A 57,121-nucleotide genomic window follows, 5' to 3' on the forward strand; every position below is an offset into this window, starting at 1 on the left:
CACCCGCAGGACCAGCGGGACCGGCGACACCGGCCGGACCTTGCGCGCCTGCCGCACCTGCGGGGCCGGCCGGGCCGGGCTTGCCCTCGAAACAGGCGGCAAGGCTCAGCGCCAGGGCGAGACCGATTGCGGCTTTCATCATTCTCATATGCGCGACCCCCATGGACCTTCTGATTGGTGCGCCATGGTGGCGCCTTACCTTGCGGGATGCAAGCGGCCAGAGCGTCGGCGCGGCGGTGAAAACATGATCCGGCTCAGGGGTTTGCTGGTCGGCCGTCGGGATCAGCCGCGCGCCTTCACCAGGGCGCGCGTCGTCTCCTGAAGCCGCAGCGCCAGGTCACGCAGCACGGACCGAGCGAGGGAGGGCGTCTTGTCCAGCAGCGAAAGGAAGAGGTCCGAATCCATGCGCAGCACGCTCATGGCCTCGCCCGCGCGCACCGTGGCGCTGCGCGCCTCGCCGGTGAGCACGCCCATCTCGCCCACCACCGTATCCTTGGAGAGGCGGGTGATCTCATGGGTGGCGCCGCCCGCCGTCACCTCGATGACGGCGGTGCCGTCGAGAATGACATAGGTGGCATCGGGCGCCTCGCCCTGATGGAACAGCACATCGCCCGGCGCCACGTCGAGCCGCGTCGCGGAGAAGGCGAGCAGCCGGAGCTGGCTCGGCTCCAGATCGCGGAACATGGGGATGCGGGAGAGGACGCGCGCCTCGTCTTCAATGCTCATGACCTGATCCTTGTCGCTCCCCTACGTCCCCGTGGCGGCGAGTTCCGCCCCCTCGATGCGCTCGACCTGCCCGTGGGCCAGCACGATCACCTGTGTGAACAGGTCGAGCGGCTCGGCGGCATCGAGCACGACCAGCGTCGTGGCTCCCGCCCGGCTGGCGAGCACGCTCTCGATCAGCCGGCTCTGCTCGGACGGCGCCAGCGGAACCAAAGCGTCGTCGATGATGAGCAGGTCGGGCGCCGCCAGGAGGCAGCGGGCGAGGGTCAGCTTGCCGCGTTCGGCGGCCGAGAGCGGCAGGCCGCCTTCGCCCAGCGCCACATCCAGGCTCAGCCGCTGCACCTGGGCGATGAAGCCGTCCTGCGTCAGGCACGCGCGCACCACCTCGTCCACGACGGCGGCGGCGCCCGCGCGGTCGGCGGCGATGCGGCCGAACAGCAGATTGTCGCGCACGGTCAGCGCCCGGCAGTAGCTGTCCGGCTGATAGCGCGCGAGCGGGGTGCCGGACACCGCCTTCAGGTGGGCGAGCTGCGCGCGCGTGGCGAGTGCCCGCTGCTGCCACTCCTCGTCGATGAGGCCGAAGCGGTGGCGCGGCTCGCAATAGCGACCGGCGACGCGCAGCAGCAGCGCGCGCTCGTCCGGCGCCAGCGCGTCGCCAGCGCCGGTGCCTGCATGGGCGAGCAGGGCGCGCGCTGCGGTCATCTCCTCGGCGCGCAGCAGGCCCTTGGTGTCGATATCGGCGATGGCCTCCGCCCCGCCGGCGAGCTCGGCGAGGGTGCGCAGAGCGCGAAGGCCGAGCCCCGCCAAATCGTCGGCGATCCCGAGCCGCTCCAGCTCGGGCATCAGCCCTGGATCGGACAGGAGCGAGGCGGCGCCGCGGGTGTCGTTCAGCGGGGCGGCGAACAGGATGTTCTCCGCCAGCGTCATGAAGCGGTTGAAGGCGGCGAACCGGAACGGCTCGATGAGCACGCGGCCCGTTTCCTGCTGGCGGCGGGAGATGGCATCGGTGACGGCGGCGCGGGCGGTCACGATGCGTTCGGCCAGCGCCGGGCTCGCTTCCGGATCGAGCCGGCGTTCGAGGCCGAGCCTTACCACGAGGTCGCCGAGCCCGGCGAGGGCAAGGGCGGACAGGATCGACCGGTCGAGCTGGGCGGCGTCGGCGAGGTCGGAGGGCTCGGGCTCGGGCTCGGTGGCGCCCGCGGCCGGCCGGCCGGGGTGGCGCTCCAGCGCGCACAGCATGTTCTCGCGCAAAGAGGTGTTGAGGACGATGGGGTCGCCGCCCGCATAGGCGACATGCCGGCCGATGACGGATTCGGGCACGCTGGAGAGGTCGTGCCCCCCGATGCGCACCGAGCCGCTGAAGAGCGAGATGGCGCGGCCGCAGACGCGCGCCACCGCATGCTTGCCGCCGGCATCCGGCCCCTTGAGCGCCACCGCCGTGCCCGCCGGCACGTCGAGGCTCACGCCATCGAGAAGGATGCTGCCGGCCGGGTCGACAACGCCGAGGTCGGCGATCTTCAGACCGCCGTCGAAGGCCACGCCCTCCCAGCCCGTGTCATCCTGCGAGCCCTTGGGCCAGACTTCCTGCGTCTCGAGATAATAGCGGGCGAAATCGTAGCGCACCTGCGCCACTACCCGCTTCTCGTCCCACTCGATCAGCTCTTTCAGCGGCTCGGGGATCTGGCCATAGGCCGCGACCACCGCCACCAGCTGGCCGATGTTGATGGCCCCCGTCAGCGCCAGCCAGCCGCCGACCGAATAGAAGACCAGCGTCGGCACGTCCGACATCAGCAGGTTCAGCACCCGGTCGACGAAATTCTGCCGCTTGAGGTCGAGGCTCGCCTCGGACACCACGGCGAGCCGGCCGTCCACCGCCGCGCGCTCCCACGGGCTGGTGGCGAAGCCGTGGACGAGGGGCAGGCGCTCGATGCCCGACATCACCCTCTTGCCGAGCGCCACCGCCTCGCGCTGGTAGATCTGCAGCTTGGTGGCATTGTCGCGCCGCTGGATGCCGAGCAGCACGTAATTGAGCGCGAGGATGCCGAGGGCGCAGCCGCCCAGCGCCGCGTTCTGGGTGAAGATGAGCAGCGTCGCCGACCCGATGAGGCCGGCGGACTTCAGCGGCTGGGCAAACGCCATGCCGGCGAAGGGGGAGATCGGCCCCACCTCGAACCGCAGCATGTTGCCCACTTCCATCGCCTTGCTCTTCATCGGCGCCTCGGGGCGCAGGCGCTGGATCACGTCGAACAGCTGGCGGCGCAGCTCCACCAGGATGCGCTCGCCGAGCCGGGCCTTCGCCATTTCGATGAGGCGCGAGATGTGCTGCTGGATGAGTTGCAGCGCGAACAGCAGCGCCGCGAGGCCGGCGAGGAGCCCGAAGGCCGAGACCTCGTAACCGGTCAGGTCGATGATGACCCCGCCGCCCAGGAAGTTCGGCCAGGCGAGATCGAAGTCGAACAGCTTGGGCACCGTCCCGCCGATGGAATCGGTGACGCCGTTGACGATGAGGCGCGGCAGTTCCAGCGAGGCGTAGTTGAACGGCAGCAGCAGCAGGACGAGGGCGAAGAGCTTGATGTGGGCGGCGGGCTCGGCCCGCCACAGATAGGTAAGCACGTCGCGCGGGAGCGCCTCCCGCGTCGCCGGGGCCGTTCCACCGTGGGGGGAGGCTCGATCCGTGCCGTTCATCACGGCTTTTCTGCAGGCGGTCTAGCGTGTTGGCAAGGGGTAACGATTGCCGGCCGGCGGGCTCAGCCGGAAGCAGCAGGCGCGGCCGCCGGGTCCGCCGCACCCCGGCACCTCTCGGCATACAGGCCATAGAAGCGGGAGAGCCGGGGCGGCGCGCTCGCCGCGAGCGCCTCCGCGAGCGCCGCCGCCTCCCCGAAGCGGCCGGCGCCGTAGGCGGCCATCAGCGCGCCGTGCCGCTCCTCCAGCCGGGAGAAGTCGTCCGACCGGGAAAAGTCCGCGGGTCCCGCGAGGAGGTAAAGCTGGCTCGCCTTCGACTTGCCCTTGAGCATGAGGAGATCGGCTTCGAGGAAGGCGAGGTCGCCCGCCGCCTCGCGCGTCGCCTCGGAGACGAGGATGTCCACCCGCATGGACTTGGTGGCGCCCTCGATGCGGGAGGCGAGGTTCACGTCGTCGCCGAGGCAGGAATATTCGAGCCGCTGCGCCGAGCCGAGATTGCCCACGCAGCAGGGGCCGGTGGCGAGCCCGATGCCGCAGCGCACGGGGTGCCACGGCCGCCCCTCCGCCTCCGCCGCACGGAGCCACTCCGCGTTCAGCGCCTCCAGCCGCGCCGACATGGCGAGCGCGCACAGCGCGGCGTTGCGGGCGTGGGCGGCATCGTCCACCGGCGCGTTCCAGAAGGCCATGATGGCGTCGCCGATGTATTTGTCGATCGTGCCGCCGTGGGCGAGCACCACCTCCGTCATGGGCGTGAGATAGGCGTTCATGAAGCGGGTGAGGGCCTGCGCGTCCATGGTCTCCGACAAGGAGGTGAAGTCACGCAGGTCGCAGAACAGGATGGTGATTTCGCGGGTCTCGCCGCCCAGCACGAGACGTTCCGGGTTTTCGGCAAGGCGCTCCACCACCTTGGGCGAGACGAAGCGGCCGAACACCGAGCGCACCCACTTCTTCTGCCGCTGCTCGTCGCGATAGAGGGCGAGCACCCCCATGCCGTAGATTGCGAGCACCGCCGCCCCCGGCCCCATGGGGTCGAGCAGGAGATCGAAGCGGGTGAAGGCCAGCCACGCCCCCGCGCCCAGCGCCGCCACCACCACGAGTCCGAGCGCCCCGGCCACGGGCGCCGAAACCCGGGGCAGGGCCAGCGCCAGCAGGAGGCCGAGGAGGCCGGTCAGCACGATCTCCGCCCCGCGCGCCCAGTCCGGCCGCACGAGGCGGGCACCGGCGACGATGTGCTCGATGAGCTGCGCCTGGACTTCCACGCCGGGCACGGCGGCATCGAGGGGCGTCGCCCGCGTGTCCATCAGCCCCGGCGCGCTGGAGCCGACGAGGAGGATGCGCCCCTCCAGCTCGGCGGGCGCGACCTGGCCGTCCAGCACATCGGCGGCCGAGAGGAAGCGGCGGGGATCGGTGGGGGTGAAGCGCACCCGCACCTCGCCCGAGGCATCGGTGGGCACGTCGAGGGCGCCGATCTTCACAGCAGTGATGCCGGACCTGGTGCCGAACGCCTGGTCGCCGCTGGCGTTGGAGGCACGCACCACATAGGTGGACGCGCCCTGCGCCACCCGGAGCGCCTCCGCCGACAGGCTCGGCACCAGCTTGCCGTCGAGGCCGAGGAGGATGGGCACGCGGCGCACCACCTGATCGCGGTCGGGCAACCAGTTCAACGCGCCGATGCCCTGCGCGGCTGCCGCCAGCTCCGGCAAGGGCGCGACGGCTCCGGAAAAGCGCGGCACGAAGGCGCGCGGGTCATCGCCCGCGCTGGCCATGCCCCATTTCTCCGGATAGGCGGCGCCCTTTCCGTGGGTGAGGATGGCGCCGAGCACGGAGGGTGTGGCGGCCAGCGTCGTGGCGAACTGCCGGTCGGAACTGTCGCGCCCGGCCAGCGCCGCCTCGGCCGGGGCGCGGGCCTCCGCCGGCAGGAGCTTCACGACGGCGGCGGGATCGAGCCGGTCGGGTTCGGAGAACACCATGTCGAACGCCACCGCCGCCGCACCGAGGCTCGTGAGCTTCTGCGTCAGCTCCGCCACCGTTGTGCGCGGCCAGGGCCACTGACCCACGCGGGCGAGGGAGGCGTCATCCACGTCCACCACCCGCACCGGCAGGTCGGGGTCATACGCGCGGGGCGCGGCGCGCTGGTAGAGGTCGAACAGGCCGTTGCGCAGGTCCTGCAACGGCGTGGGATCGGCCCCCATCACCAGAAGGCCGGCGGCAAGGGGGCCGCCGACGGCGAGCCAGTAGAGGCGGGACCACATGCGGCAGGCGGATTCCGTTGCGACAGCGGGAGCCTAGCGCGGCACAAGGCGAGGCGGAAGGCGGGGTGAAAGGCGGGCCGATCCCCGGGGCGATTGTCCGCTGCGCGGGCGTCTTGGGCTGGACCCCGGCTCGGCGCTCCGGCTGCGCCGTCGCTGGACCGGGGAGCAGGGGAGCCTCAGTCGCCCGATACCGCGAAGCGCAGCAGGATGGTGCGCTGGAGGGGGCTGAAATTGTCGTCGGAGATGAGCGTCAGCAGGATCTCGCCCGAGGCGGCACGGGTGACGCCGAGGCCTTCCATATTATCGATCTCATAGCCCAAGTCGAAGCGGCCCAGCACCTCTCCGGTGATGCGCACGCCGGGCTTCACCTCGCCGGCGGGGAAGCGGCGGATCTGCATGCTCACGCCGTCCAGCGGCGTGTAATGGCGCTCCAGGAGGTAGAAATTACCGTCCGGCCCCAAGGCGAGGTCGGTGGCGTCGAACGGGCCGCTCTTGGCGACGGTGAAGGTGCCGGGCGCCGCCCCGCCGATGATGAAGCCGGGCAGATCATCGGCCTTCCTCGCTCCTTCCTCGCCGATGGCGACGAGCGCGCCCTTGAGCGGGCCGGAGGGCATGTAGGCAAGGCTTTCGAGGCCGGTGTTGCGCCGCAGGCCCTTGATGGCCGGTGCCGGAACCAGCGTGCCGCGCTTGCCGAGGGGATCGCGCGGATAGCGCCAGATCTCGTTGATGGTCTCCATCGCCACATAGGCGGCATCGGGCGCCAGTGTGACGGATTCCACATCCTCGCGCGCGTTGTCCGCCTGCACCCGCCCCTCGGCATCGAGCAGCGCTGCGGCCTTGACGTCGGCGAGCCCGGTGGGGCGGTCATTCTCCGTCGCCAGGCGGCCGGAAAGGAACAGGCCGGCATCGGTGATGGCGAGGAAATGCCCGTCCTGCTCCAGCGCGAAGCCGGAGATGCCGCCGAAGCCGGGGAAGGGGGAGGTCAGCACCAGACCGCCGAGGAAGCGCAGCGGACCGAACTGCGCAAGTTCGTCCCCCCGCTTGAAGGCGGCGACAGGCTGCGCCGTGACCGTGATCGCGACCGGCTCGGGCGGCAGCGTGCCCGGCTTGGAGAAGGCGAGATTGAACAGGAATGCGCCGCCGAGAAGCCCGGCGGCGACGAAAGCTGCGAAACGCAGGCGACGCCTCAATGCAGTCGGCCGCCGCGCCCCGGCGCCCGGCCAGCGCTTCCCCGGCCGGCACCTCCGGGCGTCTCCTCGAACAGCTCGGCGAGCTTTTCGGTCATCACCCCGCCCAGCTCCTCGGCATCCACGATGGTGACGGCGCGGCGGTAATAGCGCGTCACGTCGTGACCGATGCCGATGGCGATCAGCTCCACCGGCGAGCGCGTCTCGATCTCGGTGATAATGTGGCGCAGGTGCCGCTCCAGATAATTGCCGGCGTTCACCGAGAGAGTGGAATCGTCCACCGGTGCGCCGTCGGAGATCATCATCAGGATGCGCCGGGCCTCGGTGCGGGCGAGCAGGCGCTTGTGCGCCCAGTCCAGCGCCTCCCCGTCGATATTCTCCTTGAGCAGGCCCTCGCGCATCATCAGGCCGAGGTTGCGGCGCGCCCGGCGCCACGGGGCGTCGGCCGATTTGTAGATGATGTGCCTGAGGTCGTTGAGGCGGCCGGGGGCGGCGGGCTTGCCGGCGGCGAGCCAGGCCTCGCGGGACTGGCCGCCCTTCCAGGCGCGGGTGGTGAAGCCCAGCACCTCCACCTTCACGCCGCAGCGCTCCAGCGTGCGGGCGAGGATGTCGGCGCAGGTGGCGGCCACGGTGATGGGCCGGCCGCGCATGGAGCCCGAATTGTCGATGAGCAGCGTCACCACCGTGTCGCGGAAGTCGGTGTCGCGCTCGCGCTTGAAGGAGAGCGCCGCCATGGGGTCCATGATGACGCGCGGCAGGCGCGCGGGATCGAGCACCCCCTCTTCCAGGTCGAATTCCCAGGCGCGGTTCTGCTGCGCCAGCAGCTTGCGCTGAAGGCGATTGGCGAGGCGCGCCACGACGCCCTGGAGATTGGCGAGCTGCTTGTCGAGATAGGACCGCAGCCGCGTCAGTTCCTCCGGATCGCACAGGTCCTCGGCGGAGGTCTCCTCGTCGAACTTGGTGGTGAAGGCGTGGTATTCCGGCCCGCGATTGTCGTGCGTCACCGGCGGGCGGGGCGACCACGGCTCGGCCGGCTCCTCGCTGTCGCCCATCTCGGTGCCGTCCGGCACGTCGGCGGGGGGCGCGGCCTCGCTCTGGGCGGCAGAGTCGGGCATCTCCTCCTCGGAAAGCTCGGCCTCCATCTCGGTCGCGCCCTGCTGGCTGTCGTCCTCGCGGCTTTCACCGTTCTCGCCGCCCTGCTCGTCGGCGCCGCCCTCGTTCTCGGCCTCCTCGGGCTCCTGCTCGGTGTCGAGGCCGCTTTCCTCGCCCATGTCGAGGGAGGCGAGGAGATCGCGGGCCACCTCGCCGAACTTCTTCTGGTTCTCGATGCTGTCGATGAGCCGCGCGAGGTCGCCGGCCGCCCGCTCCTCGATGAAGGGACGCCAGAGGTCCACCACGCGGCGGGCATCGGGCGGCGGCGGCTCGCCGGTCAGGCGCTCGCGCACCATCAGGGCCACCGCATCGGCGATGGGGGCCTCGGAGCGCTCGGTGATGTCGGCGTAATTGGCGCGGTGGTAGCGATCCTGCAGCATGGCCGCGAGATTGCGCCTCACGCCCGGCATGCGGTTGCCGCCGATGGCTTCCACGCGGGCCTGCTCCACCGCCTCGAACACGCCGCGCGCGACCTCGCCCTGGGGCAGCATCTTGCGATGGACGCCGGGGTCATGACAGGCGCGACGCAAGGCGAGCGAGTCCGCATGGCCGCGCACGATGGCCGCATCCTGGAGCGAGAAGCGGCGCGGCGGCTCGGGCAGGCGCACCCGGTCCGGCCCCAGCGCGGGGCGCTCGGAGGCGAAGGACACCTCGAACTCGGAGACGCCGGCGATGGCCTTGAAGCAGCCCGTGACGGCGCGCTTGAACGGCTCGGACGGAGCTTCCTTGGGGGCCTTGCCGGTGGTGCGGTTGGTGGCCATGGCGCGTGCTTCTTCGGCTCTTGCGCCGTCAAGCGGCGCTTCTTGCGGGGCGACAGGCTGCGCCATGGCGCAGCCTGTTCAATGCGAGGCGCGGCTGAGCCGCACCCGTTCAGGACAAGGCGACGTTGACGGTGCTCTCGGCCAGCTCCTGGCCGAAGCAGCGCTGGTAGAACTCTGCCACCAGCGGGCGCTCCAGCTCGTCGCACTTGTTGAGGAACGTCACGCGCAGCGAGAAGGCGATGTCGCGGAAGATGTCCGCGTTCTCGGCCCAGGTGATGACCGTGCGCGGGCTCATGACGGTGGAGAGATCGCCGTTCATGAACGCCTGACGGGTGAGGTCGGCGAGGCGCACCATGCGGTTCACCGTGTCGCGGCCTTCCACGTTCTGGAAGTGCTTCGCCTTGGCGAGCACGATGTCCACTTCCTTGTCGTGGGCGAGATAGTTCAGCGTGGTCACGATGGACCAGCGGTCCATCTGCGCCTGGTTGATCTGCTGGGTGCCGTGATAGAGGCCGGTGGTGTCGCCGAGGCCGATGGTGTTGGCGGTGGCGAACAGCCGGAAGGCGCCGTGCGGGCGGATCACCCGGCTCTGGTCCAGCAGGGTCAGGCGGCCGGAAGACTCCAGCACGCGCTGGATCACGAACATGACGTCCGGGCGGCCGGCGTCATATTCGTCAAACACGAGGGCGACGTTGTTCTGGTAGGCCCAGGGCAGGATGCCGTCACGGAATTCGGTGACCTGCAGGCCATCCTTCACCACGATCGCGTCCTTGCCGATCAGGTCGATGCGCGAGATGTGGCTGTCGAGGTTGATGCGCACGCACGGCCAGTTCAGCCGCGCCGCCACCTGCTCGATGTGCGTCGACTTGCCGGTGCCGTGGAAGCCGGTGACCATCACGCGGCGGTTGCGGGCGAAGCCGGCGAGGATAGCGAGGGTGGTCGGCCGATCGAACAGATAGTCCGGGTCCAGCTCCGGCACATGCGGGTCGGCTTCGGAGTAGGCCGGGACCTCCATGTCGATATCGATGCCGAACGTCTGGCGAACCGACACCTTCATGTCCGGCATCGGGGCAGTGGTCTCCAAACCGCTCATAACTCCTCCGTCGGCGCGCCCCGCGCGCCCCTTTTCGTGTCCCATGTCCATCACGGCGCGGTCTTTTGGGCCGCCTCCGCGTCGCCGGCGATCCTGAGGACCGCTCAGCAGAATCCTGCCTGCTTGAGGCTGTTGTAGGCCTGGATGACGCTGCGCAGGCGATCCTCCGAGGAACGGTCGCCGCCGTTCGCGTCGGGGTGGTGCAGCTTCACCAGTTCCTTGTAGCGGGCCTTGATCTCGACCGGGCTGGCCGACATTTCGAGGCCCATCACCTCCAGCGCCCGCCGCTCCGCGGTGCGCACGATCTTGCCGTTGGGCTCCGGCCGGTCGGCCTGGAAGGTGGCGCCCATCTCGGCCGTGAATCCGAAGGGGTCGCGCATGCCGTCGGTGGCTTCCGCGCCCGCCCGGCGGCCGCCGGCGCCCTTCATGCCCATCTTCCAGGTGGGGCGATGGCCGGTCAGCGCATCCTTCTGGTAAGCATACACCGCATCGTCGGTCATGCCCGAGAAATAGTTGTAGGACTGGTTGTAGGCCTTCACATGGTCGAGGCAGTACGACCAGTACTGGCCTTCCTGATGCCGCCCCTTGGGCGCCTTGTGCGAGCCCTCCGCCGTGCAGCCCGGCCATTGGCAGCCCGTCAGCGACATCCGGCTACGGGGCCGTTCGTCGGCGGGCTTGACCCGGATGCGGTCGAAAAGGGGGGAGTCGAGTTTCATGGCTGGTCGATTATGGGCGCCGTTCCGCGACGCGGCAAGGAATTGCGGTGCAGCGCGTTTAGAAAGCGCAGGTCCACGGGGGTAGCAGGGGATGCGTTCGGGGCAATGGGTCGGGGCGGTGAGACGGCTGAGCCGGCCTCGTCACGGCCGAGGGTGGCAGGCCGCGACAAGCCCCATATAATGCCGCTCACGCGGGAGCGCCATAACCGGCCGCCCCTTTGGTCCATATCCATTGCACAGAAGCTTTTTCATCATGACCGAAACGTCTCTTGCCTCCATCCGCCAGACCCTTGAGGCCGGCCTTACCCCCCTCGCCCTCGAACTGGAGGACGAGAGCCACAAGCACGCGGGCCATGCCGGCGTGATGCACGACCACAAGGGCGCCAACCGCGGCGACGGCGGCATCACCCACCTCAGGGTGCGGGTCGTCTCGCCGAGCTTCACCGGCAAGAGCCGGGTGGAGCGCCACCGCATCGTCAACGGCCTGCTTCAGGGCGAGATCGCGCGCGGCCTGCACGCCCTCGCCATCGAGGCCAAGGCCCCCGGCGAATGACCTTGAAGCCGGTCAAGGGATTGGCCGCCCATGGCTGAGGCCGCGTTGCATCGGGAGGAGGGCGCGCTCGTCCTCTTCTCCGGCGGGCAGGATTCCGCCACTTGCCTCGCCTATGCGCTGGAGCGCTTCGGCCGGGTGGAGACGCTGGGCTTCGACTACGGCCAGCGCCACGCGGTAGAGCTGGAGCGCCGCCCCGTGCTGCGCGCCGCCTTCCGCGCCCTCAACCCGCTCTGGGCCGCGCGGCTCGGCGACGACCATGTGCTGGACCTGCCGGTACTCGGCCAGATCTCGGACACGGCGCTCACCCGGGACGTCGCCCTACACATGGAAACGAGCGGCCTGCCGAACACCTTCGTGCCCGGCCGCAACCTCGTGTTCCTCACCTTCGCCGCCGCCCTCGCCTATCGCCGGGGACTGCGGCACATCGTTGGCGGCATGTGCGAGACGGACTTCTCCGGCTATCCCGACTGCCGGGACGACACCATCAAGGCCATGCAGGTGGCGCTCAACCTCGGCATGGAGAAGCGCTTCGTCCTCCACACGCCGCTCATGTGGATCGACAAGGCCGAGACCTGGCGCCTCGCCGAGCATCTGGGCGGGCGTCCGCTGGTGGATCTCATCGTCGAGGAGACCCACACCTGCTATCTCGGCGACCGCGGCCACCGCCACGCCTGGGGCTACGGCTGCGGCGAATGCCCCGCCTGCAGGTTGCGCGCGGATGGATTTGCACGCTACAGCGCCGGCTGAATGGCCCCTAAATGGCCGTCGAGCCTTGGAAAACGCAGGAAAACAAGCGCGACCGCCACCAAATAGCCGCCGCTTTGCGCTAGATTTGCAACACGCACCAGAACCGAATCGGAAGTTTCCATGGTCGAACCCGTGCCCGCCGCGTCCCCCGACGACTACGGCGCCCAGTCCATCCAGGTGCTCAAGGGCCTCGATGCGGTCCGCAAGCGTCCCGGCATGTACATCGGTGACACGGACGACGGCTCGGGCCTGCACCACATGGTCTACGAGGTGGTGGACAACGCCATCGACGAGGCCCTGGCCGGCTGGGCGAAGGAAGTCACCGTCACGCTGGAGGCCGACGGCTCCGTGACCGTGACCGACGACGGCCGCGGCATCCCCACCGACCTCCACCCGGAGGAGGGCGTCTCCGCCGCCGAGGTCATCATGACCCAGCTGCACGCGGGCGGTAAGTTCAACCAGAATTCCTACAAGGTCTCCGGCGGCCTGCACGGCGTGGGCGTCTCGGTGGTGAACGCGCTGTCGACCACGCTCGACCTCACCATCTGGCGCGACGGCAAGGAGCACTTCATGCGCTTCCGCCACGGCGACGCCGAGGCGCCGCTGAAGGTGGTGGGGCCGGCGCCGGCCGGCAAGCGCGGCACCAAGGTGACCTTCACGCCGAGCCCGCAGACCTTCACCCGCATCGAGTTCGACTACGCGACGCTGGAGCACCGCCTGCGCGAGCTGGCCTTCCTCAATTCCGGCGTGCTGATCGTGCTCACCGACGCGCGTGGCCCCGAGCCGAAGCGCGAGGAACTGCATTACGAGGGCGGCGTCGAGGCCTTCGTGAAGTATCTCGACCGCAACAAGACCGCCCTCATCGCCAAGCCCGTGGTGATCCGCGCCGAGAAGGACGGCATCACGGTGGAGGCCGCGCTCTCGTGGAACGATGGCTACCACGAGAACGTGCTGTGCTTCACCAATAACATCCCCCAGCGTGACCGCGGCACCCACTTCACGGGCTTTGCCGCCGCGCTGACCCGGCAGGTGCTGGGCTACGCCAACACCTCCGGCATCTCCAAGAAGGAGAAGGTCGACCCCACCGGCGAGGATTGCCGCGAGGGCCTGACCGCCGTGCTCTCGGTGAAGGTGCCTGACCCGAAGTTCTCTTCCCAGACCAAGGACAAGCTCGTGTCCTCCGAGGTCCGTCCGGTGGTGGAGAACCTCGTGGGCGAGGCACTCGCCAACTGGTTCGAGGAGAATCCGGTCGAGGCCAAGAGCGTGATCGGCAAGGTGGTGGAAGCCGCCGCCGCCCGCGAAGCCGCCCGCAAGGCGCGCGACCTCACCCGCCGCAAGAGCCCGCTGGACGTGGCCTCGCTCCCCGGCAAGCTCGCCGACTGCCAGGAGAAGGACCCGGCCAAGTCCGAGATCTTCATCGTCGAGGGTGACTCGGCCGGCGGCTCCGCCAAGCAGGGCCGCGACCGCGCCTTCCAGGCCGTGCTGCCGCTGCGCGGCAAGATCCTAAACGTGGAGCGCGCCCGCTTCGACAAGATGCTGTCGTCCGAGCAGATTGGCACGCTCATCACCGCGCTCGGCACCGGCATCGGCCGGGACGACTTCAATCTCGAGAAGCTGCGCTACCACAAGATCATCATCATGACGGACGCCGACGTGGACGGCGCCCATATCCGCACCCTGCTGCTCACCTTCTTCTTCCGGCAGATGCCGGAGATCGTGGACGCGGGCCACCTCTTCATCGCACAGCCGCCGCTCTACAAGGTGGCGCGCGGCAAGTCCGAGACCTACCTCAAGGACGAGAAGGCGCTGGAGGACTACCTCATCACCACCGGGCTTGAGGAAGCCTCCCTCCATCTCGCCTCCGGCGAGGTGCGCACCGGCGCCGACCTCGCTCATGTGGTGGACGTGTCGCGCCAGCTGCGCAGCGCCCTTTCCGCGCTCCATCCCCGCTACAACCGTGCGGTGGCCGAGCAGGCGGCGCTGGCGGGAGCCTTCGCCCCCGCTGCGCTGGAAGACGCCGCCACCGGCTCCGCCGCCGCGGCCGAGGTGGCCCGCCGCCTCGATGCGCTGGCGGACGAGACCGAGCGCGGCTGGACCGGCCTCTGCGACGAGACCGGCTATGTCTTCTCCCGCACGGTGCGCGGCGTCGCCGAGGTGGCGCGGCTCGACCATGCCTTCATCGCCTCCCCCGAGGCGCGCCGGCTCGACACCCTCGCCCGCGACCTCGACGGCGTGTTCGCCGCCGCCGCGACCCTGAAGCGCCGCAGCGACGAGCAGGTTCTGTTCGGCGCAGTGGACCTGTTCGACGCCGTCACCGATTCCGGCCGCAAGGGCCTCTCGCTGCAGCGCTACAAAGGCCTCGGCGAGATGAACCCCGAGCAGCTGTGGGAGACGACGCTGGACATCAACGCCCGCTCCCTCCTCCAGGTGCGCGTGAAGGAAGTCGACGCCGCCGACGACCTCTTCAGCCGCCTGATGGGCGACACGGTGGAGCCTCGCCGCGAGTTCATCCAGGAGAATGCGCTCAGGGCCAGCGTGGACGTGTGAGGCACGTCCCGGCCCGCCGCAGGAGGTGTGGCCATGAAGATGCGGATGATTGTGCTCCTCGCGGCGCTCGCCATCCTTCTGCCCGCGGCCCCGGCGGCGGCGGGCATCTCGGTGCGTTTTGTCCACCCCGAGCGCTATTCGGACGGCGATTTCCGCCTCCCCGCCGAGCGCGAGAGCATCATCGCGAGCTTTGCGAGCCTCTTCGCGCGGCTCGGCGCGCGCGATCTCAAGCCGGACCAGACCCTTGCCCTGGAGGTTCTCGACATCGAACTCGCCGGGGAATACGAGCCCTGGCGCCGGGGCGGCTGGGGTGAGGTCCGCATCCTGCGCGACATCACTCCACCGCGGTTCAAGATGCGCTACACGCTGCGCGAAAAGGGCAAGGTCGTCTTCGCCGCTACCGAGACGGTGACCGACATCAATTACATGATGAATCCCTCCGCCCGGAATGCGGGGCGCTTCCCGTTCGAGACGGCCATGCTGGAGGATTGGTTCCGCCGCCGCTTCGTGCGCCTGGAGCCGCCGCGCGGCATGTAGCAGTGACGGGGGCCGGTCGGGAAAACACCAGCCGGCCTGTAAGCCGGGTTCTGTACGGCGGGCGTTTCCGCCCGCGTGGCGACCATTCCTCTGGGACGCCGGTTGCCCGGCGCCTCTAGCAGTCAACCCGGACGGCGCCCCGTAGACAGGGGTGGTTGCCCGTGCCGTCCCTATTCGACTTTGCTCCCGGTGGGGTTTGCCGTGCCGCTCCCGTTGCCGGTCGCGCGGTGGGCTCTTACCCCACCGTTTCACCCTTACTCGCGCACGCGCGAGCGGTCTGATTTCTGTGGCACTTTCCCTGGGGTCGCCCCCGCCGGACGTTATCCGGCACCGTGTCTGCGTGGAGCCCGGACTTTCCTCGACACCGAAATGCCGCGGCCGCCCGGCCGGCTGGTCGGGGAGGAATGGGGGTTCAGGGGCGGGGCGTCAAGAACTTCCTCCCTCACCCCACCAGCTCGAACCACTCGTCCTCGGTGATGACCTTCACCCCCAGCGCCTGCGCCTTCTCCAGCTTGGAGCCAGCGCCGGGCCCGGCGACCACGAGATCGGTCTTGGCGGAAACGGAGCCCGCCACCTTCGCCCCCAGCCGCTCGGCCATGGCCTTGGCTTCGTCGCGGGTCATCTTCTCCAGCGACCCGGTGAACACCACGGTCTGGCCCGCCACCGGGCTTTCGGCGGCCACGCGCTCCATGGGTGCAGGCGTCACTTCCGCCAGCAGGGCCGCCACCACGTCGCGATTGCGCGGCTCGTGGAAGAACTCGATGACGGCTTCCGCCACCACGTCGCCCACACCGTCGATGGCCAGCATCTCCTGCCAGGCGTCATTGCCCTTGGGGTGCTCCTCGCCGGGGATGACGGCGGCCAGCGCGCCGGCCTCCAGTGCTTCCACCGTGCCGTAATGGCGCATGAGGCGCTTGGCGTTGGTCTCGCCCACATGGCGGATGCCAAGGGCGAAGACGAAGCGGTCCACCGCCACGTTGCGGCGGGACTGGATGGCGACGAACAGGTTGGCCGCCGAGGTCTTGCCCCAGCCCTCCCGGTTTTCCAGCCGCTGGAGGCCCTCCTTGTTGCGCGCTTCCAGCGTGAAGATGTCGGCCGGGGACTTGATGAGGTCCCAGTCGTAGAAGGCGCGCACCTGCTTCTCGCCCAATCCCTCGATGTCGAAGGCGTTGCGCGACACGAAGTGGCGCAGCCGCTCCACCATCTGCGCCGGGCAGATGAGGCCGCCGGTGCAGCGGCGCACCGCGTCCACCTTGCCGGTCTTCGTGTCCACCTCGCGCACCGCATGGGAGCCGCAGGCGGGGCAGAGCGTGGGGAATTCGTACGGCTTCGATTCCGCCGGCCGCTTCTCGGTGATGACCCGCACAACCTGCGGGATCACGTCGCCGGCGCGCTGCACCACCACCGTGTCGCCGACGCGGATGTCCTTGCGGGCGATCTCGTCCTCGTTGTGCAGGGTGGCGTTGGCCACCACCACGCCGCCCACCGTCACCGGCATCAGCTTCGCCACCGGGGTGAGGGCGCCGGTGCGACCCACCTGGATGTCGATGGCCTCCAGCACGGTGGTCGCCTGCTCGGCCGGAAACTTGTGGGCGATGGCCCAGCGCGGCGAGCGGGAGACGAAGCCAAGGCGGCGCTGCAAATCGAGCCGGTCCACCTTGTAGACCACACCGTCGATGTCATAGGGCAGGCTCGCCCGCTGCGCCTCGATGGAGCGGTAATGGGCGATCAGCTCCGCCGCGCTGGTCGCGCGCACCATGAGCGGGTTGGTGGCAAAGCCCCAGCGGGCGAAAGCCTCCACCATGCCGTGCTGGGTCTCGGCCGGCAGCGGCGTCGCCTCGCCCCAGGCATAGGCGAAGAATTTCAGAGGCCGGGAGGCGGTGATGGCGGGGTCGAGCTGACGCAGGGAGCCGGCCGCCGCATTGCGCGGATTGGCGAACACCTTCTCCTCCGCCGCCGCCTGCCGGGCGTTCAGGGCCTCGAAATCGGCCTTCGCCATGTAGATCTCGCCACGCACGTCGATGATATCAGGCACGCCGGGGCCATGGAGCCGGTTGGGGATGTCGGCGATGGTGCGCACATTGGCGGTGACATCCTCGCCTTCCGATCCGTCGCCGCGGGTGGCGGCGACCTCGAGACGCCCCTCCGCGTAGCGGAGCGAGCAGGAGAGCCCGTCGATCTTCGGCTCGGAGGTGAAGGCCACCTCTTCCTCCGGCCCGAGCCCGAGGAAACGCTTCACCCGCGCGACGAACTCCTCGACCTCATCGTCGGAAAACGCGTTCTGGAGGGAGAGCATGGGCACGCCATGCACCACCTTGCCGAACTTTTCGGAGGGCGCCGCGCCCACCTTGGCCGAAAGGCTGTCCTCGCCCACGAGGCCGGGAAAGCGCGCTTCGATGGCCTCGTATCGGCGCCGCAGGGCGTCATATTCGGCATCGGAGACGAGGGGCGCGTCCTCACGATAATAGGCCGCGTCGTGGCCCTTGATCTCCTCGGCGAGGGCCGCGTGCTCGGCGGCGGCGTCGGAGGGAGAGAGATCCTCCACGTTCAGGGAACGTAGGGGCAAGGCGGGCTTGGTCATCGTCGGCGGTTCCCGGAAGGCGGCCGCCGTCGCCGGCGGGGGCTTGAGCTATATCCACTCCGCCGGAGTTTCGTTCAATCTCGCTGGACGATTTTCGATCAATGTCGCCTTCCTGAAAAATGTCTAAGGTACGCCGAAGCGAATCTCATGGGGGATGAACATGGGGGATGAACATGGGGGATGAAATGGTCAGGGTGTCCCGTTACACGCGCCGGCTCGCGGCGCTTGCCGCCGCCACCTTTCTCGGCGCCGCGTCGCCGGCCCTGGCGCAGTTTGCTCCCGACCCCTCGGCCGATCCGGCGCTGGTCGCGCGTGGCGAGTACATCGCCAAGGCGGCGGACTGCATGCCCTGCCATACGGGCGACAAGTCCAAGCCCTTCGCCGGGGGCCTCGCGCTCAATACGCCTTTTGGCGCCATCTACTCGCCCAACATCACGTCCGACCGCTCCACCGGCATCGGCAAGTGGACCTATGATGAGTTCGTGAACGCCGTGCGCAACGGCATCCGCAAGGACGGCGCCTATCTCTATCCGGCCATGCCGTTCGACGCCTACACGCAGATCACCGACGACGACATGAAGGCCCTGTGGGCCTATGTCCGCGCCATTCCGCCGGTTCCCAACACCCCGCCGGACAACCAGCTGGAATTCCCCTTCAACATCCGCCTCGGCATGCTGGCGTGGCGCGAATTGTTCTTCGACCAGGGCCGCTTCCACCCGACCGCGGGCAAGAGCGATGCGTGGAATCGCGGCGCCTATCTCGTCAACGCGCTTGGCCATTGCGGCGATTGCCACACCCCGCGCAACCTGATGGGCGCGACCAAGGCCAAGGCCGCCTTCCTGGGCGCCGACATCGACGGCTTCTGGGCACCGGACATCGACACCGCCTCGCTCAAGAAGACCTGGACGCCGGAGACCCTCGCCAGCTTCTTCGCCTCCGGCTCCGCGCCGGGCAAGACCTCGGTGTTCGGCCCCATGGCCGAGGTGATCCACGATTCCCTGAGCAAGCTCACCGCGGACGACCGCGCCGCCCTCGTCACCTATCTGTTCGATGCCCCGCCCCCGGCCGACAAGCCGGCGGTGCAGAAGGCGTCGCCGCTTTCGGCTGACGTCTATGCGCGGGCCTCCAAGCTCTACATCGACAATTGCGCCGTCTGCCACATGGACAAGGGCGCGGGTCGCGGCGACACCATCCCCGCGCTTGCGGGCAATCCGGCCGTGGTCGCGGCGGAGCCCTACAACATCATCATGGCCGTGCTCGGCGGCCTGCCCCCTGGCGGCACCTACGGCGCCATGCCCTCCTTCGCCGGACGGCTGGATGACCAGCAGATCGCCGACCTCGCCAACTACGTGCGCACCTCGTGGGGCAATACCGCCCCGCCGAACGTGAACGCCTCCATGGTCGCCGCCTGGCGCGCCACGGCCAACGTGCCGGACTACGGCACGCAGGCCGCCTCCGCCTTCACCTGCCCGGACGTGGGCGGCGCCCCCGGCTCGGATGGTCCCGATGCGAAGGCGGTGGCCGCGCTCTCGGCCATGATGGCGGGCGGCCAGCGCTCCATTCCCATGATGGTGGACACCTACAAGGCCGCCTCCGGCTCGTCCGGCTCCGGCACGATCGTGGATGCCCTCACCGCCGCCTATTGCCCGGTGGTGGCCAAGAGCAAAGCGCCCGACTGGCAGAAGACGGCGGAGCTGCGCCGCTTCACCCTCCAGGCGGCCATGGAAGTGTCCCGCCGCACCGTGTCCGGCCCGGTGGACAGCCAGCCCATCGCCTGGGCGCTGCCGGTCGGCCCCGGCCTCGTGCTGAAGGAGCCCGCCAGCCTCGCCGACAAGCTCGCCTGCCCGGCCGATGACGGCAAGGCGGTGCCGGCCGACCTCTCGGCGGGGGCGGCCAAGCTGCTCACCGGCGTGAAGCCCCCCATGCAGGGCGCGGCCATCGCCTCGGCGGCGACCACGCTCTACCAGCAGAACCCGAAGGCGCGGCCGGCGGATGTCGCCAACGCGCTCATCGCGTCCTACTGCCGGACGGTGGCGCAGGTGAAGACCTCGGTGGCGGAGCAGAATGCGCTGCTCAACCAGTTCGCCGGCCAGGCCGTGCAGACCCTCCAGCTGCTGCCGCCGAGGAAGACCGTGGTGGAAGCCGCTCCCGCGGCCGCGCCGGCGCCTGCTGCGCCCGCCAAGAAGAAGTGAGGCCAGGCCCCGGCGCGTCCGGGGCTTCCCGCTCCCGCCTCTCCGGCCTGATCCGGACGCCCGGCGCACACCGCGCCGGGGCAGGCGAGGGCGGCGCTTCAGGAACCGTTAACCGTGTTTCATGTGAAACGGCCGCTCCGGAAACCGGGGCGGCCGTTTGCTTTTTCCCGCAATAAAGATTGGGCGGCCATGCCCCAAGGCGTCAGTCGTGGCTCTGCAGACCGTCGTGGACCTCGAACACCACGTTGCCCTCCCGCCAGGCGAACGGGGCGCTGGAATCCTGCACCTTGATGTCGCTCTGGGGAATGAGCTTGTCGCAGAGCATCACGAGGATGTCTTCGAGGGGCGCGCTGGTGTCGTTCTCCTCGGTCATGCGGTCGATGGAAATTTCGCCGCCCTCCACGCCACCATCCTCGATATGAACGATGAAGATCTCTTCGTGGCCATGGATGCCATGGGCGGTGACGCGAAAGGTCTCTCCCTGATACTCAAATTCCCGGACCATTATCGTTTCTCACTGCTGTCATTGAAAAATACGCTGGGACGCAACTGGACTGGCGGGGCAGACCCGCTGAAAAGCGGCGAAATCTAGATGGGTGATCGCGAAATAGTCAAGCGTTGCGCGGTCGGGAAAATATCGCCCGATAATTGAGCAGATTCCTTCGGTGCTACTGCGCCTTCGCCTCCCGCGCACGCGCCACCAATTGCTCCGCCGTGGGCAGGATGCCGGAGACAATGCGGTCGACACCCTCGGGAGTTGGGTGGAGCCCGTCCGGTAGGTTCAGCGCGCGGTCGCCAGCAACGCCTTCCAGGAAGAAGGGATAGAGCAGCACGCCCTCGGCGGCGGCGATGTCCGGGAATATCCTGTCGAACGCCTCGCGATAGGGCTGGCCCATGTTGGGCGCGGCCTTCATGCCCGCGAGGAGCACGGTGATGCCGCGCTTGCGCAGCCGCTGGACGATCTCGGTGAGTGCCTTGCGCGTCACCGCCGGGTCGAGCCCCCGCAGCATGTCGTTGGCGCCGAGTTCGACGATCACTGCGTTCGTGCCCTGCGGCACCGACCAGTCGAGGCGGGCGAGGCCCTGGCTCGCCGTTTCGCCGGAGACGCCGGCATTCTCCACCTTCACGTCCAGCCCCTTCGCCCTGAGCGCGGCTTCGAGGCGGGCGGGGAATGCGGCGGAGCGCGCGATGCCATAGCCGGCCGTCAGGCTGTCCCCGAAGGCGACGATGCGCAGGGTCGCCGCCTCCGCCCCTGACGCGAACGTGAAGACGAGGAAAGCGGCGATCAGCCCCGCCACCGCCTTAAATGCCCGTTCCCATGACGCACCCGGCAGGTGCTTCCTTCGTTCCTGCCCGACCCAACGCAGCTCCGGACGCACGGCAAACCCACGCATGGATGATATTTCCTCTCCGCTTCGCACCATCGCGCTGAAGCATGTGGACCTTTCCCTCGGGGCGGGGGCGGCCCGGGTTCATGTCCTGAAGGACATCTCTGTCGAGATCGGGGCAGGCGAGGCCGTGGGCCTCGTCGGTCCGTCCGGCTCCGGCAAATCGACGCTGCTCATGGTGATGGCCGGGCTGGAACGGGTGGATGCGGGGCAGGTGAGCGTCGCCGGCACGGACATCACGCGGCTTGGCGAGGACCGGCTGGCGCGCTTCCGTGGCCGGCATGTGGGCATCGTCTTCCAGTCCTTCCACCTCATCCCCACCATGACCGCGCTGGAAAACGTGGCGGTGCCGCTGGAACTCGCGGGCCGCGCCGACGCCTTCGAGCGCGCCCGGCAGGAGCTGGCCAACGTGGGCCTCGCCGACCGGGCACAGCATTATCCGGGCCAGCTTTCCGGTGGCGAGCAGCAGCGCGTGGCGCTGGCCCGCGCGCTTGCGCCGGAGCCGCCCATTCTCGTGGCGGACGAGCCCACCGGCAATCTGGACGAGGCCACCGGCCGGCAGGTGATGGACCTCATCTTCTCCGTCCACCGCGCGCGCGGCACGACGCTGGTGCTCGTCACCCACGATGCAGCGCTCGCCCGCCGGTGCAGCCGGGTGCTGCGCCTGCGCTCGGGGGTGATCGAGGAGGATACGAAGGTGGCTCTTGAGGTGGCCGCCCGATGAGCCTTTCCTCCTCGCGGCTTCCCGTGCCGCTGCGCCTCGCTCTCCGGGAGCTGCGCGGGGCGCGGCGCGGCTTCGGCATCTTCCTCGGCTGCCTGGTGCTGGGCGTCGCCGCCATCGCCGGCATCGGCTCCTTCGCCGGCGCGCTCACCCAGGGGCTGGAGCGGGAGGGCCGCGCCATCCTCGGCGGTGACGCCGGCTTCAGCGTCGTGCAGCGGGAGATGACGGACGAGGAGCGCGCCAGCCTCGACCGCCACGGCACGCTGGGCTCCGTTGCCCTGCTGCGCGCCATGGCCAGGACCGAGGCGGGCGATGCCACCCTCGCCGAACTCAAGGCCGTCGACGGCACCTATCCTCTCGTCGGCACGGTCGGGCTCGATCCGCCCCTGTCCGTGGCCGACGCCCTGCGGGAGAACGGCGGCGTGTACGGCGCCGTCGCCGATCCCGTCCTGCTGGGCCGGCTGGGGTTGAAGGTCGGCGAGCGCATCCGCGTGGGCGATGCCACGTTCGAGGTCCGCGCCGCGCTCACCAGCGAGCCGGACAAGCTGTCCTCCGGTGTCGGCCTCGGTGCCCGCCTCCTCATCTCCCAGGCGGCGCTGCCGGCCACGGGCCTCATCCAGCCCGGCAGCCTCGTGCGCTGGAGCTATCGCCTGCTGCTGGATGATGCTTCGCCGCAAGAGCTCAAGGCGGTGATGGAGGAGGTGCGCGAGCCCATGGGCCGCGCCGGCTTCGAGGTGCGCACCCGCGACGGCGCGACGCCTCAGCTTGCCCGCAATGTCGGGCGCATCAGCCAGTTTCTCACCCTTGTGGCGCTCACCGCGCTGCTGGTGGGCGGGGTGGGTGTCGCCAATGCGGTGTCGAGCCATCTCGCCGGCAAGCTGGAGGTGATCGCCACCCTCAAGGCCGTGGGCGCGACGCGCCGCGACGTGTTTCTGACCTATGGGGCGGAGATCGGCCTCATCGCCGCTTGCGGCATCGTGCTCGGCCTGTTGCTGGGCGCGGCGCTGCCCTTCGGCGCCGCCGCCGCCATCGGCGCGCTGGTGCCGTTCCCGCTGAACCCGACCCTCGACGGGGCGGCGCTGATGCGGGCGGCGCTCTATGGGCTGCTGGTGGCCGGCGTGTTCTCGGTCATCCCGCTGGCGCGGGCGCAGGAGGCGCGGGTCTCGGCGCTGTTCAGGGATGGCATCGGCGAGATGCGGCGGCGCATCGCGCTGCCCTATCTGCTGCTGGTCGGCGGCCTCGGAGCGGCGCTCGTGGTGCTCGCCCTCCTCACCTCCGACGACAAAAGGGCCGCCGCCATCTTCCTCGCCGCCGCCGCCGCCGTGTTCGTCCTGCTGCGTCTGGTCGCCTCCGGCCTGATGGCTCTGGCCCGGCGGGCGCCCCGCCCGCGCGGTGCGACGGCGCGCCTCGCTCTCGGCAACATCCACCGGCCGGGCGCGCTGACGCCGTCGGTGGTGCTCTCGCTCGGGCTTGGGCTGTCGCTGCTGGTGGGCATCTCGCTGATCGACGCCAGCCTCAACCGCGAGCTGAACGGTCCCGTGCGCGAGAGCGCGCCCAGCTTCTTCTTCGTGGACGTGCCCAACAGCGAGGAGGCGGACTTCCGCGCCTTCCTCGCCGAACAGGCACCGGGGGCGGTGGTGAAGTCGGTGCCCATGCTGCGCGGCCGCATCACCCATGTGAAGGACACGCCCGCCGAGGAGGTGAAGCCGCGTCCCGACGCCGCCTGGGTTCTGCAAAGCGACCGCGGCATCTCCTCGTCTGCCGCGGTTCCCGACGGCTCCACCGTGGTCGCCGGAAAATGGTGGACGGGCGAGGAAACCGAGCCCCTCGTCTCCTTCGACAGCGAGCTCGCCGCAGGCCTCGGGCTCGCGCTCGGGGACACGGTGACGGTGAGCGTGCTCGGTCGCAGCGTCACCGCCCGCATCGCCAATCTGCGGCAGGTGAAGTGGGAGCGGCTCGGCATCAACTTCGTCATGGTGTTCTCGCCCGCGACCTTCGCCGGCGCGCCCTATACGGTGCTGGCGACCCTCGCCTTTCCCGATGGGGGCGACACGGCGCGGGAGATCGCGCTGCTCAAAGCCATGGCCGCGCGCTTTCCCGCCATCACCACCGTGCGGGTCAAGGAGACGCTGGAGGAGGCGCAGAAGATGCTGGACAACCTCTCCCTCGGCATCCGCGCGGCGAGCCTTGTCACGCTCATCACGTCGGTGCTCGTTCTGGCGGGTGCGCTCGCCGCCGGGCGGGAGCGGCGGATCTATGATGCGGTGATCCTCAAGACCCTGGGCGCCACCCGTGGGCGGCTGACCCTCGCCTATGGCCTCGAATACGCCGGGCTCGGCTTCGCCACCGCCGTCGTCGCGACCGCGGCGGGAACGGCGGCGGCCTGGGGCGTGGTCACGCAGGTGATGGAAATCCCCTTCACCTTCGCGCCGCTTGCCGCCTTCGGCGCGGTGGGGGCGGCGCTGGCCGTGACGCTGGTGGTGGGGCTGCTGGGCACGCTCAAGGCCCTCTCGGCACCGCCGGCCCGGGTGTTGAGGCACCTTTAGCGAAGTATTTGACGTGATGAGTTCTTCGCCGGCTCCACGAAATCTTTACCCCCGCCCGCGAAGGAATGGTACCAAAATGGCACCGTGACCACGCCCCGCGAATCGGCGCGGCACCGGATGAGCATCGCGTCCGGCACGATCCCGGACAGACCGGCCGGCACTCCGCCGGACCGCACAGGGAGCAAACGACATGCGCTCTTTCCGTCAGTTCGCCCTCGCCTCGGCGACCGCCGTCGCCCTCGGCACGGTGTTCGCGAGCGGCATCGCGGCCGCCCAGCCGGCGCCCGCCGCTCCCCCCGACGCCGCGCCCTACACCGCCGAAGACGCGGCGGCCGTGCTGGACGCCCGCTTGGCCGCGCTGAAGACCGTGCTGCGTCTGACCCCCGACCAGGAGAAGCTCTGGCCGCCAGTGGAAGCCTCCATCCGCGACGCGGTGAAGGGCGCCATCGAGCGCCGCGAAAAGCGCCTCTCCGCGCCGCCTCCGGCCACCGTGCTCGACGTGCTCGCCAACGTGGCCGCCGCCGAGCAGGCGCGCGGCAAGGCGCTGGCGAGCTTTGTCGAGGCGGCCAAGCCCTTCGTGGCCTCGCTGACCCCCGCCCAGCGCAACCGCATCCCCACCTTCCTCGGGGTGCATGACAACGGCCAGCAGCCCAACACCTCCGAGCTGTGGATCTTCGAGGAGGAGGAATGATGCGCGCGCTGACCCTTCTCGCCCTTGTCGCGCCGGCGCTCGGCGCGCTGGCCGCGCCTGCCGCCGCCTTCCCGGCGCCGCGGGCCCTTGATGTCGCGACCGTGCAGACCGTCGCCGGCGGCTGCGGCATCGGCTTCCATCGCGGTCCGTGGGGCGGCTGCCGTCCCAACGGCGCCGTCTATGTGGCCCCGGGCGCGGTTGTCGTGGCGCCGCGTCCGGTCGTGGTCGCGCCGGCTCCGGTGGTGGTGGCGCCCGTGCCGCGCTGCTGGTGGCGGGCGGGGCCCTACGGCGCTGTGCGCGTTTGCAACTGAAGCGCCGCTGAAGCATTTTCCGGACGGCGGCCGGTCCGCCGTCCTGCCTCTCGCGTCAGGAAACGGCGGCGTCTTGCGCCGCCCCGCTCTCGGCATTTGGAGAGTCTTCATGCGCAAACAGATCCTGATCGCCGCTGCCGCCGCCGGCTTCCTCGGGCTCGGCATGGGTGCGGCCGCCGCCTTCCCGGCGCCGCAGCCCCTCGACCGGCTCGGGACAGTCCAGACGGTCGCCGGCGGGTGCGGCATCGGCTGGCATCGCGGCCCCTGGGGCGGCTGCCGCCCCAACTATTGGCGCCCCTATTGGGGCCCGCGCTACTGCTGGTGGCGCCCCGGCCCGTGGGGTCCGGTGCGCGTCTGCCGGTGAGGCCAGCCCCTCGCTGACGCAGGAGCAGGTGCGCCTCTGCCGGTCCGCTGCGACCACAGGACGGGCGCCGCACGCTTGATCGGGCGGCGCTGCCGTGCAAGCACGGAGAAAACGGCAGGGGGCGCCATCATGACAAAAGGCGAGGCGGATCTCGTCATCGGCGAAGGGCGGGCGCTGAGCGCCCACCCGCTGCGCGCGGCTGTCCTCAGGGAGCTGCATGCGCGCCCCTTCGTGCCGGTCTCGGCGCCGCGCCGCATGCTGCATGCGGCCTTCCTGCTGGATGCCGCGGGCGCCCAGGCCGATCGCGCCGCGCTCGCCGCCCTGTGCGTCGCGCGCGGACTTCCGGCCCCGGCACCGGGGGCGAAGTATCACCATGTCTCCTTCGGCGGCGCCGAGCTGCGCTGGGAGAGCCATGCCGAATTCTGCACCTACACCTGGGACCTGCCATCCGTTGACCTTCAGCCCGGTGCGCTGCCGTTCCAGCCGCCAGCGGTGACGCTGGCCAGCCCCTTCGGCGAGCTGGCGCAGCCCGGCCCGCTGCTGGTGGCCGTGGACCTCCACCTCCTGCGCGACACCGCCGAGGACTTCTTCCTCGAGAAAGTATTCGACCGATCGAGCCTCGCACGGTCCGACGTGAACGACGGCTTCGCCGAGATCGCCACCGACTTCGTGGCCGATCCGTCCGGATTCGTCCGCATCCTGGTGCGCGACCGTGGCCTCGGCGCCGATGCGTGCGGCGCATTGGTGCAGCGGGTGCTGGAGATCGAGACCTACCGCACGCTCGCCCTTCTCGGCCTGCCGGAGGCGCAGCGCCTCGCCCCCGAGGTGGCGCGGATCGAGCAGCGACTGGCCGGCTCCGCCACCGAGATGATGTCTGCCAAGGGCCTCAGCGACAACAACCGCCTGCTGGATGAGCTGGTGGCGCTCGCGGCCGAGCTTGAGGCGGGGGCCACCGCCTCGCTGTTTCGGTTCGGCGCCAGCCGCGCCTACATGGAGATCGTGCGCCTGCGCCTCGCCACCATCCGCGAGATGTCGGTGCCGGGCTTTCCCACCTGGCAGCAATTCCTCGACCGCCGCATGGCGCCGGCCATGCGCACCTGCTTCACGCTGGAGGAGCGGCAGGAGAAGATCGCCCAAAAGCTCGCCAATGCCGCCGACCTGCTGCGCACCCGCGTGGACGTGGAGCTGGAGCAGCAGAATCGCGACCTGCTGACCTCCATGAACGAGCGCACCCGCCTTCAGCTGCGCCTTCAGCGCACGGTCGAGGGCCTGTCCGTCGCGGCGATTTCCTATTATGTCGTCAGCCTCGTGCACCATCTCGCCGAAGGCATCCACGAGAGCGGTGTCGACGTGAAGACGCTGGGCATCCACCTCGACGTCGGGCTGGTGACGGCCGCCGCGGTGCCGCTGGCGCTGCTGGGTGTCTGGTCCGTGGTGCGGCGCATCCGCAGCGCACACGGCGACGAGGATTGAGCCACGGGGATTGAAAGGGTCAGGGGAGGGCCGATGGACCACGAGGTCGAATACAACAACCGCGCCCGCGTGCCGGACCATCCCGCCATCTTCGAGCGCTGGGCGCACAGCTCGGCCGTCATGCGCGGCGCGGCCGTGGCGGCCGACCTCGGCGCGCCCTATGGCTCGGGGCCGCGGCAGATCCTCGACATCATCTGGCCCGGCACCGACCGGCAGGCGCCGGTGGTGCTGTTCATCCACGGCGGTTACTTCCAGTCCCTGCACCCGCGCGATTTCACCTTTGCCGCTGCCGGCTGCCTCGCCCACGGGGTGGCCATGGCGTTCGCCGGCTACGACCTCGCGCCGCTGGTGCCGGTGGGCACCATCCTCGCCCAGGCGCGGGCGGCGGCCATCACCCTCTACCGCCTCGCCGGGCGTCCGCTGGTGGTGTGCGGCCACTCCGCCGGTGGCCATCTCGCGGCGGCACTCACCGCCACCTCCTGGCGCGAAATCGACGTGGACACGCCTGACGATCTTATCCCGTCGGGGCTCGGTATCTCGGGCGTCTATGAGCTGGAGCCGCTGATACCCACCTCCATCAACAAGGCGCTGCGCCTCGACGCGGAAGAGGCCCGCCGCCTCTCCCCGGCGTTCTGGCCGGTGCCTGCGGGACGCAGCTTCGATGCCTTCGTCGGCGGCGCGGAGAGCGCGGAATTCCTGCGTCAGGCCCATGACCTCGCCGCCAGCTGGCGTGCCGGGGGCGTGGCCGCGCAGGCCTTCGACGTGCCCGGCGCCAACCACTTCACCGTGGTGGACGCGCTCGCCGATCCCACCTCGCACATGGTGCGCCGGCTGGTGGAGATGGCCCGCGCCATCTCCCAGTGACCGGCGGACGACACCTCAGAACGGACCTTTCATGCAGCCCATCCAGATTGCCGTCGTGCCGGTGACGCCGTTCGAGCAGAACTGCTCCATCCTGTGGTGCACCAAGACCATGAAGGGCGCGGTGATCGACCCCGGCGGCGATCTCGACCGCATCCGCGCCGCCATCACCGAGACCGGCGCGACGATTGAGAAGATCCTGCTCACCCACGGCCACGTGGACCACGCCGCCGGCGCCGCCGAACTGGCCGAGAGCCTCGGCGTGAAGGTGGAGGGCCCGGGCGCCGAGGACCAGTTCATCATCGACGACATCCCCCGCATGGCCCAGAAGTACGGCATCGAGGGCGCCCGGTCGGTGACGCCGGACCTCTATCTGAACGAGGGCGACACGGTGACCGTCGGAGACGTGTCGCTCGAGGTGCTGCACGTGCCGGGGCATACGCCGGGCCACATGGTGTTCGTGCATCGCCCGGTGGGTCTCGCCATCGTCGGCGACACCCTGTTCCGCGGCTCGGTTGGGCGGACCGACTTCCCCTATGGCGATCCCGACCTGCTCATCAAGGGCATCAGGGAAAAGCTGCTGCCGCTCGGCGACACCATGGTCTGCCTGCCCGGTCATGGTCCTGTCACGAGCATCGGCGACGAAAAAGCCCACAACCCCTTCCTGCGCTGATCCTCAGGAGCCCGCCCGTGACCGCTCAGCGCCGCTACGCCGTCTATGTCGCGCCGCCGTCCGACGGTGCCCTGTGGCGGTTCGGCTCGGCGGTGCTGGGCTATGATGCGGAGACCGGCGACGCGCCGGCCGCTCCCGACATCGCCGGATTCGACGCGGAGGCCTGGCAACAGGCGACGGCCGAGCCACGCCGCTATGGCTTCCACGGCACGCTGAAGGCGCCATTCCGGCTCGCGGACGGCGTGGCCGAAGACGATCTGGCACAGCTCATGGCTCGGTGCGCCGCCGGCCATCATGCGTTCGAGATGCCGCCGCTGGAGGTCCGCGCCATCGGACCTTTCGTGGCGCTGGTGCCGGCGGTGCCGGCACCGAAGCTGGAGGATCTCGCCCGCTCGGCCGTGCTGGAGCTGGACGGTCTGCGCGCGCCGCTCTCCGCCGCCGAGATCGCCCGGCGCCGGCCCGAACGGCTCTCGGCCCGCCAGATCGGCTATCTGGAAGCCTATGGCTATCCTTATGTCCTCGACGAATTCCGCTTCCACATGACGCTCACCGGCCCGCTTCCGGAGCTGGAGCGGGGACACGCACTCAACGCACTGGCCGCCGCCTTCGCCGCCAGCGGGGCGGACGTTCCGGCCCTCGTCACCGATCTCGCGCTCTATGTGCAGGAGCCGGGCGCGCCCCGATTCCGGCTGCTGCGCCGCTTCCCGCTGGGGGCCACCCAGTGAAGCAGCTCGGCGAGACGCCGCTCATCGATCCCACCGCACAGGTGCGCGCCTCCACCCTCGGCCGCTACACCGAGGTCGGCCCGCGCACCAAGCTGCTCGAAGTGGAGATGGGCGATTACTCCTACGTGGTGAACGATTCCGACATCGCCTATGCGCGCATCGGCAAGTTCTGCTCGATCGCCGCAATGACCCGGCTCAATCCGGGCAATCACCCCACCTGGCGGGCGTCCCAATCCCACTTCCTCTATCGCGCCTCCGCCTATTTCCCGGGCGAGGAGGACGAGACGGATTTCTTCCAGTGGCGGCGCGACCAGCAGCTGACCATGGGGCACGACGTCTGGATCGGCCATGGCGCGGTGGTGCTGGCCGGCCGCAGCATCGGCACCGGGGCGGTGGTGGCGGCGGGTGCGGTGGTGTCAAAGGATGTGCCGGCCTACGCCATCGTCGCCGGCGTGCCCGCGCGCCTCGTGAAATGGCGGTTCCCGGAGGAGATCGCCGCCCGCCTGCAGGCGCTCGGCTGGTGGGACTGGACCCACGCGCAGCTCCGCGCCGCTTTGCCGGACTTCCGCAACCTGCCCATCGAGGCGTTTCTCGAGAAATACGAAGGCTGAGGGCCGGTCGTCAGCCAGCCAAATACCGCCCGCGCCCGGCCGCTCCCCTTCGGCGCGGAACGGTGCTAATCATCGACGATGATGCGTTCTCCTGCGAACAAGGCCCCTTCCGACAGCGCTCCCGACGGCTCTGGCGAGATGGCGCCCGTCCCCCATGTCCATCCCGCGTCCGTGGTCTCCGCGCTCGCGACCCTCGATGCCGAGAAGGCCGGGCTCGAAGCCCTGTCCAAGGCCATGGCCGGGCCGCTCGGCGCCGCCTTCGACGTGGCGGTGGCGACCATCCAGAATTCCCACGGCCGGGTCATCATCACCGGCATGGGCAAGAGCGGGCACGTCGCGCGCAAGATCGCCGCGACGCTCGCCTCAACAGGCACGCCGGCCCATTATGTCCACCCCGCCGAGGCCAGCCACGGCGACCTCGGCATGATCACCACCGACGACGTCATCGTCGCTTTGTCGTGGTCCGGCGAGACGGTGGAGCTGCGCGACCTCGTGGAGTATTCGCGCCGCTTCGACGTGCCGCTCATCGCCTTCACGTCCAACGCCACCAGCGCGCTCGCTTCCTCGGCGAGCGTGGTGCTGACCCTGCCGGTGGCGCCGGAGGCCTGCCCGCACGGGCTCGCCCCCACCACCTCCACCCTCATGCAGCTGGCGCTGGGCGATGCGCTGGCGGTGGCGCTGCTGCAGAGCCGCGGCTTCACGGCGCTCGATTTCCGCCAGCTGCATCCGGGCGGCAAGCTCGGCGCGAGCCTGAAGTTCGTGCGCGACGTGATGCGCGCGGGCGAGGCCGTGCCGCTGGTGCGCAGCGGGACGCAGATGGGCGCGGCGCTGGTGGAGATGAGCGCCAAGGGCCTTGGCTGCGTCGGCGTGGTGGGCGAGGACGGAGCCCTCGCCGGCATCGTCACCGATGGCGACCTGCGGCGTCACATGGCCAACGACCTCGCCGCCCGCCCGGTGGACGAGATCATGACCCCCGCGCCTAAGACGGTGCGGCCGGATCAGCTCGCGTCCGAGGCGCTCAACATCCTGAACGCGCGCAAGATCACCGCGCTTCTGGTGGTGGAGGACAGGGCGCCGGTTGGCGTGCTGCACATCCACGACCTGCTGCTCACCGGCATCGCCTGACCAACTGGCGCCGTGCGCCCGCTCAAGCCCGCGCGGCACGTGAGCGGAGGCATATCCCGCGTCGCCTCAGGCGACCGGGATCGCGCTTTCCGGCCGGGTCGCGATCAGGTTGCGCAGGGTGAGCAGGGTGGAGGCATCCGCCACACCGTCCACCTGCGAGGGGCGAAAATGGCGCTGGAAGGCGGCCACCACCTCGGCCGTAACCGCATCATAGGTATCCTCGAGGCCGATGCCGTAGCCGTAATAGGCCAGCATCGCCTTGAGCGCGGCCACCGGCTCTCCTGAATCCCCCAGCATGAAGAAGCGCCCACCGGTGATGTGCGCTTCCGGCACCAGATGGCCGACCCCGGCGGCATGGAGCGCAGCCCACGGAAAGCGCTCGCCCGGATCGCGCTTGCGCGCCGGGGCGATGTCCGAATGGGCGACCACCCGATCAGCGCGGATGCCATGGCGGGCGATGATGTCCCGCGACAGGGCGATCACCCGCGTGATCTGCGCCTCCGGAAAGGGCGGCAGGCCGAAATCGTGGCCGCCGTTGACGATCTCGATGCCGATGGAGCGTGAATTGGTATCGGTGATGCCTTCCCAGGACGACAGGCCCGCGTGCCACGCGCGCGCGCCTTCCGCCACCATCTGCACGATGCTGCCGTCCTCGCGCACCACATAATGGCAGGAGACCTCCGCCGCCGGCGTGCGCAGCAGCTCGATGGCGGCATCGGCGCTCTCCATGCCGGTGTAGTGCAGCACCAGCATGTCCACGGCGGCCTTGCGCACGCCGAAATTGGGGGAGGGGACGAGAGCGTCCACCAGCGCGGTATCGGACGCGAGAAGGGCTGGCGCGTCCATCACAGCCCCCTCTGCCGCGCGATGGCCGAATACGCCGCATTGAGCGCCGCCACGCGGTCGTTGGCGAGCTTGATGGCGGCGGGCGGCAGGCCGCGGCCGGCGAGACGGTCGGGGTGGTGGGCGGACACGAGCGCGCGCCAATGGGCCTTCACCTCGTCGTCTCCGGCGTCCGGATCGAGATCGAGCACGGCGTAGGGATCGCCCGGCCGGCGCACATGACGCGCCTCGATGCGCTCATAGGCCGGACCCTCGAAGCCGAGAATGCGGCCCACCTCGGCGAGGAAGACGAGCTCCTTCTCGTGCAGCGCGTGGTCCGCCTTGGCGACGTGGAAGAGGGCGTCGAGCAGGTCTTCCCGCGTGTCCGGCGCGTCGGCGAACATGTCGGCGACCTGACGGGCGTAAGCCTCGAAGCCGGCGGTGTCCTGCTTGGCGAGATTGTAGACGCGTGCCACCGCATCGAGATCCTCGGGCGGGATGTCGAACACCTCGCGGAAGGCCTCCACCTCCGCCGGCACCACCACGCCGTCGGCCTTGGCCATCTTGGCGGACAGGGCGATGAGGGCGATGGAGAAGGCGGCCGGCTTGGGCGCGGGGGCCAGCAGCACGCGGTCGAGCACATGCCCCGCCAAGGCCCCGAGCAGGGCGCCGAGCGGCCCCCCCAGCGCAAAACCCATGCCCGCCCCGCCGATGAGACCGTAAGCCACCTGATCCTCCGCATCCGTTCCGGCGGAGCTAGAGCAGGGATGCGGCGTCGGCAAGGCGGCGCGTGCGAATCAGCTCCCGTTGCCCGGGAAGGTGCGGGCGAAGACCTTGCCTTCCGTATCCTCGGCGCGGACCGAGACGGGCGCGGCGGAGGGGGTGAAGCTGAAGCGGAAGGTCGGGTCCTCGCTGATGGAGATGCCGCCCTCCATGGCGAAGATGAGCTTGGCCCCCTGCTTCACCTGAACCTCCCGCACGAACCAGGCCGGCGTGTAGCCGCGCGTCGCCTCATCCATCTGCAGGCCGGAGAAATTGGGATGGCGGATTTGCACCTGCGCCTCCGGCCGTCCGGCCTCGGCGAAGGAGCGGAAGCGGATCTCGCCGAGCCTGGCGATGCTCTCCGCCGTGTCCTTGGTGGCTGGCGCGGAGCAGCCGCCGGCCGCCTTCACATAGGCCTTGGTCATGAGGAGGGCGCCGTCGCTCGTCTCGGCCACGGCGCGCACCCAGCTGTAGGAATTCACGCGCACCCGCACGGACAGCGAGAAGGTACGGATGCCGTCGCCGAAGGCGAATCGGCCGGCCACGGGGGCGGGGTTCTCGTCGATGATGAGCGTCACCGCTTTCAGCGTGCGCGGATCGTCCTTCGGCAGGTCGAGGGCGAGGGTGAGCGGCACGAGGGCGGCGTCCTCCGCCCGGCCCGGTGCGTCGATCCGCACCGCATTGCCGGCGTCGGCGATCTTGGCCGAAGGGAAGATGTCGCCGCGAATGGCCGCCCAGGTCGCCTCCGGCCTGTCGGGGTCGGCCTGCGCCGACTGGGCGGCGGCGGGGCTGGCCAGCATCCCGGCGAGCGGCGTTGCCGCGAGCAGGGCTGCGAGCACAGCGCCCGCGGTGTGGGCGGAAGAGCGCAGGTTTGAGCGCTTCATGGCGTTGCCTCCCAAAAGTCCATCATGGCCGTTTCGGCCTTCTCGTCCGTGCCACGCGTGTCGGCGGCGCGGGCTCACCCGGTTCGCCCTGAAGCGCATTTTCGTCTCGCGAACCGGTATCCGCTTCGCTCGAAAAGGCCCTAGGGGCGTGGCTCCACCGCTTCCAGCGGCAGTCCGGCGTCGCCCCAGCCGTCCACGCCGGTCGGAAACCAGAAAACGTCCGTGTAGCCGTAGGCGAGGGCGCGCTTGGCGGCGTTCCACGACATCCAGCAATCACGCTGGCAGAAAATCACCAGCGGCGCATTCACATCGCCGCGCGTGACGGCGGAAAGGCCGGCGCGGAAATAGCCGTCGGTTTCCGCGTTGAGCGCGCCGAAGCCGACATTGGGCAGCCAGACGGCACCGGGAATGGTGGAATGGGGCTGGTCGCGCCACACGGTTCCCGCCGGGAGGCCGGCAGGTTTTGGTGGGCGTGGCAGCACGTCTACGAAGGCGACCCCGCCCTTGCGCCACAGCGCCGCCGCAGCGACGGCATCAAGCACGCGGGCGCCGCTGAGCGTCGCCGGCACCGGCGCACGATAGGCTTCCAGCCGGTAGCCCTCGGGTTCGGCGGGTGCAGCAGCGGCCGAGGCAGGAGATGCGGCGGGTGCCGCAGCGGGCTGGGCAAGGGCGGGCGGCGTGATCAGCGCGAGCGCGCCGAGGATCGCAAGAGCCAAACGGCAGCTCCCGCCCACGTTCTGCGTGCTCCGGCTCACTGGCCCGGCGTCCCAGCGGGCGGCGGGATCGGCTGTCCGTCCTCGTCCAGCAGCGGGACATGATAGGCGACGAGCACCTTCTCGATGTCGTCGGCGCGCTTGCGCAGGACGGTGTTGAGCGTCTGTTTCCAGATGTGGTCCGTGGGGCGCACGCCCATGGTGATCCGGTAGGCCAGCGCCGGCCGCGCAGCCTCCTTCACCAGCGGAATCACCTTGAGCGGCGTTGTGGAACGCGCGGCGAAATAGCCGGCGGTCGGACCCCAGAGCAGGCCGCCGTCGATCTCGCCGGCATCAAGGCTCGCCAGCATCTCCTCGGCCGGAGAGGCATAGCGCCGGTCAACGAGCAGCGAATAGGTGCGGGCATTGCCGATGAGCCCAAGCTCGAGCAGGTGGTCGGCGGGCGGGGTCGCGGCGATGACGCCGAGCTTCGCGCTCTTCAGCTTCGGGTCTGACAGCTGGGTCACGCCGTCGAGCGGGCCCCCGGCCTTCACCACCAGCACGAACACCGATTCGTAGTAGGGATTGGTGTGCAGCACGAGATCGGCACCGGCGACGTAGCCGATGATGACGTCGCACAGGCGGCGGCCGAGCGTGTTGCGCACGAAGCCGGGACCCTGCGGCATCAGGTAATTGCGCACGGGCACCTTGAGCTCGTCCGCGACGATGGCCGCGATCTTGTTCTCGAAGCCGTCGCCGGCCGCGTTCGAGAACGGCATGTTGGCGGGATCGGCGCACACCCGGAGGGCATCCGCCGAAACCTGATCGGGGATCTGCTGTCCGCCGGCCCCGGAGGGGCTCAGCAGCAGGATGGCGGCGAGAGCTGCCGTCGCGAGCGACGCCAGCAAGGGCGCGAACCGTTCCCTACTCGCCGAGGCAGGCCTTCTCGGCATCGGTGATCTCCTTCGACTTCTCGTCACGCTTGGCGGGTCGGACACGGCCGATCGCGTCGTCGGAGCGGGCGCGCAGATAGACGTAGAGGTCGTCCAGGTAGCACATGACGTTCTTGTTCAGGCCGAACGAGGGCATCACCCGGTCATTGCCGCCGCCGAGATTCTGGCGACCGCCCACGACCACTTCGCTGAACTGGTCGAAGTTCATGGTCTTGAGCGAATCCACCAGCGAAGGCGCATATGTGGAACCCATGCCGTCGGGGCCATGACAGACGTGGCATTCGGCGTGGTAGCGGCGGTAGCCGGAATAGGTCAGCCAGTCCACCTGCCCATCGGGCTTGATGTTGTAGGTGGGCGCGCCGGCGACGTCGAAATAGCGGCCACCTTCCTCCTTCACGGGTTTCGGATCCGCAGGCTTGGTGGTCTCGGCGAGCGAGGCGGTGCTGGCAAGGGCGAACGAGAACGCGGCCAGGAAGCAGGCGCCGGCGCGGGTCGGGGGGACGAAAGAAACCACACGATCTCTCCAAAACGACGGACGAAGGGCGAAGACGGCGCTGCCATGGCAACCGGCCCGTCTACGGTTTCGCGAGTAGAGCCTTGAGCCGGCGGCCCGTTGCGCGGACACGGCCGGTGCCGAAGGGAATGGTCCCGGGTGAACGGCCTTCCGATCGGCACGGCTCACCGGGATTCGGGCACAGGTCCGCATTCCGGCGTTGACCGGCAAAGCGCTCCTGCCCCCTGGAAAAGGATCGGGCCGGCGGGGGTCTCCCCAGGCCGGCCCGAATGCGCATGCGGGATGCGCCTGGCCTTAACGCCGCCCGATCATTGCGGGATGGCGAAGACCGTCAGCTGACCGCCGAGGGCGGTGTAGTTGCTGAGGGCCGCGTAGCCGCCCACCGCGCCGAGGCCGGCGTTCGGGTCGTTGAGGCCCGCCGCGAGGCCGATGCCGGCCCAGCCGCCGACACCCGAGAGCACAGCCACATACTGCTTGCCCTTGTGGGTGTAGGTCATGACGTTGCCGATGATGCCGGATGGGGTCTTGAACTTGTAGAGTTCCTTGCCCGTCTTGGCATCGACCGCCTTCAGGTAGCCTTCGAGGGTGCCGTAGAACACCACGCCGCCGGCGGTGGAGAGCGCGCCGGACCACACGGAGAACTGCTCCGGGTTGGACCACACGATCTTGCCCTTCTTGGCATCCCACGCGATGAAGTTGCCCATGCCGCCATGGCTGCCAGGAGCCGGGAACATGGAGAGCGTGGCACCCACATAGGGCTGGCCGGGGGTGTAGCTGACCTTGAACGGCTCGTAGTCCATGCACACGTGGTTGGTGGGCACGTAGAACAGGCCGGTGTCAGGCGAGTAGGCGGCGGGCTGCTGGTCCTTGGTGCCGAGGGCCGCCGGGCAGATGCCCGTGGAGTTCACATCCTCGCCGTTCTGCTCGGTGGAATACTTGGCCACGACCAGCGGACGACCATAGGTCGGGCTGTTCTTGTCCATGTCCACTTTGGAAGCCCAGTTGACCGCCGGGTCGAACTTCTCGGCCACGAGCAGTTCGCCGGTCTTGCGGTCCAGCGTGTAGCCGAAGCCGTTGCGGTCGAAATGCACCAGCGTCTGGCGGTTCTGGCCGCCGATCTGCTGGTCGGCGAGGATCATCTCGTTGATGCCGTCGAAGTCCCACTCGTCGTGGGGCGTCATCTGATAGACCCACTTGGCGACGCCGGTGTCGGCGTCACGGGCGAAAATGGTCATGGACCACTTGTTGTCGCCCGGGCGCTGCTTGGGGTTCCAGGTCGAGGGGTTGCCCGATCCGTAATAGATCAGGTTCAGCTGCGGGTCGTAGGAATACCAGCCCCAGGTACAGCCGCCGCCGGTCTTCCACTGGTCGCCCTGCCAGGAGGCGAGGGACGAATCCTTGCCCACGGGCTTGCCGAGCGCGGTGGTCTTCTCGTCGAAGAGAAGCTGGCTGTCCGGGCCGACGGAGTAGGCGCGCCACGCCTGCTTGCCGGTGGCGATGTCGTAGGCGGTGACGTGGCACTGCACGCCGAACTCGCCGCCGGAGATGCCCACGAGAACCTTGTCCTTCACCGGCATCACGGTGGCGGTGTTGGTCTCGCCCTTCTTGGGATCGCCGTTCACCACGGACCAGGCCACCTTGCCGGTCTTGGCGTCGAGCGCCACGACCTTGGTGTCGGCCTGATGCAGGAACACCTTGCCGTCGGCATAGGCGAGGCCGCGGTTCACCGTATCGCAGCACATCACCGGGATAACGGCGGGATCCTGCTTCGGCTCGTACTTCCAGATGATCTTGCCGTCGTTGTTGAGGTCGAGGGCATAGACGATGTTCGGGAAGGGCGTGTGGACGTACATGACGTCGCCCACGACCAGCGGGGAGCCCTCATGGCCGCGCAGCACGCCGGTGGAGAAGGTCCAGGCGACCTGGAGCTTGTTCACGTTGTCGGCAGTGATCTGCTTGAGCTTGGAATGGCGGGTGTTGGCGTAGTCGCCGGTCTGCAGAACCCACTGATTGGGGTCCTGGGTCAGCTTCATAACGCTGTCATTCGCGCTGGCGGGCGCGCCGAAAAATGCGGTTGCCGCCGCCGTGGCGGTCAAAACCAAAAGACGTCTCATCCGGGCTTCCTCCGATGGATGCGGGTCCGCGTCCACGCGCATGTGGAGCGTCAACGCACTGAGCGTTTGTTTTTCGCCTTGGGGGACTCCATCTACTTCGGCAGCGTGTCACGACCGGCGTGATGCCCTGAAGCCTTGCGGTGACAAGAGCGTCCCGCAGGCCTGCGAACCAACCCCGCGTTCCCCGCACGGAGTTGTTGAAGCCGAAGCTGTGAGGAACGTAAGCAATGTTTTCGCCCAAGGCAATACGCCAAATGTCCCGTTGACGCGGCGATTTATACTGCATGCGCGAAGTTGCGGAAGGTAATATTGCGATGCAGCAATATTGGCGTTCTGCACGCCGGCGGCGCTATTCCCACTCCAGCTCGTGATAGGCGGACGTCGCGTTCCGCGCGTTGAAATCGTCGAACAGCTGCCAGTGCGGCGCTTCCTCACGACCGGCCGTGCGGGCCGCCTCCGCCATGGTGCCGCCGGCCTTCACGCTGGCCCGCACATCGGCGACAAGGCGGTTGAGATAGCGCTCGGTGGGCGCCGCCGCCTCGGGCCAGGGGGCGGAGGCGGGACCGTGGCCCGGCACCACGCGGGCCGCCGGGCGGCGCTTCATCTCCTCCAGGATCGCGATCCAGCCCAGCGCCTTTCCGTCGAGGGCGGGGACATGCCCCAGGAACAGAAGATCGCCGAGAAACCAGGTGCCGGTCGTCTCGTCGAACACCGTCAGGTCGGTGGCCGTGTGGGCCGTGCGCCATGCCTCCAGGCGCAGCGGCCGGGCTCCGAGATCGATGGTGCGCACGGTGTCCACGGTCTCGTCGGGCAGAATCACCCGCGTGCCCTCGGCCGCCTCTGGCCCGATCAGCCGCGCGGTGGCGGGCAGGTAGGAGGCGGCGCGCGCCGAGAGCGCCTCCGGCAGGTTGTGATGGCCGATGAAGGTCACGCCCGGTCCCACGAACGCGGCATCGCCGAGCACATGGTCGGGGTGCATGTGGGTGTTGATGACGTAGCGGACCGGCAGCGCCGTGCGCGCGCCGATGGCCGCCTTCAGCGCCTCCCCCGCCGCCTTGCTGCCGCCGGTGTCGATCACCGCCACCGCATCCCTGCCCACGACGAAGCCGGCATTGCCGACGAAGCCGAGATTCTTCGGCAAAGCAAGGGCATAGGGTGCCTGATGGACAAACACACCGGGGGCGATCTCGCGCACCGCGAGTGGTTCCGGTTGAGGTTGCGCTGCAGCAGGCGTGGCGACGCACGCCAGCGCAAAAAGGACGAGCCCTTGCCAGCGGCTGGCTCCGGGACGTTGCATCTCAACCCTCCCGCAACAGGGGAAAACGCGCCGCCAGCGCCGCGCGCTCGGCCTCGATCCACGGACCATCGCGCATCGCGCGGGGCACGGCGAGACACACCTCCTCGATGACGTGGGTCGGCCGCGGCGCCAGCATCACCACGCGATCGGCCAGCTCCAGCGCCTCGCGCACATTGTGGGTCACCATGAGCACGCTGGTGCCGCCATCCGCCGCCAGCGCCACGTAGCGGCGCAGGTCGGCCGCCGCCTGGGTGTCCAGGGAGACGAAGGGCTCGTCGAGCACGAGGAGGTCCGGCTCCAGCGCCATGGCACGGGCCAGCGAGACGCGCCGCGCGAGGCCCAGCGACAGCTCCCCGGGATAGCGCGCCGCATGGGCCGTAAGGCCGAATCGGTCGATCAGCGAAGCGAGGTCCATGGTCCGGCGCGCTTTCGGCAGCACGAGGCGGATGTTCTCCTCCACCGTGCGCCACGGCAGAAGCCGGGGCTCCTGGAAAGCGACGCCGATAGAGAGTGTCGCCGGGTCTGGCGTCACCTCACCCTCGAAGACGCGGTCGAGCCCGGCGAGAATCCGTAATGTCGTCGTCTTCCCGCAGCCCGAGGGGCCAATCAGGCAGACGAATTCGCCGCGCCTCACAGCGAGCGTGACGCCGCGCACGGCCTCCATCGTGGCGCCGTCCGGCCGTCGATAGGTCTTGGCGCGGATGACCGCCTCAATGAGCGGTGAGGCGCCAGCGTCGGACATAGGCTTCATAGGGCTGCAGCATGCCGTATTCGATGGCCAGCATGACCGCCATGAAGGCCAGCGAATAGCCGAGCACCGCGGTCACGTCGAACAGCTGGAAATAGACGGAAATGGCGTAGCCGACGCCGTTGGGGCGACCGAGCAGCTCCACCACCAGCACGATCTTCCACACCAGCGCGAGACCCGAGCGGGCCGCTCCAGCGATGTGCGGCTGAAGCTGGGGGATCACCACATGGCGCAGCCGGTCGAGGGATGACAGGCGGAAGGCGCTCGCCATCTCGTCGAGCTCCGGCGACAGCGCACGCGCCCCCTCGCGCATCAGCACGGCAACGGTCGGGATCTTGTTGAGCGCCACGGCGAGCACGGCAGCGGCCTCGGTCAGCCCCAGCCAGATGTAGCAGAGCACGGTGATGACGAGGGCAGGCGTGTTGAGGAGCACGATCACCCAGGTATCGAAGGCGGTGTCCAGCTTGCGCGAACGGCCCAGCGCGACGCCGATGGCGCAGCCGAGCGCCATGGCCACGAGGAAGGAAACGACGACCCGCGCCAGCGTGATGGCGATGTTGGAGACGAGATCGCCCCCTGTCGCCTCCCGCGCGATAAAGGCGAACACCGCGTGCGGTGCCGGCAGGGAACGGCTGTGTGCGGCCGTCGCCGCGATCTCCCAGGCCAGCAGCAGCAGGACGAGCGAGGCTGCCCGCGCCGCGGTGCCCGAGGAGAGGAACTTCATCGCGCCGCCGGTGCCTGGAAATAGAGGTTCGCCGGCAGGCGCGTGGCGCTGCCCACCAGCTTTGCGCCGCCGAGCTTGACCAGCACCGCATAAAGCTGCGCGGCGAGCGTTTGCTCTTCCGCAAGCGACAGGCGCGGAATGCCCGCGAGGAAGCCGCGCCGGAGCGCCTCGAATGTCGCCTCGTCGCCCGCCTGCATCTGCGCCCGCGCCGCCGCCCAGCCGGGCCCGGAGCGGGCGGGATCGGGCTCAGCCAGCGCCGTCTTGGTGGCGCGCGAGGCGGCGGCGAAGGCGGCGACCGTGCCCGGGTTCGCGCGGGCGAAGGCGCCGTCGAACACGTAGCCCACCAGCGTCGGCTCATGGGCGAGGCCGAAGCCCTTCACCATGGCCTCGACGGTCAGCATCGGCCGGAAGCCCTTGGGTTCGAGGCGGGCCGCGAAGGTCCAGTAGATCAGCGCGGCATCGAGGTTGCCGCCCTCCAGCTCGGCGGCGAGCAGGGGCGGGGCGGCGAACACCGGCTGCGCGGCGGTCTGGAGATCGAGCCCCGCCTTTTCCTGCGCGGTCGCCTTCAGCATCAGCCAGCTCTTGTCCAACGGGCCGCCGGCGACGCCCAGCCTCTTGCCGGCGAGGTCGGCGACGGAGCGGATGGGGGAGCCCTTGGGCACCATCACCGCCCCTTCCGAGGAGGAGAAGGGGATGTAGACGAGATCGCGGCCGTCCGCCTTCACCCGCGCCGCCCAGAGCAGGTCGCTGACGATGGCGTCCGCCGCGCCCGCCATGAAGGCGACGCGCCCGGCATCGTTGTTGGCATAGCGGGTGACATCGAGCGTGATGCCGTTGGCGGCATCGAGCCCCAGCGCACCCATGGCAGCGATTTCCCAGGCGGCCGAGCCGAACTGCAGAATGCCGAGACGGATGGGCGGCGAGGCCGCACTTACGGGAGAGTGCCACCCGATACCCGCGACTGCAGCGCCGGAGAGCGCGGCGCCCGAGAGCGCCAGCAGGCGGCGGCGCGTGAGCATGGCCTTCCTCCCGAAATCCTCCGGCCGGCGCCGCGCCCGCGACCCCGCCCGATGCGCGCCACTGTGGCCGCGCCGGGAAGAAGTGTCCATAACGATATGAAAAGAAACGGCTTTTCTGAGAGGAATTTAAGAAGGCAGAGGGGGCAATCTTCCCAAATATGTGGTGGGCTTGCGCCGTCTCAAGGTCTTGTCAGGCTGTCATCCACCGGCTCGTCCGGGGGCTCCACCGCAACGCGAGGCGAGTGCCCGGAGGCCGTGAACCGGTGGGGCGGACGGGTGGATGGCCCGGACAAGCCGGGCCATGACGGGAGTCGGGGTGAGTGCGTTTCGCTCTGAGCTTCACACCGGGCGGCGGTCCTCGATGGTCTTGGCGTCGGGGGGCAGCGTGCCGGGCGAGAGCATCACGAGCCGGCCGCGCAGCTTGGTGGCGGAGCGGATGTCCTCCAGCAGGGCGTCCTGCGAGAGTGCGGCGGCGTCGGCCACCTCGATCTCCAGCGCCATGTCGTCCTGGTCGCCCGCGCGATCCACCACGAGGCGGGCCTTCGCGACGGCCGGATGCTTCCGCACCGCCGCCTGCACCTGCACGGGATGCACGAACATGCCGCGGATCTTCGTGGTTTGGTCGGCGCGGCCCATCCAGCCCTTGAGGCGGATGTTGGTGCGCCCGCAGGGGCTGGTGCCCGGCATCACGGCGGAGAGGTCGCCGGTGGCGAAGCGCACGAGGGGATAGTCCGGCTCGAACAGGGTGACGACCACCTCGCCGACCTCGCCCTCCGTCTCCACCGGATCGCCGGTGCCGGGGCGGAGAATTTCGACAAGGCAACCCTCGTCCACGATCATCCCATCCTCGGCCTCGCTCTCATAGGCGACGAGGCCGAGATCGGCCGTGCCGTAGCACTGGCGGGCGATGATGCCGGCGGCCTTCAGCTCGGCCCGGTGGGCCGGCAGGAACGCCTCGCCCGACACCAATGCCTTGGTGAGGGAGGAGATGTCGGTGCCGGTCTCGCGCGCCTTGTCCACGAGAATCTTGAGAAAGGAGGGCGTGCCGCCATAGCCCTGCGGACGGATGTCGGCGATGGCGCGCAATTGCAGGTCGGTCTGGCCGACGCCGGCCGGGACCACGGCGCAGCCCAGCGCGTGGGCGCCGCTCTCGACCATCGAACCCGCGGGGGTCAGGTGATAGGAGAAGGAATTGTGCACGATGTCCCCGGCGCGGAAGCCGGCGGCGAACAGCCCGCGCGCGAAGCGCCAGAAATCGGGGCCGTGGCCCTCCACGTCATAGATGGGGCCGGGCGACATGAAGATGCGCGCGAGCTTGCCCGGCGGCGTCGCGTTGAGCCCGCCGAAGGGGTAGCTCTTCGGCTGGATCTCCAGAAGGTCCGACTTGCGGGTGACCGGCAGTTGCGCCAGCGCGGCCCGCGAGGTGATGGCGGCCGGGTCCACGTCCTTGAACAGCGCGGCGAAATAGGACGCCTTCGCCTTGGCGTGGGCCACCTGGGCGGACAGCGCCTGCAACAGCGCCTGCTCGCGCGCCTGAGGATCGCGGGTCTCGCTGGCGTCGTAGTGGCGGTTCGGATCGGTCATGGTCGGGCTCATGTCAGAAGCTGGCCGGGGAGCAAAGATGATGTTCCATGGGCCGTCATGCCCCGGCTCGTCCGGGGCATCCACTCATCGGTGTCGGCGCTCTTCGAAGCTAAGCGCCAGCCTGGCCGCAGAGTGGATCGCCCGGACGAGCCGGGCGATGACAGCGGCACGAGAATGCTGCGAGACAACAGTGTTCCACTGACCCGACAGCTCCCAGCCAGTGTTCGCTAGCGTGCGCTACAGCCATCTCTTGCGGCGCTTGAAGCTCTTCAGGTTCTTGAAGCTCTTGCGCTCCTCGCCGCCGCCCTGGCCGAGGTAGAATTCCTTCACGTCCTCGTTGGTCGCGAGCATTTCGGCGCTGCCATCGAGGACGATCTTGCCCTGCTCCATGATGTAGCCGTAGTCGGCCACCGAGAGCGCCACGCGGGCGTTCTGCTCCACCAGCAGAATGGTGACCCCGAGGTCCTGGTTGAGCTTCTTGATGATGGAGAACACCTCCTTCACCAGAAGCGGCGACAGGCCCATGGAGGGCTCGTCCATGAGGATGAGCTTCGGGCGGGACATGATGGCGCGGCCGATGGCCAGCATCTGCTGCTCGCCGCCGGAGAGATAGCCGGCAAGGCCGGTGCGCTCCCTGAGGCGGGGGAAATAGTCGTAGACGCGCTCGATGTCGCTCTTCACCTCGTTGTCGCGCCGGGTGTAGGCGCCGAGGCGGAGGTTTTCGAGGCAGGTCATGTCGGCGATGATGCGGCGCCCCTCCATCACCTGGAAGATGCCGCGGCGGACGATCCGGTCCGGCTCGATGCCGTTGATGCGCTCGCCCATGAAGGTGACGTCGCCGCGCGTGATCTCGCCGTCCTCGGTCTTGAGCAGGCCGGAGATCGCCTTCAGCGTGGTGGACTTGCCGGCGCCGTTGGAGCCCAGCAATGCGACGATCTGGCCCTTCGGAACCTTCAGCGACAGGCCGCGCAGGACGAGGATGACGTCGTTGTACACCACCTCGATATTGTCCACCGACAGCAGCGGCGGCGCGGTCTCGGCGGCGGGTTCGAACTTCAGTGCGGCCTCGGCCATGGCGGTCTCCGGTTTCTTGCCAGACCGTCATCCCCCGGCTTGTCCGGGGGATCCACCTCTGTGGCAGGGCCGTCCCCGAAGGACGATCACCGCTGCGGCGGATGAGTGGATGCCCCGGACAAGCCGGGGCATGACGTCGATCAAACGGGAGGCAGGCGAACCTGCCTCCGTGACCTCACCAGCCCTGCAGCTCGGTCTTGCGGGGCAGGTCGATGGTGGCGACCTTTTCCAGCTTGATGGTGCCCGACTTCACGAGATCCGAGACGGACGCATCGGTCGGGCCGCTCACCACCGAGCGGTAGAGGTCCACGCGGGTGGTGGGACGGTGGTCGCTGGTGGTCCAGGTGGAGGGATTGCACACGCCGTCCATGCCCTTCGGCACCCAGTCCTTCTTCTGGTACATGCCGTCGCGGATCTTCACGCCGGTCACGCCGCCGTTCTTGTCCGCCCACTCCATGGCTTCCTTCATGTAGAGCGCGGTGCACATGGCGGCGAGATAGTGCACCGGGCGGTAGGCCGCGCCCGAGGCATCCGACATCTTGGAAATCTCCTTGGCGGTGGCGAGGCCGGGCGCCGAGCCGCTCCAGGTCACCGCGGTGCGGACCGGGAAGACGACGCCGTTGGCCGCCTCGCCCGCCGCCTTCATGGCGTTCTCGTCCATGCCCCACACGTTGCCGAGGAACTGCACGTCCACGCCCGCGGTCTTGCACGCCTTCAGCACTGAGATGTTGGAGCCGGCGGTGTTGCCGAGATAGGCGTAGTTGGCGCCGGACTGCTTCAGCGTCAGGCACTGGGGCGTGTAGTCACCCGGGGTCAGGGCGAAGGTGATGGGATCGAGCACCTCGAAGCCCAGTTCCTTGGCGTATTCGGCCGCCGCTTCCTTGGGCGAGTTGGGATAGGGATGGTTGGCGCCCATGTGCACCCACTTGGGCTTGCCGGTCTTGCCCTTCTTCTTCCAGTCGTCGGCGGCCCACTGCACCATGGCGCGGGCGGCGTCCGAATAGGACGGGCCGTAGAAGAAGTTGAACGGAGCGGCGCGCTCGCTCTTGGCGTTCACCTTGCCCTTGGGATCGGTGAGGGACGCCGAGTAGGAGCCCGAATAATAGGGAATCTCCTCCTTGGTCACCATGCCCACGAGGGCCTCGGTGTCGGCGGTGCCCCAGCCCTGGATGGCGACCACCTTGTCGGAGCCCACCCACTTCTTGAAGGCGGCCAGAGCGCGCGGCACCTGGTAGCCATATTCGTTGAAGTCGGAATTGATCTTCTTGCCGTTGACGCCGCCGTTGGCGTTGATCCAGGCGATGGTGTCCTGGATGCCCTGTCCGTAGGGCTGTCCCACGTCGGAGGTGCCGCCGGAATAATCGGCGAGATGGCCGATGTTGATCGACTGCGCGAGCGCAGGCGTCGCGGCGGCGAGCGCCAGCGCCGAGACGAGGGAAAGGGTCAATCGCTTCATCTGTGGCTCCTTGGGTTGCCTCTTGCACCGGACGGTCTGCGCCGCCTCGGCTCGGGTTTCGTCGGGGACTGCAACGCGTCAGTAGGAGAAGGGGTAGAGCTTCCAATAGGCCTTGATAAGGCGCCAGCGGTGGGCGAGCCCGTCCGGCTCGAAGATCAGGAACAGGATGATGGTGGCGCCGATCAGCATCTCGCGCATGTAGGTGATGCCGTCCTTGAGGTGCAGCACCTGGTCGATGACGCTGCCCGACAGGGCGGAGGCGAGCCAGCCGGTGGCCTCCGGCAGCAGCACCATGAACACGGTGCCCATGAGCGTGCCCATGATGGAACCAAGCCCGCCGATGATGATCATGCCGAGAAACTGGATGGAGAACAGGATATCGAGCCCCTCCACCGACATGAAGCCCACATAGTGCGCGTAGAGCGCCCCGCCGATGCCGGCATAGAAGGACGAGATGCCGAACGCCATGGTGCGGTATTTGGTGAGGTTCACGCCCATCATCTCGGCGGAGAGATAATGGTCGCGCACCGCGATCAGCGCCCGTCCGTCGCGCGAGCGCATGAGATTGGTCGCGCCCACGTAGCCGATGACCACGAAGAACAGCACCACGTAGAAATACTTGTCATCGCCGGACAGGTCGAAGCCGAACAGGGTGAAGGGCGCGGCCATGGCGCCGTGGGTGCCGCCGGTGAACCACTCGGCACGCACGAAGAAGTCCTGCAGGATGAACTGGGCGGCGAGCGTCGCGATGGCGAGATAAAGCCCCTTCACCCGCGCCGCCGGCAGGCCGAAGATGAGGCCCACCACCGTGGTCCACAGCCCGGCCAGCACGATGGCGAGCGGCACCGGCACGCCCTTGTCGGCGAGAAAGGCCGAGGCGAAGCCGCCGAAGCCGAAGAACACGGCATGGCCGATGGAGATCTGGCCGGAGAAGCCGACCAGGATGTTCAGCCCCAAAGCGGCGATGCCGAGATAGCCGATCTGGATCATCAGGGAGAGCGCGTAGCGCGAGGCGAACAGCGGCGCGCAGCACAGGGCCACGATGGCGAGGATGACGAAGATCAGCGTCAGCCGCGTCTGGAAGATGGTCTGGTCGGCCCGGTAGCTGGTGCGGTAGTCGCCGCACGGCCGCATGGTGGTGAGCGCCATGGCCTCAGACCCTCTCGATGTCGCGGGTGCCGAACAGCCCGTAGGGCTTGATCATCAGGATGATGATCAGGGCGTAGAAGGGGATGATCTCGTAGAGATTGCCCCACTTCAGATACTGGCTGTCCACGTACTGGCCGAGGTTTTCAAGAAGCCCGACGATCAGGCCGCCCACCACCGCGCCGAACACGCTGTCGAGGCCGCCGAGGATCACCGCCGGGAACACCTTGATGCCGAAGTAGGAGAGGGCCGACGACACGCCGTTGACGATGCCCACCACAACGCCCGCCACCGCCGAGACCGCCGCCGAGATGCCCCAGGACAGGGCGAACACCTGGCGCACCGAGATGCCGAGCGACTGCGCCACCTGCTGGGAAAAGGCGGTCGCCCGCATGGCGAGGCCGAGGCGCGAATACTTAAAGAACCAGGCGAAGCCGGCCATGATCGCGAGGCTGACGGCGGTGGACATGAGATAGGCCGTCTGTACCTGCAGACCCAGGATGTTCACCTGCGCCACCGGGAAGATGGGCGGGAACGGCTGGGCAAAAGTGCCGAACATCCACTTCATCAGCGCCTGGAAGAAGATGGAGAGGCCGATCGTCACCATGATGACGGAGATGATGGGCTCGCCGATGAGTGGCCGCAGCACCACCATCTGCACGGCGATGCCGAACACCATCATGAAGCAGACCGCGATGAGGAAGCCCCAGAAGAAAGGGATGTTCCACGCCGTGAGCAGCCACCAGCAGGTCCAGGCGCCGATGAGCAGGAACTCGCCCTGGGCGAAGTTCACCACCTGCGAGGCCTTGTAGATGAGCACGAAGCACATGCCGACCACGCCATAGAGCGTGCCGATGATGAGCCCGTTGATGATGAGTTGAAGCAGGAGCTGGGATTGCATCAGAGGCTCCCCATGACGGGTGCAGGACGCCTCCCCTCTCCCCTTGCGGGGGAGGGGTCGGGGGTGAGGGGTGAGGCTGCCGGGAAGAGAGCAGGCGGCGCACTTAGCGCGAACACCCCCTCACCCCATCCCTCTCCCGCGAGGGGAGAGGGGGCAGGCCGGCTGTCGTGCCGTCGAGCCATCATGCGGCCCTCCTTTTGCCGTCGTCCTTCACCGGCGGCGGGGCGCCGAGGTCGATGACGTCGATCTTGGTCTTGATGCGCTGGCGGGTGCCGTCCTGGAAGGTGATGGTGGTATCCACGTCGATCACCTTCTGGCCCTCGTACATGGCGTCGATGATCGTGCCGTAGCGCTCGTTGATGACGCCGCGGCGCACCTTGCGGGTGCGGGTCAGCTCGCCGTCGTCGGCGTCCAATTCCTTGTAAAGCAGGAGGAAACGGCCGATGCGCTGCTTTTCCGCCAGCGTGCGGTTCACCGCCTCCACTTCCTTCCTCAGAAGCGCGATGACTTCGGGCTTGGCGGAAAGATCGGTATAGGTGGTGAAGGCGATGCGGTTCTTCTCCGCCCATTTCGAGACGATGGAGAAGCGGATGCAGATGAGCGCGGCGAGGCTGTCGCGCCCGTCGCCCAGCACCACGGCCTCGGCCACGTAGGGCGAGAACTTCAGCTTGTTCTCGATGTATTGCGGCGAGAAGCGGTCGTTGTGCGAGGTCTTCGCCATGTCACGAATGCGGTCGATGACGACGAGATGGCCCTTCTTGTTGAAATAGCCGGCATCGCCCGTGCGCATCCAGCCCTCTTCGGCGAAGGACTTCTTGGTCTCTTCGTCGTTGCGGAAATAGCCGGTGAACATGTTGCCGTGGCGGGTGACCACCTCGCCGAGGCCGTTGGGATCGGGGTCGTCGATGCGGATTTCGACGCCCTCGAACGGCACGCCCACTGTGTCGAAATCGACGTCCTTCTCCGTGTGCAGCGTATAGGCGCCGAGCAGCTCGGTCTGGCCGTAGAGCTGGCGCATGGGCACGCCCAGCGCGAGGAAGAAGCGGAAGGTGTCGGGTCCGAGCGCGGCGCCACCGGTGCAGGCGGATTTCAGGTGCGAGAAGCCGAGGCGGTCGCGCAACGCGCGGAACAGGATGAAGTCGGCGAGCGGGGAGCGGCGGCCCTCGTCCAGCGCCTTGAGGCCGAGCTTCATGCCAAGGTCGAACATGGCCCGCTTCAAAGCGGAGGAATCCATCATGCGCGAGCGTACGTCGGCAGCGATCTGCTCCCACACGCGGGGGGCGAAAAGCACGAAGGAGGGGCCGATCTCCCGCATGTCGGCCATCAGCGTTTCCTGCTCCTCCACGAAGTTTACCTTCATGCGGGAGATGAGCGCCTGACCGAAGGCGTAGATCTGCTCCATGATCCACGGCATCTGCAGAACACTGACGTATTCGTCCGTGGCGAGCCTTGGGTCCATCTCAAGATAGGCGCGGCAGTGCCTCAGCAGCGCGCCGCCCGTGAGCATGGCGAGCTTGGGGTGGGAGGTGGTGCCCGACGTGGTGCAGAGGATGGCGACGTCCTCGCCCTCGCCGGCGTCCACGAGGCGGTCATAGGCGCCGGGATCGCGGGCGGCCACTTCGGCACCCCGCGCCTCAAGCTCCTTCAGCGAGATCAGGCGCGGGTCGTCGTATTTCCGGATACCGCGCGGGTCGGAATAGACGATGTGCCGGACGGTGGGAATTTTCTCTTCCAGCGAGAGCAGCTTGTCGACCTGCTCCTCGTCCTCGGCGAAGATCACCGCAACGTCTGCATAGGTGACGAGATAGGCCACCTCGTCGGCGAGCGCGTCGCGATAGATGCCGAGGGAGAGGCCGCCCACCGCGTGGGCTGCGATCTCGCCCATCAGCCATTCCGGGCGATTGTCGCCGATGAGGCCGACCACGTCGCCACGGGCAACACCGAGCGTGCCGAGGCCCAGGGTCATGTCGCGCACGCGGGTCGCGACCTCGCCCCAGGTGTAGGAAATCCAGATGCCGAGGTCCTTCTCGCGCAGCCACGTCTCGTCGGCATGCGCCTTCGCGTGGAGCCGCAGCAGCTTCGGCAGGGTGTCGTGGACCGTAACGTCCGGATAGGCGGGAACGGGAGCCATGGTGCGCCTCAGCCTTGCCGCATCATGCGGACACGGCGGCGGGCGCCGCCTCTTCGATCTCAAGATCCTCCTCGCCGAGGTAGGCCTTGCGAACGTGCGGATCGGCCAGCACGGCGGAGGGCTCGCCTTCCACCAGCTTGCGACCGAAGTCGAGCACCATCACCCTGTGGGAAATGTCCATCACCACGCCCATGTCATGCTCGATCATGATGATCGTCATGCCCCATTCCTCGTTGAGATCGACGATGTAGCGGGCCATGTCCTCCTTCTCCTCGAGGTTCATGCCCGCCATGGGCTCGTCGAGAAGGATGAGCTTGGGCTCCAGCGCCACCGCGCGGGCAAGTTCCACGCGCTTGCGCAGGCCGTAGGAGAGGGTGCCGGCGGTGGCCTTGCGCACATGCTGGATGTCGAGGAAGTCGATAACTTCCTCCACCTTGCGACGATGCTCCAGCTCTTCCTTCTGCGCACCGCCGATCCAGTAGAGCGCGCCGGTGAAGAAGTTGTTCTTCAAGAGGTGGTGGCGGCCCACCATGATGTTGTCCAGAACGCTCATGTGGCTGAACAGCGCGAGATTCTGGAAGGTGCGGCCGATGCCGATCTCTGCCCGGCGGTTGGGCTTCAGTTTCGTCACGTCGGCGCCGTCGAAGACCACTCGCCCCTCGCTCGGCGTGTAGCGACCCGAGATGCAGTTCAGCATGGAGGTCTTGCCAGCGCCATTGGGGCCGATGATGGAGAACAGCTCGCTGGGACGCACATGGAAGCTGACGTCCGACAGCGCCTTCAGGCCGCCGAAACGCAGCGAGATATTCTGGACATCAAGCAGGGCAGACGCGCCCGTGGCAGCCCCGGCCGAAGCGGCAGGTTGCAACATGATCCCCTCCCTATCCCGCATTGCGGGTTGGCTTCTGCGAGCCGTATCTCATATTATGAGACGCTAATTGCATTCATTATCGAACGACCGTTTGAATCTTTCAAGAGCATCTTTCTGCAATGGAGAAAAATATTGCGATCTCGCCAAAAACGTCTCACATATTGAGATATGTCTTCTTCTTCGGATATGGATGCCGCCTCTCCCAGGGGCGCCCAAAGCCTTTCCCGTGCGGTGTCCGTGCTGCGCGTCGTGGCGGCGGCGCCGACGCAGGGCGCGCGCCTTGCCGATCTGGTGAAGGGCACCGGACTGTCCAAGGCGACGGCGCATCGCCTGGCGGCCGCGCTCGTCCACGAGGGCCTGCTCGCCTACGATCCGGCCAGCCGATACTACGGCCTCGGCCAGTTCCTGCTGGATGCCGGAAGTCGCGCGGGCGGGGGGGCGGCCGGCAGCGTGGCCGAAGCCGATCACGCCCCCGACCCGAGCCTGTACCAGCGGCCGGAATACGGCGGGGATGCGATTGCTCTCGCCCATCTGCTCTGCGACCGGCATCTGCCCGGCAAGCGCGCGCATCCCGCCATGATCCATGAAACCGTTTCGGGCCAGACATCGGAACTGAGCTTCGGCAAGCTGGCTGAGTATTCCGCGCGCTTTGCGCGCGTGCTGGCATCCGTGGGGGTCAGGAAAGGCGACTGCGTTGCGGTCATGCTGCCCAAGGGGGTCGAGCTGGTCATCGCCGCTCTGGCGATCTGGCGTGTCGGGGCGGTCTATATGCCGCTGTTTTCCACCTATGCCACGTCGGCCGTGAACTCCCGGCTGGAGTCGGGGGAGGTGAAGGCCATCGTTGCAACCCGCACACTCGTCGATCGGGCTCGGAATTATATCGACTCGTCCACTCCGGTCTTTCTCATAGAAGGAGAGCAGATCAACCGCATTGACGGTATCGTCAAGCAGTTCTGGTCATCGATTTATTCAACAGAGCCGCTCGATGACGTCGCCATGTATGGTGAGAATGATCCATTCATAATGACATATTCGCCCAAATCGATAGCAGCAAAATTGGGCCTGATGATACCGGTGAGGGCGCTGGCTGAATTCGAGCAATGCATGCGCGTCGGGCTCGATGTCCGGGACGAGGACGTCTACTGGAACATGGCGGACCAGGGGTGGGAGTACGGGATTTTCTATGGTCTTGTCGGGCCGCTGCTGATCGGCTGCTCGATCCTGTTCTGCGATGGCCCCTATGACGTGTCGCAGGGCTATCGCGTCCTGTCCAAGTTCCGCGTGACCAACCTCACGGCGGCCCCGTCCCAGATCAAGGCGTGGCGGCGCAGGGACCTCACCCGGGCGCCGAACCGGCTCGCGCTCCGGCTGGTTTCGGTCTGCGGGGAGCCGCTGCCGTCCGATCTCGTTTCGTGGGTCACGCGGAAGCTGGAAGTGCCCCTCGTGAACCAGTACGGGCAGCGGGAAACGGGGATGATCATGGGCATGCGGCATGATCCGCACAATCCGCGCGCCCTCGGCCATGCCTCGGTCGGCCGGATCGCGCCGGGATTTTCCCTCGTGGTGCTCGACCCGGACGGCGCCGTGCTCGGCGCGGGGGCCGAGGGCACGCTGGCGATCGATATCCGACGGTCGCCCTTGTTCTGGTTCCGCGGCTACAGGAAGGACGATCCGGGAACTAAGGCGCGGTTCAGGTTCGGCGACGATTATTTCATCCTCGGAGATACCGGCCACATCGATGCGGACGGCTGCGTGCACTACAGCGGGCGCGCGTCCCACGCGATCTCCATGCAGGGATGATGGCAGGGATGATGGCGGCGGTGAAAAATGTCCGGGCCGTTCGCCGGGCGGGATAAAAAATCGAACGTTCTTTTCAATCTGGCCAAGCGCCGGCTCTTGTCGCAAGATATCGTTCCATCTGGTGGCCGGGAAGCTGGTCCGCCATCGCGGTTTCCGTCCGGACCGGGTTTCGACGTCAGCTCCTGCGCCGATTGAGCCGAGGCCGGACCTTGAGCGTTCAAAGGCAATGGCGCGCACCATCGGTTCCAACGGCGCCCGTACCGCACAAGCCATTCGGCAGGCGGGCGTCCAGCTCATCTATCGGCACGGCTACGAGGCCATGAGCCTCAGGCAGCTGGCGGCTGAGGTTGGCCTGCAGTCCGGCTCGCTCTACAAATATTTCGACAACAAGCAGTCCCTGCTGTTCGATATCGTGCGCGACCATATGGAGGATCTGCTCGGCAAGGCCGAGGCGGATCTCGCTGGAGTCGAGGATCCGCTGGCCCGCCTCAAGGTTTTCTGCGCCTTCCATCTGCGCTATCACATGACGCGGCTCGCCCATGTCTTCATTGCCAACATGGAGATCCGCAGCCTCGACGAGGCCCACCGCGCGGTCGTGGTCGGCCTGCGCCGGCGCTATGAGGGGCTGCTGGAGGGCATCCTGCGCCAGGGGGCGGAACTCGGCGTCTTCGAGGTGCGCGAGCCCAAGGTCGCGACCTACGCCATCATCTCCATGCTCACCGGCATCTGCATGTGGTACCTGCCGGGCGGGCGGCTGAGCCAGGACGAGATCGTCGACGCCTACACCGCCCTCGTCATCGGCGGTGTCACGGGCGGGACGCCGCTGGCCGAATCTCTTTCGGCGCCTCTCGCCCCCGTCGCTGCTCCCGCGGATCTTCCGGCGCGCGGGAAGCCGGTGCGCAAGGCCGCAAGGGCCTGATAGAACGCCTGATCCGGCGCCGTCCGACGACATCGCGAAAGCCCTTGCACCGGCATTAAAAAAACGTACGATCGTTTCCAAGCCGGCAACGACCGGCGCCGAGGATGACGCCCGAGCCGCCGTGCGCCCGTTTGCGCCGGCCTTGGCGCGTCTTTCCCAGGCTGCCCCGCTGCCGGTTCGCGAGAGCCGGGCTCCTGCGGATCGTCGATCCGTGCGGAGGCTGCTTCTCTTGAGGCGAGAGGGCGTGAGGCCTTGCCGGATTGTCGATCCGGCGGCAGCGCGCCCGAACATTTGGGGCGAGATCGCTCATGGCCATCATCGAGGATGCGGTCGACCGCCGCTCCGACGCATTCCGCCGCAATCGCGAGGCGCTGGAAGCCTCGGTTGCGGAGCTTCGGTCCGTCGTGGAGAAGGTGGCGGAAGGCGGCGGGACCGTCGCCCGCGAGCGGCACCTGAAGCGCGGCAAGCTGCTGCCGCGGGACCGCATCCGCACCCTGCTCGACACCGGCTCGCCGTTCCTGGAATTCAGCCAGCTCGCCGGCTACGGCATGTATGACGACGAGGTGCCGGCCGCCGGTATCATCACCGGCATCGGCCGCGTCTCGGGCCGCGAATGCGTCATCGTCGCCAATGACGCGACGGTGAAGGGCGGCACCTATTTCCCCATGACGGTGAAGAAGCATCTGCGCGCCCAGCGCGTGGCGCAGGAAAACCACCTGCCGTGCATCTATCTCGTCGATTCCGGCGGCGCCAACCTGCCAAACCAGGACGAGGTCTTTCCCGATCGCGAGCATTTCGGCCGAATCTTCTTCAATCAGGCGAATATGTCCGCCGCCGGCATCCCGCAGATCGCGGTGGTGATGGGCTCGTGCACCGCTGGCGGCGCCTATGTCCCGGCCATGGCCGACCAGTCCATCATGGTGAAGAATCAGGCCACCATCTTCCTCGGGGGCCCGCCTTTGGTGAAGGCGGCCACCGGCGAGGTCGTCACGGCAGAGGAGCTGGGCGGCGCGGACGTCCACACCCGCACCTCCGGCGTCGCCGATCACATGGCGGAGAACGACGCCCATGCCCTGGGCATCGCCCGCTCCATCGTGGCCGATCTCAACACGACGAAGGCCCATTCCCTCGACATCCGTGAACCGCGCCCGCCGCTCTTCGATGCGAATGAGATCTACGGCATCGTCTCGGCCGATCCGAAGCAGCCGTTCGACGTGAGGCAGATCATCGCCCGCATCGTGGACGGCTCCGAGTTCGACGAGTTCAAGCCGCTCTATGGTCCGACGCTGGTGACGGGCTTCGCCCGCATCTTCGGCTATCCGGTGGGCATCATCGCCAACAACGGCATCCTCTTCTCCGAGAGCGCGCTCAAAGGTGCGCACTTCGTGGAATTGTGCTGCCAGCGCAATATTCCCCTTGTCTTCCTGCAGAACATCACCGGCTTCATGGTCGGGCGGAAGTATGAGAGCGGCGGCATCGCCAAGGACGGGGCGAAGTTCGTCACGGCCGTGTCCTGCGCGAGCGTGCCGAAGTTCACGGTGGTGATCGGCAATTCCTTCGGCGCGGGAAACTACGGCATGTGCGGCCGCGCCTTCGATCCGCGCTTCCTGTGGATGTGGCCCAACGCCCGCATCTCGGTGATGGGTGGCGAGCAGGCGGCGGGGGTGCTGGCGCAGGTGAAGCGCGACGGCATCGAGGGGCGCGGCGGCAGCTGGCCGACGGAGGAGGAGGAAGCCTTCAAGGCCCCCATCCGCCACCAATACGAAGTGCAGGGTCATCCCTATTATTCCTCGGCCCGGCTGTGGGACGACGGCGTCATCGACCCCGCCGACACCCGCATGGTGCTGGCGCTCGCCTTGTCCGCCGCCCTGAACGCCCCCGAGCAGGAGACACGCTTCGGCGTGTTCCGCATGTGATGGGGCGGGTCGCAATTATCGGGCTGCTCCCCTCTCCCCTTGCGGGAGAGGGTGGATCGCGGCTCAGCCGCGAGACGGGTGAGGGGTATGGCTCGGCCAGAGTCGTTCCCGGTGGCGACAGCCCCCTCACCCCCGTCCCCTCTCCCGCGAGGGGAGAGGGGCGTGGCGATATCCTGCGTGAAAGGCGGATGGCATGAGCCCGAGCACCGGCCTCACCCGCACCACCGAGGATGGCGTCGCCGTCCTCACCCTCGACCGGCCCGAAGTGCGCAACGCCTTCGACGATGCGCTCATCGCCGCGCTGACGGACGCATACGAGGCGGCCATCGCAGACCCTGCCGCCGTCGCCATCCTGCTGCGCGCCAATGGCCCGGTGTTCTGCTCCGGCGGCGATCTCAACTGGATGCGCCGCATGGCCGGCTATTCGCGGGAGGAGAACCTCGCGGACGCGGAGCGGCTGGGCGCGCTCATGCGCACCATCGACCGCGCGCCCAAGCCGACTCTCGTGCGCATCCATGGCTCTGCTTTCGCCGGAGCCACCGGGTTGATCGCGGCCAGCGACATCGCGGTGGCGGTGCCGGAGGCGGAATTCGCCGTCACCGAGGTGCGCATCGGCCTGATCCCGGCGGTCATCAGCCCCTATCTGGTGCGGGCCATGGGGGCACGACAGGCACGGCGCTATTTCCTCACCGCCGAACGCTTTTCCGCCGCGACCGCGCTGGATCTGGGCCTCGTGCATGAGGTGGTACAGGCGGAAGAACTGGACGCCGCCATCGCCCGTCACCTCAAGGCGCTGAAGGCGGCGAGCCCCGCCGCGATCGCCGCCACCAAGGCCCTCGTCGCCGCCGTGGACCGGCCGCTCGACGACGCGGTCATCTCCGACACTGCCCGCCGCATCGCCGACCAGCGCGCCAGCGCCGACGGCCGCGAGGGTGTCACCGCCTTCCTCGAAAAGAGAAAACCCAATTGGGGGGCCGCATGATCCGTCCCATCCGCACCTTGCTCGTCGCCAATCGCGGCGAGATCGCCGTGCGCGTGATGCGCACCGCCAAGGCGCTCGGCCTGCGCACCGTCGCGGTCTATTCGGAGGCCGACGCCAACGCGCTGCACGTGGCGGTGGCGGACGAGGCCTACCCCATCGGCCCGGCCCCGGCGCGCGAGAGCTATCTGCGCATCGATGCCATCCTCGACGCGGCGAAGAAGAGCGGGGCGGATGCGATCCATCCCGGCTACGGCTTCCTCTCGGAAAACGCCGCCTTCGCGGATGCCTGCGAACAGGCCGGCATCGTCTTCGTCGGCCCACCGGCCTCGGCCATCCGCGCCATGGGCTCCAAGAGCGCGGCCAAGGCGCTGATGGAGACGGCCGGTGTGCCGCTTGTGCCCGGCTATCACGGCGAGGATCAGGACGCCTCGCTGCTCGCCCGCGAGGCGGAGCGCATCGGCTTCCCGGTGCTCATCAAGGCTTCGGCCGGCGGCGGCGGCAAGGGCATGAAGGTGGTGCGCGCGGCGGACGAGTTTCCCGAGGCCCTCGCCTCCGCCCAGCGCGAGGCGAAGAGCGCGTTCGGCGACGACAAGGTGCTGG

Annotated in this window: 50 protein-coding genes and 1 other RNA gene (2 of these 51 only partly in view); 21 read left to right on the forward strand and 30 right to left on the reverse strand. The window is 68.6% G+C overall.

Features of this window, described 5'->3' with window-relative positions; all coding sequences use genetic code 11:
* From V5F63_RS00545 to V5F63_RS00580, 8 genes are all read right to left on the reverse strand, one after another.
* A protein-coding gene (locus V5F63_RS00545; protein WP_245327286.1) for a hypothetical protein crosses the window boundary here: on the reverse strand, nt 1-142 show its start. It extends 299 nt beyond the left edge of the window; 142 of the gene's 441 nt are visible here — the first part of the coding sequence; the start codon lies at nt 140-142; its stop codon lies off the left edge, out of view.
* Nucleotides 143-282: 140 nt separating this feature from the next.
* Nucleotides 283-726 carry a Crp/Fnr family transcriptional regulator gene (locus tag V5F63_RS00550; RefSeq protein ID WP_209487070.1) on the reverse strand — a complete coding sequence of 148 codons (444 nt, stop codon included), beginning with the start codon at nt 724-726 and terminating at the stop codon, nt 283-285.
* Between the two features lie 21 nt (nt 727-747).
* Nucleotides 748-3,408, reverse strand: a complete 2,661-nt coding sequence (locus V5F63_RS00555) for an ABC transporter ATP-binding protein (RefSeq protein WP_394101265.1) — start codon at nt 3,406-3,408, stop codon at nt 748-750.
* 62 nt (nt 3,409-3,470) lie between these two features.
* Nucleotides 3,471-5,657, reverse strand: a complete 2,187-nt coding sequence (locus tag V5F63_RS00560) for a CHASE2 domain-containing protein (RefSeq protein WP_394101266.1) — start codon at nt 5,655-5,657, stop codon at nt 3,471-3,473.
* 176 nt (nt 5,658-5,833) lie between these two features.
* Nucleotides 5,834-6,847 carry an esterase-like activity of phytase family protein gene (locus V5F63_RS00565; RefSeq protein ID WP_394101267.1) on the reverse strand — a complete coding sequence of 338 codons (1,014 nt, stop codon included), beginning with the start codon at nt 6,845-6,847 and terminating at the stop codon, nt 5,834-5,836.
* On the reverse strand, nt 6,844-8,757 hold the full coding sequence (gene cobT / locus V5F63_RS00570; protein WP_394101268.1) for a cobaltochelatase subunit CobT: 1,914 nt from the start codon (nt 8,755-8,757) through the stop codon (nt 6,844-6,846). The genes V5F63_RS00565 and cobT overlap by 4 nt, the downstream gene beginning before the upstream one ends.
* A 109-nt stretch (nt 8,758-8,866) precedes the next feature.
* Nucleotides 8,867-9,850, reverse strand: a complete 984-nt coding sequence (cobS, locus tag V5F63_RS00575) for a cobaltochelatase subunit CobS (RefSeq protein ID WP_394028409.1) — start codon at nt 9,848-9,850, stop codon at nt 8,867-8,869.
* 104 nt (nt 9,851-9,954) lie between these two features.
* The gene (locus V5F63_RS00580; protein WP_209487080.1) at nt 9,955-10,566 is read right to left on the reverse strand and encodes a J domain-containing protein; all 612 of its coding nucleotides are present in this window, start codon (nt 10,564-10,566) and stop codon (nt 9,955-9,957) included.
* 253 nt (nt 10,567-10,819) lie between these two features.
* Here V5F63_RS00580 and V5F63_RS00585 point away from each other — a divergent pair, with 253 nt between their 5' ends.
* From V5F63_RS00585 to V5F63_RS00600, 4 genes are all read left to right on the forward strand, one after another.
* Nucleotides 10,820-11,119 (forward strand): BolA family protein, encoded by a 300-nt coding sequence (locus V5F63_RS00585; protein WP_209487082.1) that lies wholly within the window; start codon nt 10,820-10,822, stop codon nt 11,117-11,119.
* 30 nt (nt 11,120-11,149) lie between these two features.
* Nucleotides 11,150-11,866, forward strand: coding sequence for a 7-cyano-7-deazaguanine synthase QueC (gene queC / locus V5F63_RS00590; protein WP_394101269.1), 717 nt, complete (start codon nt 11,150-11,152; stop codon nt 11,864-11,866).
* A 120-nt stretch (nt 11,867-11,986) separates the two neighbouring features.
* Complete coding sequence (gene gyrB, locus V5F63_RS00595; RefSeq protein ID WP_209487086.1) at nt 11,987-14,413, forward strand: DNA topoisomerase (ATP-hydrolyzing) subunit B; 2,427 nt, start codon at nt 11,987-11,989, stop codon at nt 14,411-14,413.
* A gap of 33 nt (nt 14,414-14,446) precedes the next feature.
* Nucleotides 14,447-14,950: a DUF3016 domain-containing protein gene (locus V5F63_RS00600; protein WP_394028406.1), complete on the forward strand. Its 504-nt coding sequence runs from the start codon at nt 14,447-14,449 to the stop codon at nt 14,948-14,950.
* A 23-nt stretch (nt 14,951-14,973) separates the two neighbouring features.
* Here V5F63_RS00600 and rnpB read toward each other — a convergent pair.
* Both rnpB and ligA read right to left on the reverse strand, forming a co-directional pair.
* Nucleotides 14,974-15,344: RNase P RNA component class A (gene rnpB / locus V5F63_RS00605), an RNA gene on the reverse strand.
* Between the two features lie 48 nt (nt 15,345-15,392).
* Nucleotides 15,393-17,531, reverse strand: coding sequence for an NAD-dependent DNA ligase LigA (ligA, locus tag V5F63_RS00610; protein ID WP_394101270.1), 2,139 nt, complete (start codon nt 17,529-17,531; stop codon nt 15,393-15,395).
* 185 nt (nt 17,532-17,716) lie between these two features.
* On the opposite strand from ligA, the gene V5F63_RS00615 reads away from it, so the two are divergent.
* Nucleotides 17,717-19,723 carry a c-type cytochrome gene (locus tag V5F63_RS00615; RefSeq protein ID WP_394101271.1) on the forward strand — a complete coding sequence of 669 codons (2,007 nt, stop codon included), beginning with the start codon at nt 17,717-17,719 and terminating at the stop codon, nt 19,721-19,723.
* Between the two features lie 202 nt (nt 19,724-19,925).
* Here V5F63_RS00615 and V5F63_RS00620 read toward each other — a convergent pair whose 3' ends face one another.
* Both V5F63_RS00620 and V5F63_RS00625 read right to left on the reverse strand, forming a co-directional pair.
* A complete protein-coding gene (locus V5F63_RS00620; protein ID WP_209487098.1) occupies nt 19,926-20,228 on the reverse strand; it encodes a hypothetical protein in 303 nt (100 codons plus the stop codon).
* A gap of 163 nt (nt 20,229-20,391) precedes the next feature.
* Nucleotides 20,392-21,117, reverse strand: a complete 726-nt coding sequence (locus V5F63_RS00625; RefSeq protein ID WP_209487100.1) for an arylesterase — start codon at nt 21,115-21,117, stop codon at nt 20,392-20,394.
* Here V5F63_RS00625 and V5F63_RS00630 point away from each other — a divergent pair.
* From V5F63_RS00630 to V5F63_RS00680, 11 genes are all read left to right on the forward strand, one after another.
* On the forward strand, nt 21,116-21,835 hold the full coding sequence (locus V5F63_RS00630) for an ABC transporter ATP-binding protein (protein WP_394101272.1): 720 nt from the start codon (nt 21,116-21,118) through the stop codon (nt 21,833-21,835). The two genes, V5F63_RS00625 and V5F63_RS00630, sit on opposite strands and share 2 nt — an antisense overlap.
* Nucleotides 21,832-24,378: an ABC transporter permease gene (locus tag V5F63_RS00635; RefSeq protein ID WP_394101273.1), complete on the forward strand. Its 2,547-nt coding sequence runs from the start codon at nt 21,832-21,834 to the stop codon at nt 24,376-24,378. The genes V5F63_RS00630 and V5F63_RS00635 overlap by 4 nt, the downstream gene beginning before the upstream one ends.
* A gap of 190 nt (nt 24,379-24,568) precedes the next feature.
* Nucleotides 24,569-25,069 (forward strand): Spy/CpxP family protein refolding chaperone, encoded by a 501-nt coding sequence (locus tag V5F63_RS00640; RefSeq protein ID WP_209487105.1) that lies wholly within the window; start codon nt 24,569-24,571, stop codon nt 25,067-25,069.
* Complete coding sequence (locus V5F63_RS00645) at nt 25,069-25,380, forward strand: GCG_CRPN prefix-to-repeats domain-containing protein (protein WP_209487107.1); 312 nt, start codon at nt 25,069-25,071, stop codon at nt 25,378-25,380. The genes V5F63_RS00640 and V5F63_RS00645 overlap by 1 nt, the downstream gene beginning before the upstream one ends.
* A gap of 109 nt (nt 25,381-25,489) precedes the next feature.
* Nucleotides 25,490-25,744 carry a GCG_CRPN prefix-to-repeats domain-containing protein gene (locus tag V5F63_RS00650; RefSeq protein ID WP_209487109.1) on the forward strand — a complete coding sequence of 85 codons (255 nt, stop codon included), beginning with the start codon at nt 25,490-25,492 and terminating at the stop codon, nt 25,742-25,744.
* A 129-nt stretch (nt 25,745-25,873) separates the two neighbouring features.
* A complete protein-coding gene (locus V5F63_RS00655; protein WP_209487111.1) occupies nt 25,874-27,217 on the forward strand; it encodes a DUF3422 family protein in 1,344 nt (447 codons plus the stop codon).
* A gap of 33 nt (nt 27,218-27,250) precedes the next feature.
* Nucleotides 27,251-28,081: an alpha/beta hydrolase gene (locus V5F63_RS00660; protein ID WP_394101274.1), complete on the forward strand. Its 831-nt coding sequence runs from the start codon at nt 27,251-27,253 to the stop codon at nt 28,079-28,081.
* Between the two features lie 31 nt (nt 28,082-28,112).
* On the forward strand, nt 28,113-28,751 hold the full coding sequence (locus V5F63_RS00665) for an MBL fold metallo-hydrolase (protein ID WP_245327288.1): 639 nt from the start codon (nt 28,113-28,115) through the stop codon (nt 28,749-28,751).
* Between the two features lie 17 nt (nt 28,752-28,768).
* Nucleotides 28,769-29,476, forward strand: a complete 708-nt coding sequence (locus tag V5F63_RS00670; protein ID WP_209487115.1) for a DUF1045 domain-containing protein — start codon at nt 28,769-28,771, stop codon at nt 29,474-29,476.
* Nucleotides 29,473-30,087, forward strand: a complete 615-nt coding sequence (locus V5F63_RS00675) for an LbetaH domain-containing protein (protein WP_394028400.1) — start codon at nt 29,473-29,475, stop codon at nt 30,085-30,087. The genes V5F63_RS00670 and V5F63_RS00675 overlap by 4 nt, the downstream gene beginning before the upstream one ends.
* A gap of 138 nt (nt 30,088-30,225) precedes the next feature.
* The gene (locus V5F63_RS00680; protein WP_394101412.1) at nt 30,226-31,212 is read left to right on the forward strand and encodes a KpsF/GutQ family sugar-phosphate isomerase; all 987 of its coding nucleotides are present in this window, start codon (nt 30,226-30,228) and stop codon (nt 31,210-31,212) included.
* Between the two features lie 66 nt (nt 31,213-31,278).
* On the opposite strand, the gene V5F63_RS00685 is transcribed toward V5F63_RS00680, so the two are convergent.
* The 18 genes from V5F63_RS00685 to V5F63_RS00770 all read right to left on the reverse strand — a co-directional run bounded on the left by V5F63_RS00685 (nt 31,279) and on the right by V5F63_RS00770 (nt 50,904).
* Nucleotides 31,279-32,058, reverse strand: coding sequence for an N-acetylmuramoyl-L-alanine amidase (locus V5F63_RS00685; RefSeq protein WP_209487118.1), 780 nt, complete (start codon nt 32,056-32,058; stop codon nt 31,279-31,281).
* A complete protein-coding gene (locus V5F63_RS00690; RefSeq protein ID WP_394101275.1) occupies nt 32,058-32,762 on the reverse strand; it encodes a TerB family tellurite resistance protein in 705 nt (234 codons plus the stop codon). The genes V5F63_RS00685 and V5F63_RS00690 overlap by 1 nt, the downstream gene beginning before the upstream one ends.
* 69 nt (nt 32,763-32,831) lie before the next feature.
* Nucleotides 32,832-33,680 (reverse strand): quinoprotein dehydrogenase-associated SoxYZ-like carrier, encoded by an 849-nt coding sequence (locus V5F63_RS00695; RefSeq protein ID WP_394101276.1) that lies wholly within the window; start codon nt 33,678-33,680, stop codon nt 32,832-32,834.
* Between the two features lie 140 nt (nt 33,681-33,820).
* Nucleotides 33,821-34,363, reverse strand: coding sequence for a PQQ-dependent catabolism-associated CXXCW motif protein (locus V5F63_RS00700; protein ID WP_394101413.1), 543 nt, complete (start codon nt 34,361-34,363; stop codon nt 33,821-33,823).
* A gap of 68 nt (nt 34,364-34,431) precedes the next feature.
* On the reverse strand, nt 34,432-35,325 hold the full coding sequence (locus V5F63_RS00705) for a substrate-binding domain-containing protein (protein WP_394101277.1): 894 nt from the start codon (nt 35,323-35,325) through the stop codon (nt 34,432-34,434).
* Nucleotides 35,297-35,797, reverse strand: a complete 501-nt coding sequence (locus V5F63_RS00710; protein WP_245327878.1) for a c-type cytochrome, methanol metabolism-related — start codon at nt 35,795-35,797, stop codon at nt 35,297-35,299. The genes V5F63_RS00705 and V5F63_RS00710 overlap by 29 nt, the downstream gene beginning before the upstream one ends.
* 350 nt (nt 35,798-36,147) lie before the next feature.
* Nucleotides 36,148-37,953, reverse strand: a complete 1,806-nt coding sequence (gene xoxF5, locus V5F63_RS00715; protein WP_209487132.1) for a lanthanide-dependent methanol dehydrogenase XoxF5 — start codon at nt 37,951-37,953, stop codon at nt 36,148-36,150.
* 349 nt (nt 37,954-38,302) lie between these two features.
* A complete protein-coding gene (locus V5F63_RS00720) occupies nt 38,303-39,148 on the reverse strand; it encodes a quinoprotein relay system zinc metallohydrolase 2 (RefSeq protein ID WP_509210816.1) in 846 nt (281 codons plus the stop codon).
* 103 nt (nt 39,149-39,251) lie between these two features.
* Complete coding sequence (locus V5F63_RS00725; RefSeq protein ID WP_394101279.1) at nt 39,252-39,992, reverse strand: ABC transporter ATP-binding protein; 741 nt, start codon at nt 39,990-39,992, stop codon at nt 39,252-39,254.
* The gene (locus V5F63_RS00730) at nt 39,961-40,722 is read right to left on the reverse strand and encodes an ABC transporter permease (protein WP_394101280.1); all 762 of its coding nucleotides are present in this window, start codon (nt 40,720-40,722) and stop codon (nt 39,961-39,963) included. Before V5F63_RS00730 ends, V5F63_RS00725 begins: the two co-directional genes overlap by 32 nt.
* The gene (locus tag V5F63_RS00735; RefSeq protein WP_394101281.1) at nt 40,719-41,741 is read right to left on the reverse strand and encodes an ABC transporter substrate-binding protein; all 1,023 of its coding nucleotides are present in this window, start codon (nt 41,739-41,741) and stop codon (nt 40,719-40,721) included. The genes V5F63_RS00730 and V5F63_RS00735 overlap by 4 nt, the downstream gene beginning before the upstream one ends.
* Before the next feature lie 339 nt (nt 41,742-42,080).
* Nucleotides 42,081-43,325, reverse strand: a complete 1,245-nt coding sequence (locus V5F63_RS00740) for a phenylacetate--CoA ligase family protein (RefSeq protein WP_394101282.1) — start codon at nt 43,323-43,325, stop codon at nt 42,081-42,083.
* A gap of 237 nt (nt 43,326-43,562) precedes the next feature.
* Nucleotides 43,563-44,399 (reverse strand): ABC transporter ATP-binding protein, encoded by an 837-nt coding sequence (locus V5F63_RS00745; RefSeq protein ID WP_209487143.1) that lies wholly within the window; start codon nt 44,397-44,399, stop codon nt 43,563-43,565.
* A 175-nt stretch (nt 44,400-44,574) separates the two neighbouring features.
* Entirely contained in the window at nt 44,575-45,855 is a 1,281-nt protein-coding gene (locus tag V5F63_RS00750) for an ABC transporter substrate-binding protein (RefSeq protein WP_209487145.1), read from the reverse strand.
* Nucleotides 45,856-45,933: 78 nt separating this feature from the next.
* Complete coding sequence (locus V5F63_RS00755; RefSeq protein WP_209487147.1) at nt 45,934-47,004, reverse strand: branched-chain amino acid ABC transporter permease; 1,071 nt, start codon at nt 47,002-47,004, stop codon at nt 45,934-45,936.
* Between the two features lie 4 nt (nt 47,005-47,008).
* A complete protein-coding gene (locus tag V5F63_RS00760) occupies nt 47,009-47,902 on the reverse strand; it encodes a branched-chain amino acid ABC transporter permease (RefSeq protein WP_209487149.1) in 894 nt (297 codons plus the stop codon).
* 181 nt (nt 47,903-48,083) lie between these two features.
* A complete protein-coding gene (locus V5F63_RS00765; protein ID WP_209487151.1) occupies nt 48,084-50,033 on the reverse strand; it encodes a long-chain fatty acid--CoA ligase in 1,950 nt (649 codons plus the stop codon).
* A 22-nt stretch (nt 50,034-50,055) separates the two neighbouring features.
* Nucleotides 50,056-50,904 carry an ABC transporter ATP-binding protein gene (locus V5F63_RS00770; RefSeq protein WP_209487152.1) on the reverse strand — a complete coding sequence of 283 codons (849 nt, stop codon included), beginning with the start codon at nt 50,902-50,904 and terminating at the stop codon, nt 50,056-50,058.
* 186 nt (nt 50,905-51,090) lie between these two features.
* On the opposite strand from V5F63_RS00770, the gene V5F63_RS00775 reads away from it, so the two are divergent.
* From V5F63_RS00775 to V5F63_RS00795, 5 genes are all read left to right on the forward strand, one after another.
* A complete protein-coding gene (locus V5F63_RS00775; protein WP_281066388.1) occupies nt 51,091-52,704 on the forward strand; it encodes an AMP-binding protein in 1,614 nt (537 codons plus the stop codon).
* A gap of 226 nt (nt 52,705-52,930) precedes the next feature.
* Nucleotides 52,931-53,623: a TetR/AcrR family transcriptional regulator gene (locus V5F63_RS00780; RefSeq protein WP_209487156.1), complete on the forward strand. Its 693-nt coding sequence runs from the start codon at nt 52,931-52,933 to the stop codon at nt 53,621-53,623.
* 308 nt (nt 53,624-53,931) lie between these two features.
* On the forward strand, nt 53,932-55,539 hold the full coding sequence (locus V5F63_RS00785; protein ID WP_394101283.1) for a carboxyl transferase domain-containing protein: 1,608 nt from the start codon (nt 53,932-53,934) through the stop codon (nt 55,537-55,539).
* A gap of 193 nt (nt 55,540-55,732) precedes the next feature.
* The gene (locus V5F63_RS00790) at nt 55,733-56,521 is read left to right on the forward strand and encodes an enoyl-CoA hydratase-related protein (RefSeq protein ID WP_394101284.1); all 789 of its coding nucleotides are present in this window, start codon (nt 55,733-55,735) and stop codon (nt 56,519-56,521) included.
* Nucleotides 56,518-57,121: the beginning of an acetyl/propionyl/methylcrotonyl-CoA carboxylase subunit alpha gene (locus V5F63_RS00795; RefSeq protein ID WP_394101285.1), read on the forward strand. It continues 1,397 nt past the right edge of the window; the window shows 604 of its 2,001 coding nt (coding positions 1-604); it begins with the start codon at nt 56,518-56,520; the stop codon falls past the right edge of the window. Before V5F63_RS00790 ends, V5F63_RS00795 begins: the two co-directional genes overlap by 4 nt.

Source organism: Xanthobacter wiegelii, from assembly GCF_043193855.2.
Classification (GTDB): Bacteria; Pseudomonadota; Alphaproteobacteria; order Rhizobiales; family Xanthobacteraceae; genus Xanthobacter; species Xanthobacter flavus_A.

Excerpts from the sequence above, each read along its gene's own strand:
- V5F63_RS00550 (WP_209487070.1), bottom strand. The coding sequence starts at position 726 with ATGAGCATTGAAGACGAGGCGCGCGTCCTCTCCCGCATCCCCATGTTC.
- V5F63_RS00555 (WP_394101265.1), bottom strand. The coding sequence starts at position 3,408 with ATGAACGGCACGGATCGAGCCTCCCCCCACGGTGGAACGGCCCCGGCG.
- V5F63_RS00560 (WP_394101266.1), bottom strand. The coding sequence starts at position 5,657 with ATGTGGTCCCGCCTCTACTGGCTCGCCGTCGGCGGCCCCCTTGCCGCC.
- cobT (WP_394101268.1), bottom strand. The coding sequence starts at position 8,757 with ATGGCCACCAACCGCACCACCGGCAAGGCCCCCAAGGAAGCTCCGTCC.
- cobS (WP_394028409.1), bottom strand. The coding sequence starts at position 9,850 with ATGAGCGGTTTGGAGACCACTGCCCCGATGCCGGACATGAAGGTGTCG.
- V5F63_RS00580 (WP_209487080.1), bottom strand. The coding sequence starts at position 10,566 with ATGAAACTCGACTCCCCCCTTTTCGACCGCATCCGGGTCAAGCCCGCC.
- V5F63_RS00585 (WP_209487082.1), top strand. The coding sequence starts at position 10,820 with ATGACCGAAACGTCTCTTGCCTCCATCCGCCAGACCCTTGAGGCCGGC.
- queC (WP_394101269.1), top strand. The coding sequence starts at position 11,150 with ATGGCTGAGGCCGCGTTGCATCGGGAGGAGGGCGCGCTCGTCCTCTTC.
- gyrB (WP_209487086.1), top strand. The coding sequence starts at position 11,987 with ATGGTCGAACCCGTGCCCGCCGCGTCCCCCGACGACTACGGCGCCCAG.
- V5F63_RS00600 (WP_394028406.1), top strand. The coding sequence starts at position 14,447 with ATGAAGATGCGGATGATTGTGCTCCTCGCGGCGCTCGCCATCCTTCTG.
- ligA (WP_394101270.1), bottom strand. The coding sequence starts at position 17,531 with ATGACCAAGCCCGCCTTGCCCCTACGTTCCCTGAACGTGGAGGATCTC.
- V5F63_RS00615 (WP_394101271.1), top strand. The coding sequence starts at position 17,717 with ATGGTCAGGGTGTCCCGTTACACGCGCCGGCTCGCGGCGCTTGCCGCC.
- V5F63_RS00620 (WP_209487098.1), bottom strand. The coding sequence starts at position 20,228 with ATGGTCCGGGAATTTGAGTATCAGGGAGAGACCTTTCGCGTCACCGCC.
- V5F63_RS00630 (WP_394101272.1), top strand. The coding sequence starts at position 21,116 with ATGGATGATATTTCCTCTCCGCTTCGCACCATCGCGCTGAAGCATGTG.
- V5F63_RS00625 (WP_209487100.1), bottom strand. The coding sequence starts at position 21,117 with ATGCGTGGGTTTGCCGTGCGTCCGGAGCTGCGTTGGGTCGGGCAGGAA.
- V5F63_RS00635 (WP_394101273.1), top strand. The coding sequence starts at position 21,832 with ATGAGCCTTTCCTCCTCGCGGCTTCCCGTGCCGCTGCGCCTCGCTCTC.
- V5F63_RS00640 (WP_209487105.1), top strand. The coding sequence starts at position 24,569 with ATGCGCTCTTTCCGTCAGTTCGCCCTCGCCTCGGCGACCGCCGTCGCC.
- V5F63_RS00645 (WP_209487107.1), top strand. The coding sequence starts at position 25,069 with ATGCGCGCGCTGACCCTTCTCGCCCTTGTCGCGCCGGCGCTCGGCGCG.
- V5F63_RS00650 (WP_209487109.1), top strand. The coding sequence starts at position 25,490 with ATGCGCAAACAGATCCTGATCGCCGCTGCCGCCGCCGGCTTCCTCGGG.
- V5F63_RS00655 (WP_209487111.1), top strand. The coding sequence starts at position 25,874 with ATGACAAAAGGCGAGGCGGATCTCGTCATCGGCGAAGGGCGGGCGCTG.
- V5F63_RS00660 (WP_394101274.1), top strand. The coding sequence starts at position 27,251 with ATGGACCACGAGGTCGAATACAACAACCGCGCCCGCGTGCCGGACCAT.
- V5F63_RS00665 (WP_245327288.1), top strand. The coding sequence starts at position 28,113 with ATGCAGCCCATCCAGATTGCCGTCGTGCCGGTGACGCCGTTCGAGCAG.
- V5F63_RS00680 (WP_394101412.1), top strand. The coding sequence starts at position 30,226 with ATGGCGCCCGTCCCCCATGTCCATCCCGCGTCCGTGGTCTCCGCGCTC.
- V5F63_RS00685 (WP_209487118.1), bottom strand. The coding sequence starts at position 32,058 with ATGGACGCGCCAGCCCTTCTCGCGTCCGATACCGCGCTGGTGGACGCT.
- V5F63_RS00695 (WP_394101276.1), bottom strand. The coding sequence starts at position 33,680 with ATGAAGCGCTCAAACCTGCGCTCTTCCGCCCACACCGCGGGCGCTGTG.
- V5F63_RS00705 (WP_394101277.1), bottom strand. The coding sequence starts at position 35,325 with ATGCCGAGAAGGCCTGCCTCGGCGAGTAGGGAACGGTTCGCGCCCTTG.
- xoxF5 (WP_209487132.1), bottom strand. The coding sequence starts at position 37,953 with ATGAGACGTCTTTTGGTTTTGACCGCCACGGCGGCGGCAACCGCATTT.
- V5F63_RS00725 (WP_394101279.1), bottom strand. The coding sequence starts at position 39,992 with ATGTCCGACGCTGGCGCCTCACCGCTCATTGAGGCGGTCATCCGCGCC.
- V5F63_RS00730 (WP_394101280.1), bottom strand. The coding sequence starts at position 40,722 with ATGAAGTTCCTCTCCTCGGGCACCGCGGCGCGGGCAGCCTCGCTCGTC.
- V5F63_RS00735 (WP_394101281.1), bottom strand. The coding sequence starts at position 41,741 with ATGCTCACGCGCCGCCGCCTGCTGGCGCTCTCGGGCGCCGCGCTCTCC.
- V5F63_RS00740 (WP_394101282.1), bottom strand. The coding sequence starts at position 43,325 with ATGACCGATCCGAACCGCCACTACGACGCCAGCGAGACCCGCGATCCT.
- V5F63_RS00745 (WP_209487143.1), bottom strand. The coding sequence starts at position 44,399 with ATGGCCGAGGCCGCACTGAAGTTCGAACCCGCCGCCGAGACCGCGCCG.
- V5F63_RS00750 (WP_209487145.1), bottom strand. The coding sequence starts at position 45,855 with ATGAAGCGATTGACCCTTTCCCTCGTCTCGGCGCTGGCGCTCGCCGCC.
- V5F63_RS00755 (WP_209487147.1), bottom strand. The coding sequence starts at position 47,004 with ATGGCGCTCACCACCATGCGGCCGTGCGGCGACTACCGCACCAGCTAC.
- V5F63_RS00760 (WP_209487149.1), bottom strand. The coding sequence starts at position 47,902 with ATGCAATCCCAGCTCCTGCTTCAACTCATCATCAACGGGCTCATCATC.
- V5F63_RS00765 (WP_209487151.1), bottom strand. The coding sequence starts at position 50,033 with ATGGCTCCCGTTCCCGCCTATCCGGACGTTACGGTCCACGACACCCTG.
- V5F63_RS00770 (WP_209487152.1), bottom strand. The coding sequence starts at position 50,904 with ATGTTGCAACCTGCCGCTTCGGCCGGGGCTGCCACGGGCGCGTCTGCC.
- V5F63_RS00775 (WP_281066388.1), top strand. The coding sequence starts at position 51,091 with ATGGATGCCGCCTCTCCCAGGGGCGCCCAAAGCCTTTCCCGTGCGGTG.
- V5F63_RS00780 (WP_209487156.1), top strand. The coding sequence starts at position 52,931 with ATGGCGCGCACCATCGGTTCCAACGGCGCCCGTACCGCACAAGCCATT.
- V5F63_RS00785 (WP_394101283.1), top strand. The coding sequence starts at position 53,932 with ATGGCCATCATCGAGGATGCGGTCGACCGCCGCTCCGACGCATTCCGC.
- V5F63_RS00790 (WP_394101284.1), top strand. The coding sequence starts at position 55,733 with ATGAGCCCGAGCACCGGCCTCACCCGCACCACCGAGGATGGCGTCGCC.